The following is a 43,173-nucleotide window of genomic DNA, read 5'->3' as shown; positions in this document are numbered from 1 at the left end:
GATCCTGGGGCTGCTTCGCAGCCCTTTCGCGACACAAGGCCGCTCCTACACTGACCGCGTAGACGGCATCGATATGGAGATGGGCGAGCTCTGTGGGAGCTGGCAATAGCCTGCGATGAGGCCACCACAAGCTTGCACAGAACCATAAATTTCCCGCGCTGCCCGGACAATCAGCGTGCGCTCTGAGCCGGAGCCACCGCCAATTCCACCTGCTCGGCCTTCTTGATCAGCGCATACACCACCGCCGTCACCAAGCTGCCCGCAACAATCGCCAGCAGGTACAGCAGCGCGTGGTTGATCGCATTGGGGATCAGCAGCACGAACAGCCCGCCATGCGGGGCCATCAGTTTGCAGCCGAAATACATCGACAGCGCGCCGGTCAACGCCCCGCCGGCAATGCTCGCCGGGATCACCCGCAGCGGGTCCTTGGCAGCGAACGGGATCGCCCCTTCAGAGATGAAGCACAGCCCCAGCGCCAGCGCCGCCTTGCCCGCCTCACGCTCGCTCTGGGCGAACTTGCGCCGTGCCAGGAACGTCGCCAGGCCAAGCCCGATGGGCGGCACCATGCCGGCGGCCATGGTCGCCGCCATGGGTGCGTAGCTGGACGAAGCCAGTAGCCCCACCGAGAACGCATAGGCAGCCTTGTTGATCGGCCCCCCGAGGTCGACACACATCATGCCGCCCAGCAGCACCCCAAGCAGGATGGCGTTGGTGGTGCCCATGCTGTCGAGAAAATGCGTCAGCCCCACCAGCATCGCCGCCACCGGCTGGCCAACCACATAGATCATCACCAGCCCCGTGAACAGGCTCGCCACCAGCGGGATGATCAGGATCGGCTTGAGCGCATCCAGGCTGCTCGGCAGGCGTACCCAGCGGGCCAGGGCCTTGGCGCTGTAGCCGGCCAGAAAACCTGCGACGATCCCGCCAATGAAACCTGCACCCAGGGTGCTCGCCAGCAAACCGCCAATCATCCCCGGCGCAAGGCCTGGGCGGTCGGCGATGGACCAGGCGATGTAACCCGCAAGCAGCGGCACCATCAGCTTGAACGCAGCATCACCGCCGATCTGCATCAAGGCGGCGGGCAAGGTGCCAGGCTCCTTGTAGGCTTCGATGCCGAAGACGAATGACAGCGCAATCAGCAGCCCGCCCGCCACCACCATCGGCAACATGAACGAGACGCCTGTCAGCAGGTGCTTGTACACCCCGGCTTTCTCGGTTTTCTGGGCGGCCTGGGCGCTGTCGCCGGCGCTTTCAACCTTGCCTTCGGCAAGCGCCTTGTCCAGCGTGGCGCGGGCTTGCTTGAGGGCGATGCCGGTGCCGCAGCGATAGATGCGCTTGCCGGCAAAGCGCGCCGTCGGCACTTCAATATCCGCGGCCAGCAGCACCACGTCGGCCTCGGCGATAGCCTCGGCCGGCAGTGGGTTGCGTGCCCCGACCGAGCCTTGGGTCTCGACGGTGAGCTGGTAGCCGAGCGCCGCAGCGGCCTGCTGCAAGGCCTCGGCGGCCATGAAGGTGTGGGCGACGCCGGTCGGACAGGCCGTCACTGCCACCAGCCGTGGCGCCGCCGCCGCCGCAGCCGGTGGGCTGTCGTGCAGTACCTGGGCACTGGCGGCGGCTTCGTCGAGGAAGCCTTCGCGGTCGGCCAGGGCCTGCGCCGGCGTGCTCTGGTACACCCGTTTGCCGGTGAAGCGGCTCAGGTCCACCGGGCCGGTGCTGACCACCAGCACCCAGTCGGCGCCAGCGATCTGTGCCGAGGTCAGGCGGCGTTCGGGGTGTTCGCTGTCCTGCACCTCGACGCTGGTACTCCAGCCCCGGCGTTGCGCAGCCGCAGACAGCAGGCGTGCACTGAGCACGCTGGATACCTGGCCGTTGGGGCAGGCAGTGACAATGGCAATGTTCATCAGCGGCCCTCAGGTTCTTGTTGTTCGGTCAGTTGCACGCCGGCTTCAAGGCGCGCCAGTTGCTCACGGTCACAAATGCCGAAGCCGACCTGGGTAACGGCCTGCGCGGCAATGGCGGTGGCGCGGCGCAACGTGGCGTGCGGCGCCTCGCCTTGCAACAGGCCATGGACCATGCCCGCCACCAGGGAATCCCCGGCGCCGACGGTGCTGGCAATGCGCACGCTTGGCGGCTGTGCATGCAGCGCCTGGCCGGCGGCGAACCAGCTGACGCCGTGCTCGCCCTGGGAGACCACGACATGGGCGATGCCTGTGCTCAGTAGCTGTGCAGCCGCCGTGCGCTGCTGCGCCGGCGCCTCAACCGCCACGCCGAGCACCTCGCCCAGTTCTTCGGTGTTGGGTTTGACCAGCCACGGCGCGGCTTGCAAACCGGCGCGCAGGGCGTCGCCGCTGCTGTCCAGGGCAACTTTCAGGCCCATCGCCTTGAGCCGTTCCAGCAATTGCCGCAGCCACTGCGGGCTGACTCCACGGGGCAGGCTGCCGGCCACCACGACCGCGTCATGGCCGGGGGCAATCTGCGCCAGGCGCTCAAGCAGTGCAGCACACGCGGCTTCGTCGACCTGTGGCCCGAGGCCATTGATGTCGGTGACCCGGCCGTCGGCTTCGACCACCTTGATATTGCTGCGCGTCTCGCCCGCTACGCGCACGAAACAGTCAGTAAACCCACGCGCGGCGATCAACGCTTCGAAGGGTTGCAGATTGTCCTGGCCGAGAAACCCGCCAACGGTGACGCTGTGGCCCAGGTCAGCCAGCACTTGGGCGACGTTCAGCCCCTTGCCGGCGGCGTGGCTGTGCTGGGCCTGGCTGCGGTTGACCGCACCGGGGCGCAGGGTGTCGAGGCTGACGGTGAGGTCCAGCGCAGGGTTGAGGGTCAGGGTAAGGATCTTGGCCATGTCAGTATCGCTCCACCAGCGCCCGAACCGCTTCGGCGCTGTCCTGTTGCAGGGCTTCGCGCGCCAGGGCGCGGGCCGTCGAATAATCGGCCTGGCGCACCAGTGCCTTGACTTCGGCGACGCTGCGCGCTGACACACTGAGCTCGTCCACCTCAAGGCCCAGCAGCACCGCCACCGCTTGCGGGTCGGCAGCCAGCTCGCCACACACGCCTACCCACTTGCCATGGGCGTGGGCGGCGCGCACGGTCATGTCGATCAATTGCAGCACCGCCGGGTGCAGGCCGTCGGCCTGGGCCGAGAGGCTCGGGTGGCCGCGGTCGATGGCCAGGGTGTACTGCGTCAGGTCGTTGGTGCCGACGCTGAAGAAGTCCACCTCACGCGCCAACTGCGGGGCCAGCAAGGCCGCCGATGGCACCTCGACCATGATCCCCACTTGCAGGTCGCGCACCGGGATCTGCTCGCGCAGCCGGTCGACCATCGCCTTGGCCGCGCGCCATTCATGCATCTGCCCGACCATCGGGAACATGATGCGCAATGGCCGGTCGTCAGCGGCCTGCAGCAGCGCGCGCAGCTGGTCTTCCATGACCTGCGGGCGCTGCAAGGTCAGGCGCACGCCGCGCACGCCAAGGAAAGGGTTTTCCTCTGCGGCAATCGGCCAGTAAGGCAGCGGTTTGTCGCCGCCGACATCCAGTGTACGTACCACCAGCGGGCGACCTGCCAGGCCATCGAGCACGCGGCGGTACTCGGCCTCTTGGGTGGCAACATCGGGAGCCTGGGTGTGGGCCATGAAAATCAGCTCGGTGCGCAGCAGGCCAACCCCTTCGGCGCCCTGCTCCACCACTTTGTCGATGCTTGCGCTGTCGCCGATGTTGGCGCACACCTCCAACGCGTGGCCGTCGCGGGTGGTCGCCGGCTCATGGCGGCTGGCCCAGGCCGCTTGCAGCCGCTGCTCGCGGGCGTCGCGCTCGGCCAACGCACGCTGCAGTTCATCTGCTTCGGGGGCAATCGTCACGCGGCCGCGCTGGCCATCGAGCAACAACGGCGTGCCGCTGTCGAGCAGCAAGATCGCCTCCCCTGCGCCAACTACGGCAGGGATGCCCAGGGCGCGAGCCACGATGGCGCTGTGCGCGGTGGCGCCGCCGTGGGCGGTGACGATGCCGGCGACGCGGGCCGGGTCCAGGCGCGCTACATCGGACGGGCCGACTTCGGCCATCACCAGCACATAAGGTTGTTCAGGCTCGGCGCTTTGTTGCACGCCGCACAGTTGCGCCAGCACGCGCCGGCCAATGTCGCGCAGGTCGGCGGCGCGTTCGGCGAGCAGCGTGTCCTGCAGGGCTTCCTGCTCGCGGGCGGCGGCTTCGATCACCGCCATCCAGCCGGCGGCCGCGCTTTCACCTTGGGCCAGGCGCAGTTCGACTTCATCGGCCAGCGCCGGGTCGCCGAGCATTTCCTGGTGGGTGACGAAGATCTCGCCAATGGCCTTGTCGCTGCGCTGCACGAGGTGTTGCAGGTCTGCATGCACCGCATCAAGGGCACTGCGCAGCTTGACGCGCTCCTTGGCGGGCGACTCGCCGCGCAGCGGGTAGTCGATATCACGCTCGACGCAGACATGCGCCGGGCCACAGGCGATACCAGGCGCTGCGGCCACGGCCTGCAAGGTGCTGCCGGCAACCGGCGCAACCACGGCTTCAGGCGGGGCCTCGGGCAGCACTTGCACGGCCGCAGGCACCGGCTCCACCGCCTCGCCAAGGCCTTGCTCGATAGCAGCAAGCAACGCCGGCAGGGCGTCGGCGGCAATGCCGGGCTCGGCCACCAGTTCCAGCGTCTGGCCACGCCGGGCACCGAGGCTGAGCAACTTGCTCAGGCTTTTGACCGACACTGCTGTTTGCGGGCTGTCGGCTACGCGGATCCGAATCTCGCCATCAAAACGCTTCGCCAGTTGTGCCAGCTCCTTGGCCGGGCGGGCGTGCAGGCCGTGGGGGTTGGCCAGCACCACGCGGGCACTCGGCCAGTCGGCGGGGACTTCACCGCCAAGCACTTCAAGCACCGTACGGCTGCTGGTGGCCTGGTAGAGCATCTGCCCACGGCCTTCGATCAGCACTTCGCACAGCCGCTCAAGCAACGCCTGATGCGCAGCGCCGAGGCTGGCCAGGCAGAACAGCCCGTTCAGCGGCTGGTCGCGGTAACGCAGCGGTTGCTGCGGAGTAATGAACGCCAGGCCCGGCTGGCGCACCTGGCGCTCGCTGTGCAGCCACCAAAGGCCTTCGCCCAGCGGCAGCGGCTCGGCCTGTTGCAGCACACCGGCAAAGCCGCTCTCGACGCAGCCAGCGCGCTGTAACAGGCGTGCGCCGCGCCAGGCCAGCTCGTCAAAATCTTCCGCGGCAAGGTTCAGCCCGACCAGTTGCGCATCCAGCGCCAGCGCCTGGGGCGCGCCCTGCAACAGTTTGAGCAGCGCTTCTGCGGAACTGGCGCGGCGCAACGCCTCGGCAAGGTCGGTCTCGCCTAGGGCGCGGGTCAGCAGTTGCAACAGGCGCAAGTGCTCGTCAGAGCGCGCGGCGATGGCGATGGCGAGGTAGACGATCTGCCCGTCGCCCCAGTCCACCCCGTCGGGGAACTGCATCAGGCGCACGCCGGTGGCATACACAAGGTCGCGGGTCTCGGGGGTGCCATGGGGGATGGCAATGCCTTGGCCCAAAAAGGTCGAACCCTGCGCCTCGCGGGCACGCAGGCCATCAAGATACCCCTCGGCCACCAGGCCATCGGCTACCAGCCGTTCGGCCAGCAACGCCAGCGCCTGGCCTTTGTCGGCGGCTTTCTGGCCCATGGCAATCTGCTCCACGGCAAGCTCGAGCATGACCTTCTCCTTTACGGCGCCCATGTTGGCAGCCGAGGTATTGTTGTGAATTTCGACGGCACGGGCCGTTCAAATAACCTGCGCAGGCGGCGAATTCGATAATCCGGGCAGGAAATCTCGCCACGCTGAAACGTTTAATCTGACCAAGCCGGCACGTTACTCGATAATCTTCCAACGAAAAAGCCCCATCCCGTCGGACAATTGCGACAATGGTCGCCTGCGCACACGCTTGCCCTTGGGACACACTACCCGGTCAGGCAAGCAGCCAGTCCCGGAAATAACAAGGAAAATTCGGTGAAACTCAGCGATATCGCCCGTCTGGCCGGTGTGTCAGTCACCACCGCCAGCTACGTCATCAACGGCAAGGCTGAACAGCAGCGCATCAGCAGCAGCACCGTCGAGCGCGTGCGTGCGGTGGTCGAGGCCCATGGCTTCACCCCCAACCCCCAGGCCGCCGGCCTGCGCAGCCGCCATACCCGGACCTTGGGGTTCATTCTCCCGGACCTTGAGAACCCCAGCTACGCCCGTATCGCCAAACAGCTGGAGCAAGGTGCTCGCGCCCGTGGTTACCAGTTGCTGATCGCCAGCAGTGATGACCAGCCAGAAATCGAACACCAGTTGCAGCAGCTGTTCCGCGCGCGGCGCTGCGACGCGCTGTTCGTCGCCAGTTGCCTGCCCGCGCAGGACACCAGCTACCGCGAGCTGCAAGACAAAGGCCTGCCGGTAATCGCCATCGACCGTGGGCTGGACCCGGCCCACTTCTGTTCAGTCATCAGTGATGACCGTGATGCCAGCCGCCAACTCGCCGGCAGCCTGCTGCAAACCGCCCCGCAGAGCATCGCACTGATCGGCGCGCGCCCAGAGCTGTCGGTCAGCCAGGCCCGTGCCGGCGGTTTCGATGAAGCGCTGCAGGGGTTTGCCGGGCAAGTGTGGCGCTACCAAGGCGAGGCGTTCAGCCGTGAGTGCGGGCAGCGCCTGATGCAGCAACTGATCGACGAGCAAGGCGGGCTGCCGGATGCGCTGGTGACCACCTCCTACGTACTGCTGCAAGGGGTTTTCGACACCTTGCAGGCGCGCCCTGCCGGCTCGCGTCAGTTGCAGCTGGGCACCTTCGGCGACAATCAGTTGCTCGACTTCCTGCCGCTGCCGGTCAATGCCATGGCCCAGCAGCACGGCCTGATCGCCGCAACTGCGCTGGAGCTGGCCCTGGCGGCCATCGAAGAAAAACGCTACCAGCCCGGCGTGCACGCCATTGGCCGCACCTTCAAGCGCCGCATCACGGCCTGACCATGCGCCTGATCGATACCCACACGCACCTGGACTTCCCCGACTTCGACGGCGACCGCCGGCAACTGCTGGCCAGCGCTGCGGCGCGCGGGGTGGAACGCATGGTGGTGCTGGGGGTGTATCAGGACAACTTCCAGCGCGTGTGGGACCTGGCCTGTAGCGACGAGCGAATTTTCGCAGCCCTTGGCCTGCACCCGGTCTACCTCGACCAACATCGCCCCGAGCATCTGGCAACATTGCGCGACTGGTTACAGCGCCTGTGTGGCGACCGACGGCTGTGCGCGGTGGGCGAATTCGGCCTGGATTACTACCTGCCAGCGCTTGACCCGCAGCGTCAGCAAGCGCTGTTCGAAGCCCAGTTGCAACTGGCCTGCGACTTCGCACTGCCCGCCCTGCTGCACGTTCGCCGCAGCCATGCGCAGGTGATTGCCACGCTCAAGCGCTACAAGCCTGCGCGGGCGGGGGTCATCCATGCGTTCGCCGGCAGTTATGAAGAGGCGCGCGAATATATAAAGCTGGGGTTCCGCCTGGGGCTTGGGGGGGCTGCGACCTGGCCCCAGGCGCTGCGCCTGCGCAAGACCCTGGCCCGCCTGCCGCTGGAGGCTGTGGTGCTGGAAACCGATGCCCCCGACATGGCCCCGGTGATGTATCCGGGCATGCGTAACAGCCCGGAGCATCTGCCGGAGATAGCTGAAGCATTGGCGCAGGTGATGGGGGTTGAGGCTGGCGAGTTGGCTGAGGTGAGCAGCCGCAATGCCGATGAGCTGTTTGGCTGGTAGCTTCAGCCTGTACTGGCCTCATCGCAGGCTATCGCCAGCTCCCACAGGGGTTGCGTCATACATCGATATAAAGGCCCGGCGCGATCCCTGTGGGAGCTGGCGATAGTCTGCGATGAGGCCACCACAGGCGTGTACACCCCCCAGAACCTCCCATAAAGACCGCGCAGGTCAGGCCAGCACGGTCCACAGCGCAAAGCAGGCGTACCACAACACCGCACAGCGCAGCAGCAGCTCCCACAAGGTGTCCAGACGCGCCAGCCCTTGCTGATGGCCTTCCTCCTCGGGAATGTCATCCGCCACCCGGCCAACCTGCGCAACCAAATGCCCCGCGCTGACATGCCAGTCGAGCAAGGCATGCAACATCACCCGGGTGACCGCGACGAAGTTGCCCACCAAGGCAAAGCTCACCGCAACCACCCGCACCGGCAACCAGTCCATGGCATGGCGCAGCTGCGCAGCCAACGCCTGGATGCCTGGCTGGCGACTGTGCTCGGCACCCAGCGCCAGCAGGCGATAGGCCAGCGCCGCGGCAGGCCCCAGCAGGAAGTACCAGAAAACCACCGCAAAGAAGCTCTGATAGGCCTGCCACAGCAGGTGCCCCTGAACGCGCTTGATCAAGCTGCCGGCGTCTTCGGCCTGTAACCCAAGGTCACGCTCGGCCGCGTGCAGCGCGGCCTGGTCATCACCGCGGCGCCAGGCATCGCGAAACGGCCCGAGCGATGCCTTCACATCACCACGGCCCAGGCTGTAGATCAGCACCAGCAAGTGCACGGGCAACGCCAGCAGGCCGTAGGCAACCGGCTCCAGCACGTGCAGCAGCAGCAACAGCACCACCACCGGGGCCAGTACCAGCAGCGTCAACGCCCAGGCCGGCGCTGCCTTGCCGCTGCGTTCAAGGCGCAGCAACTCGCCAAGGAACAACCCGTCACGCTGCAGACGCTGGCGCAGGGCGGAAAACTTCTCGACCCACAGCACCAGCACCAAGACCAGAAAACTCATTGTTTGCCCTCACTGTGTTGCAAGGCGGCGCGGTAGCGCTGCCAATCGAATGCCGGGCCGGGGTCGGTCTTGCGCCCCGGCGCGATGTCGCTATGGCCCTGGATGCGCTGCGTATCGATCTGCGGCCAGGCTTGGCGGATCTGCGCGGTCAGGCGCTCGAGCGCCAGGTACTGGGCATCTGTATAGGGCAGCTCATCGGTGCCTTCAAGCTCGATGCCGATAGAAAAGTCATTGCAGCCTTCGCGCCCGTCAAACCTCGACACCCCCGCATGCCAGGCGCGGTCATGCAACGACACGAACTGCGTCACCGCGCCGTCGCGCTCGACAAACAGGTGCGCAGACACCGTCAGGTGGCAGATGCTTTCGAAGTAAGGGTGTTCGGCAGCGTCCAGGCGATTCTGGAAGAACGCCTGCACCTTGCCAGTACCGAAGCAGGCGGGCGGCAGGCTGATGTTGTGGATAACCAGCAACGACACAGCCTCGCCGGCGGGGCGTTCATTGAAGTTCGGCGAGGGGCAGCGGGTGACGCCGGTGAACCAGCCAGTCGCGCGGTCCAGTTGCATGGGGCAGATCCTGAAAGGGGCCAGGGGCAGGTTGATGCTTGGCAGTGGGGTTCGTTGAGGGCCATCGCGGGGCGAGCCCGCTCCCACAAAAGCCGTACTTCCTGCAGGAGCGGGCTTGCCCTGCGAAGGGTCGCAAAGCGGCCCCAGCGGGCATGCACTCAGTATGCCTGCGCAAGCGCCGTCAGCGCACCTGCTGAGCGCGCAACTGCGCAAGCACAGCATCCAGGGCGCGCTCGAACAGCAACCCGTCATCAAGCAGGCGAACCTCCCCCCGACGCAGGGCCACGGCCAGCTCGGCGCGGCTCCATTCACGCACCTTCATGCCGGTGCGGTTGGCAAATACCAAGCGGTCGCTGCAGTCGATACGCGCCACCAGCTTGCAGCGCAGCGCATCACCGTCATCCATCACCTCAACCCAGGTGCCCAGACGCAGGCGATCGACCTGATGCAGCGCAGGCTCCTCGGCAACGCCCGGCTGCCTCGGCGCACAGGTGGACTCATCCGCCAGCGCCAGCACGATGTCGGACTGCACACAGACCTGCGCTGGCACCTCGTCATCGGCCAGCGAGCCACCACAGGCACGCAGGTGCAGGCGCTCCAGTTGCTGGAAGAAATCGCGGGTGGCGGCCGAATCCAGGGCAACCCCGGCCAGCCCCTCACGCAGCGCCTTGAGCAACGCCGGTAATTGTTCAAGCAACTGCTCAGGTTGCGGGTGCGGCGCAATGCTGGCCAGCAACGCGTCGACCGTCGCCAGGCCCTCGGCCCAGGCGCTGGAAGCTTCGCCCTGCTTGAGCCAGGCCAGCAGCAGCACCTGGCTCCAGGCATGCTCAAGCATTTGCACCAGCGTCAGTGGCAACACACGCCCGCGCAAGCGCTGGTTCAGTTCATCCTGCACCCGCAGCCGCGCCTGCTGGGTACGGGCGCGGCCTTCTTCGGCGTCGCGGGTGCGCTGCTCCAGCAGTTCGTTACGCCGGCGCTCGTCCTGGCTGAAGGCCAGAAACTCGTCGAGCAATTCGTTGAACAGGCTGCAGTCTTCGGAAAAATCGTTGAGCAAGCGTTGCACCACACGCTCGACACGCAAGTGCAGGCTGTCGCGCAGGCCTTCGCCGTCGGTTTCCCAGCCAATCGCCACGGCGGCGATTTCGTTGACCAGGCGCCGCGCCGGGTGGGTGGCGCGGCTGAACAGTGTCTTGTCGAGCAACGCTACCTTGAGCAGCGGGATATGCAAGCGGCAGATCAGCGCGCGCAGGCTCTCAGGCAGGTTGTAGTCGTCCTGGATAAAGGCGAACAGCAACGCCACCAGGTTGATCATGTCTTCATCGCCAACGGCAATGCGCCGGCGCGTGCCGCTGCGCACGCTCACCCGCAGCAGCAGTTGTTCAAGCTGCTGGCCAAGGTCGAAGTCGTCCGACTCGCCCGGCGCCGGTACATAGTGTTGCAGGTGGGTCAGCAGGCGCAGCAGGTCGCTGGTGCTGATCGCCTGCACCGCGCCGGCACTCGACAGGCGCGGTGCGAACAGGCCACGGGCCGGCGCCAGCAAGTCGCCCAGCGCCGCGATGAACGCCTGGCCGGAACTGTCGGGCGTGGGGTCGTTGGCCAAACCATCGGCGCAAGGCATGCCAAGCGGGCTGCTGCGCCGGTCTTCGGCGCGGCGGCGCGGCGCAGGCAGCAGGTCGGGCAACACATCGGCGCTGGCCAGCAACTGGTTGGCTTCGCCATAGAGCTGGTCGAGGTCGCGCAACACATAACGCTCGAACAGCTTCAGCAACACCAGCTTGACGTTCAGGCCCACACCCAAGCTGCGCCCGGCGGCGAGAAAATAGCCACACAGGCTGGCGGGCCCCATAGGGTTGCGCGACTCATCCAGCTCGACGTCCAGCAATACGCTGAAGCGCAGGTTCAGTTGTTGCAGCACGAAGCCATCGCGTGAAAGCACCCGATCAACCATGCCCTGCACCGCCACTGCACGCTCCAGAGGGCCGTTGGCCGACGCAGGGGGCAGGCCCAGCTCGTAGGCGTCAGCCTGGCCGATACGCGAGAAGGCGTCGTAGAAGGTGTCGAGAAAGCCGCGCTCGATGCTCTTGCGCTTGAGGCGCAGGTCGCGCATGGCTTCGAAATAGAGGTTCTGGTCGGGGCGCCCGCTGGCCTTGTCGGCCATCTCGAACAGGGTGTCGTCGGCATTGTCGAACAACGCTTGCAAACCCTGACGCAGCTGCATTGCAGCCTTGTCGCGCACTTGCAGCAGCAATACCGGAAGGCAGGGCGAGAGCGCACGCGCGCCTCGGTCGATGGCCCCCGCCAGGGGCACCACCTTGCCTTCTTTATGCATCCGGAACTCCTTGCTGGATGTAGCGATATTCGACAGGACAGTACGTCAAAGCTATGACGCCAAATACAAGGCGCCATTATCTGCGAAAACGCCCACAGCCGCCAGCGGCCTTTTGTACGCCTGAACTGACCACGGTTTTGGCAAAAAGCTCACAACGCCTGACAAAAGGTCATCGCCGCCGCTGCTGTACAGCCCGCGCCCCTGCCCTATAATCGCCGCCATCTAGCTTGTGGAGCCGACCATGCCGAACCTACGCCTCGCCGACCTGACCGCCGAAATCGAAGCCAACGTGCGCCGTGCACTGCGCGAAGACATCGGCAGCGGCGATATCACCGCCGAGCTGATCCCGGCCGAGCGCCTGGCCACCGCGACCATCATCACCCGCGAAGACTGCGTAATTGCTGGTACCGCGTGGGTGGATGCGGTGTTCCGCCAGCTCGACCCGCGGGTTGCGGTGCACTGGCAAGTGGCTGACGGCGACCGCGCGGTGGCCAATCAGGCGCTGTTCCACCTTGAAGGGCCGGCGCGCTCGCTGCTCAGTGGCGAGCGTTCGGCGCTGAACTTCCTGCAGATGCTGTCGGGCGTCGCCACCCGCGCACGCTTTCTGGCCGACCTGGTCGAGGGCACCCAGGTGCGCCTGCTCGACACCCGCAAAACCTTGCCGGGCTTGCGCCTTGCGCAAAAGTACGCCGTCACCTGCGGCGGCTGCGACAACCACCGCATCGGCCTGTACGACGCTTTCCTGATCAAGGAAAACCATATCGCCGCCAGCGGTGGCGTGGCCGAAGCGGTTGCCGCCGCGCACCGCATCGCCCCAGGCAAGCCAGTGGAAATCGAGGTAGAAAGCCTTGATGAGCTGCGCCAGGCACTGGCGGCGGGCGCCGACATCGTCATGCTCGATGAACTGACCCTGGACGAAATGCGCGAAGCGGTGCGCATCAACGCCGGCAAGGCCAAGCTTGAGGCCAGCGGCGGAGTCAATGAAGAGACACTGCGGGTGATTGCCGAGACCGGCGTTGACTACATCTCGATTGGTGCCATGACCAAGGATGTGAAGGCGGTGGACCTGTCCATGCGCCTTAGCCTGTGAATTGATCGCGGGGCAAGCCCGCTCCCACAAGATCTCAGTCAGAGATCTCCATCAGGGGATGGCACGAGGCCGGTGCAGTGGGCCTATTACCGTCCTGGGCTTGCTCGGAGTGCCAAACCACCGCGAAAGGGCCGCAAAGCGGCCCCATCTGCCTCGATCAGAACGAAGCGTTGGCCAGCCCGTCCAGGTAGCGTTCGACGTCCAGCGCCGCCATGCAGCCAGCACCGGCCGAAGTGATCGCCTGGCGATAAACGTGGTCAGCCACATCGCCTGCCGCGAACACGCCCTCGACGTTGGTGGCGGTGGCATTGCCTTCACGGCCGCCATTGACCACCAAGTAGCCGTCCTTGAGGGTCAGCTGGCCTTCGAACAGCGACGTGTTCGGGGTGTGGCCAATGGCAATGAATACGCCGTCGACCTTGATTTCATCGCTGCTACCGTCGTTGTTCTTCAGGCGCGCGCCGGTCACACCCATGTTGTCACCCAGTACTTCATCCAGAGTGGCATTGAGCTTGAGTTCGATCTTGCCTTCAGCGACACGGGCGTTGAGCTTGTCGATGAGAATTTTCTCGGCGCGGAAGGTATCGCGGCGGTGCACCAAGGTGACTTTGCTGGCGATGTTGGCCAGGTACAGCGCCTCTTCCACAGCAGTATTGCCACCACCTACCACAGCGACCGGTTTGTTGCGGTAGAAGAAACCGTCGCAGGTGGCGCAGGCCGAAACCCCTTTACCCATGAAGGTTTCTTCCGACGGCAGGCCCAGGTAACGGGCACTGGCACCGGTAGCGATAATCAGCGCGTCGCAGGTGTAGGTGCCGCTGTCGCCCTGCAGCGTGAACGGCTTGTTGGCCAGATCGACGGCATTGATGTGGTCGAAGACGATTTCGGTCTCGAAGCGCTCGGCGTGTTCCTGCATGCGCTGCATCAGTGCCGGGCCGGTCAGGCCATGGGGGTCGCCCGGCCAGTTGTCGACTTCAGTGGTGGTGGTCAGCTGGCCACCGGCCTGCATGCCGGTGATCAGCAGCGGCTTGAGGTTGGCACGCGCAGCATACACGGCAGCGCTGTAACCGGCAGGGCCGGAACCCAGAATGATGACGCGCGAATGACGTACTTCGGACATGACGAACTCCTGTCGAGCGGGCCGCACCGTCAAGGTGGCGGTTGCGCCAGCTGGAATTAAAAAGGGCCTACGCAGCACTTGGGGAAGCACTACAACGCGTCGGCCCTGAAACGAAAAGTTGAGCGCACTGTAGCGAGGCCGCAGAGATTAAGGAAATATCCTTCGACAATCCACCTTATAGGCACTCTCTATTTGCGAAGAATCGCGCCACTTGCCAGCCTCGCCCTTTGTTACACGCCGTTTCGCAGTGCTCGGCCACCTTCCGTCAGCGCAACAAACTCGGTAAGGTCAGCGCGTTTTCCACACGCGGAGCCTTCCCATGCAAGCCAATGTTCTTTCTGGCCCTCAATACCTGCGCGAGGGCCTGAAGCTTGTGCTCAGCCCTGGCCTGCGCCTGTTCGTGCTGCTGCCCCTGGCAGTGAACCTGCTGCTGTTCTGCGGCCTGATCTGGTTTGCCGGCCAACAGTTCAGCACCTGGCTCGACCACCTGATGCCCACCCTGCCCGACTGGCTCAGCTTTTTGAGCTATGTGCTGTGGCCACTGTTTGTGGCGCTGTTGCTGCTGATGGTGTTCTTCACCTTCACGATGCTGGCCAACGTGATCGCGGCCCCATTCAACGGTTTCCTCGCAGAAAAGGTCGAGGTGGTGCTACGCGGCGAGGATAACTTCCCCACGTTCAGCTGGGGCGAACTGGTCGCCATGGTGCCCCGCACCTTTAGCCGCGAAATGCGCAAGCTGGGGTACTTCCTGCCACGGGCCATCGGCCTGTTCATCCTGTCGCTGATTCCGGTGGTCAATTTGATTGCCGCGCCGCTGTGGCTGGTGTTCGGCATCTGGATGATGGCTATCCAGTACATCGACTACCCAGCGGATAACAACAAGATGAGCTGGCAGGACATGCTCGCGTGGCTGCGCAGCAAGCGCTGGCAGTCGCTGGGTTTTGGCGGCATCACCTACCTCGCCTTGCTGATCCCGTTCGTAAACATCCTGATGATGCCGGCAGCGGTTGCCGGGGCCACCTTGTTCTGGGTTCGCGAAGAGGGGCTGGCTAAAAAGACGGAGCGGTAGATAGGTACGCTCCTCGACACTTCACCCTATGGCTCAATCATCTGCGCCACCTGTTGGCATTCATATCAAGAGGATAAGCAGATGAATGACGATGACAAAACCAAAGAAAAGGAAGTAGTACCGAACCTCGACGGTGAAGGCTCGGTGATCATTGATGAGGGCGGTATTGATCCGGATGAATCGGTAATTATCGACGAGGGCGGTATTGATCCGGATAAATCGGTAATTATCGACGAGGGCGGTATTGATCCGGATGAATCGGTAATTATCGACGAGGACGTTGACGGCACCGTGGATCCACAGGTCGTTGATCCAGACGTCGATACAGAGGTCGATCTAGAGGTCGTTGATCCAGAGGTTGTTGATCCAGAAGTCGTTGATCCACCAGAAGTCGTTGATCCGGAAGTCGTCGATCCGGAAGTCGTCGATCCAGAAGTCGTCGATCCGGAAGTCGTTGATCCAGAAGTCGTTGATCCAGAAGTCGTTGATCCAGAAGTCGTCGATCCGGAAGTCGTTGATCCAGAAGTCGTCGATCCGGAAGTCGTTGATCCGGAGGTAGTCGACCCAGTAGATCCAGAGATCAAGCCAGAACCCCAGGGCCCAATTGACCCCGATGGCCCGCTGGGCAATCTGCGCGAAACCGGCCGCATGGGCCCTCCCCTGACCAACGAGCAACACGATGCCTTCGGTTTGGTACAGGAAAGCGTTTACTCGGTGCTGATGGAAGTACTGCCAAAGCATGGACTGGATGCCACTGGACATTGGCTCATCTCCAACACCGATGATGCCTCCGACCGGCTACCTGTCGATATCTATCTGACCTGGGCAGTGATTACCGGAAATCTGGAAACTTCTGACCAACTGCACTACGGCTTTTACGGGGAAAGCATCATGCGCGATGAAGGCAACTTCGCAGCCGCCCTCGACGAAGCGTTCGCGCAGATGTTGGCAATGGACATCATCGCCTGATCTTCCAAAGCTGGCTAACAGGGGCAGGCACAGCAGTTCATTCTGCGGCATCCCCTACCAGGCACTCAGCCGGCCAGCGCCTCTGATTAAAAAGGAATATTGCACATGACCACAGCTTTTGAAACGCACAAAAACAATGCTAGCGAGTTGCTCGATAAAGCCTTGCAGGAACAAGGTATCGATCAGCCCGCCGATCAAATCTACATCAACAGCGTCAACAACCATACCGAAAAGCTAGTGATTCATAGTGAGTCGTTGCCTGTCTTGGTAGCCAACGCCCTCCTCGACAACGAACGGCCCAACATTACCGCAAGTTTCAGCGGTGTGTTCTCGGTCGCTTACTCGTTCGTAGATGAATATCGTATCGATGGCGAAGAACATAGCATCGAAACGTTCGCCACTATCGCCGGCGAGGTTTATGACCAGCTGATTGGCTGAACCAACATCGCGCCTGCTTGATGGAGCCCATCAAGCAGGCGCGCCTGGGCGCTGCAGGCCGGCCTACGCTCAGTTGTTCAACTGGCTGGAAAACTGCCCCACCGCATCCACTACCTTCTTCGCCCCTTCCTGAATCTCGACGATCACCCCACCTGTATCGGCAGCCAACGCCAGCCCCTGCTCGGCCTGGCGCTTGCTGGTGTCGATAATGTCGACCGCCGCTTGCGCGAGTTGCTCGTTCTGCTGCACCACCTTGGCAATCTCTTCGGTAGCGCTGCTGGTGCGCGAAGCCAACTGACGCACTTCGTCGGCAACTACCGCAAACCCTCGGCCCTGCTCACCGGCGCGGGCAGCCTCAATGGCGGCGTTGAGCGCCAGCAGGTTGGTTTGCCCGGCAATGTCACTGATGGTCTTGATGATCGCACCAATGACCTTGGACTGTTTGTCCAGGGCCTGAATGCCCTCGGCGGCGTCCTGCATCGAACCTTCCAGGCCGCGCATCACCTCGACTGTCTGCGTGACCACTTCGGTGGCTTTGCGTGCACTGTCGTCGGTTTCAAGCGAGGTGGTATAGGCAATGTCAGCAGCCTGGGCGACGGCTTGCTCCTGGTTGACCTGGTCGGTTACCACGGTTGCGAACTTGACCACTTTGTAGAGCACGTCATGGGCGTCGAAGATCGGGTTGTACGAAGCCTCCAGCCATACCGTGCGACCATGGGCGTCAATACGCTTGAAACGCCCGGCCACGTATTCGCCACGGCGCAACTGGTCCCAGAACGTCTTGTAATCGCTGGAGTTCACCTCCTCGCCATCACAGAAAATGCGGTGGTGCTTGCCGCGCACCTGCTCAAGGCTGTAGCCCATGCCCTTGAGAAAACGATCATTGGCCGTCAGCACCACACCTTCAAGGTTGAACTCGATCACTGCGGTGGAGCGCATCAGCGCCTTGATCAGGCTTTCGTGCTCGCGAGAGGCTTCGATGGTGCGGGTCAGGTCGCTCGAATGCAGCGAAAAATGCTTGATGCGCCCGTTGGCGTCTTTGACTGGCTGCAGAATCGACCGCAGCCAGGCCTCATCGCCGTTACCCCGCAGCAAACGGAAAGCGCCGTTGAGGTGCTCGCCACGGGCGATGGCGGTTTTCATGCGCTGGTAGAAATCGAGCTTCTTCACATGGGCCGGAATGATTTCTTCGATGTTGCGCCCAAGCAATTGCTCGGCACGGTAGCCCATCTCGCTCTCGAAATTGCCGTTGACCGACTCGATACGCCCCTGCGGGTCCAGCTGCAACACCAGCATCTCGCTGTCGAGGCTGTTCTTGACCTGCTCGACCGACAATAGCTCTTCACGCAGTTGCTGGATTTCTTGCTTCAGTTTGCTGTTGAACATCACCGCTCTCCCGGAGCGTACACCTATAGGCGAATGCATTTGCATCGGCTCGGGCGGGTAAAGCTTGATTGACCTTGCGCAAAAAAAAGGTGCGCAAGATTACCCGTTTTGCGCTGGTTATTTGGCGTCACCTGCTCGTCACAAAAACGCCACATGAGCGCAACCCGAGCGGCGCAGACTTTGCCCCATGAACACACCGCCCATGCGCATTACCCTGGTCAGCGAAACCTTCCCGCCTGAAATAAATGGCGTGGCCAATACCCTGGGTCGGTTGAGCGATGGGCTGCGTTCGCGTGGCCATCAGGTCGAGCTGGTTCGCCCGCGCCAGCCCATCGACTCAGCCACGGCACACACCGATGACCTGCTGCTGTGCCGGGGCTGGCCAGTGCCGGGTTACCCTGGGTTGCAATGGGGCGAGTTGTCGATGCACACGCTGTGGCGGCGCTGGCGCCGGCAGCGCCCGGATGTGCTGTATATCGCTACCGAGGGGCCGCTTGGGCTTAGCGCGCTGCGCGCGGCGCGGCGCCTGGGTATCCCGGTGGTCAGCGGTTTTCACACCAATTTTGCGCAATATTGCGGGCAGTACGGCCTGGGGCTGCTGACGCGGATGCTCACCCACTACCTGCGCTGGTTCCATCGGCGTACCGCTATCACCCTAGTGCCCAGCGCCAGCCAGCACCTGGAGCTGGAACGGCGGGGTTTCGAGCGCCTCGGGCTGATGGCACGCGGCGTAGATGCCTGCCTGTTCAGCCCGGCCCGGCGCAGCGTCGCGCTGCGTGAGCAATGGGGCCTCGGCGAGGATGACATTGCGCTGCTCTATGTGGGGCGAATCGCCGCTGAAAAGAACCTGGCGCTGCTGCGCCCGTGCCTGCTGCAACTGCAGAAGACTTACCCACAGCGCCGGATGCGCCTAATTGTGGTCGGCGACGGCCCGTTACGGACAAACCTTGAGCAGCAGTGGCCCGATACGCTTTTTTGCGGTGCCCAGCGCGGCGAGGTGTTGGCCGAACATTACGCCAGCGGCGATATGTTCCTGTTTCCCAGCCTGACCGAAACCTTCGGCAACGTGGTGCTTGAGGCGCTGGCTTCGGGGTTGGCAGTTGTGGCCTATGACGAAGCTGCCGCAGCCCAGCATATTCGCCATGGCCACAGTGGCGCGTTGGCGATGCCGGGGGATCAGGCGGCGTTCATCGATGCCGCTTGCTGGCTGCTCGAACAGGACGAGACATTGCGCCGGGTACGCCTGAATGCCCGCCAGCACGCCAGCCGCCAGGGCTGGCCGGCAATCATCGAGCAGTTCGAAGGTTACTTGCAGCAGGCCTGCCGCGAGGGCATCGCGGTTGCCTCACCCTCCGCCAGGGTGACGCCCGACATCAGCTAAGCGCTTTCTCGATGGCCTGCACCACGCCTGGGTCGTCCGGCGCAGTGCGCGGGGAAAAGCGCGCCAGCACGCGGCCGTCCTTGCCCACCAGAAACTTTTCGAAATTCCAGCTGATATCACCCGGAAACTCCGCGCCCTCCCCCGCCAACAGGCGATACAGCGAGTGGCGCTGCGGGCCGTTGACCTCAAGTTTGGCGCCCAGCGGGAAGCTGACCCCGTAGTTGAGGGCACAAAACGCCTGAATGTCCTGTTCGCTGCCAGGCTCCTGCCCGGCAAACTGGTTGCACGGCAAGCCCAGCACATTGAACCCTTTGCTCTTGTACTGCTGGTGCAGTTTTTCCAGTGAAGCGTATTGCGGCGTCAGGCCACACTTGGAGGCAACGTTGACAACCAGCACCACCTGGCCCTTGAACGGAGCCAGCGGCAGATCGTCGCCGTTCAGCGCTTTCAACGTCAGCTCGTGAAATGCACTCATGATCTATCCCCTCTGAGGTTCCTGGTGGTCGCAAGGGCGAATCGCGCCCACTAAAAAGGCGCGCGGCCAAGCCGTCGACCCTCCCGAGGAGGGCTGCAACGGCTTGCCCGAGCGCCTGGCGACTCTCTGAGCGTAGCGCAGAAAATCAGTGGTGATGGCCACCTTCACCGTGGATGTGACGGTGAGCGATTTCTTCTTCGCTGGCATCACGAACATCGACCACTTTGACCTGGAAGGTCAGACGCTGACCGGCCAGTGGGTGATTGCCGTCAACGGTGACGTCGTCGCCGTCGAGGTCACGGATGGTGACGATCTGCATCTGGCCGTCCGGTGCCGAGGCGTGGAACTGCATGCCGACTTCCAGCTCGTCGACGCCTTCGAACAGGCTGCGGTTCAGGGTGCTGACCAGCTCGGCCAGGTATTCGCCGTAGGCGTCTTCTGGCTCGATGGAAACGTTCAGCTCGTCACCGGCCTGTTTACCTTCCAGGGCTTTTTCCAGGCCTGGGATGATGTTGCCGGCACCGTGCAGGTAAACCAGCGGGGCGCCACCGGCGGAGCTGTCGATGGTCTCCCCGGCGTCGTTGGTCAGGGTATAGTCGATGGAGACTGCCTTGTTGGCGGCGATCAGCATGGGGCAAGACCTTTTGCAAAAGAAAGTAGAGCGTGGAAGTGTAACCAACGCATCGCCCGATTGCGAACCGACCATGGGCGAAGGGACGCCCGTCAGTCTGATCACAGGGTTCGATCAAGACCAGGACGGCCATTGGGTCGTGGCACTTTCCTGCGGCCACACCCAGCACCTGCGCCATCAACCCCCCTGGCAAGTCCGGCCCTGGGTGCTCGACAGCGCCGAGCGCCAGCGCCGTATCGGCCAGGCATTTGCCTGTGGCTGGTGCGCGCAAGGGGTGGTTAGCGCTACCCTTGAACACTGATTTTTCTTGCAGCGCTTATTTCGAGAAGCACCCATGCAGACATTTTTCATCGCACCGACCGATTTCGGTGTGGGCCTCACCTCCATCAGCCTGGGCCTGGTCCGCACCCTGGAGCGCGCAGGGCTCAAGGTCGGGTTCTTCAAGCCCATCGCCCAGCCACACCCAGGCGACACCGGCCCGGAACGCTCCAGCGAGCTGGTTGCCCGTACCCACGGCATCAAGCCGCCAACCCCGCTGAGCCTGGGCCATGTCGAGCGCATGCTGGGCGACGGCCAGCTGGACGAGTTGCTTGAAGAAATCATCCGCCTGTACCAGCAGGCCTGCGTCGGCAAGGATGTGGTGGTGGTCGAGGGCATGGTGCCCACCCGCCATGCCAGCTACGCCGCGCGGGTCAACCTGCACCTGGCCAAAAGCCTGGACGCCGAGGTGATCCTGGTCTCGGCCCCCGAAAACGAAGTACTCAGCGAGCTTTCCGGCCGGGTCGAGTTGCAGGCCCAGCTGTACGGCGGCCCGCGTGACCCTAAGGTGCTCGGGGTGATTCTCAATAAAGTCCGCACCGACGAAAGCATGGCCGAATTCGCCACGCGCCTGCGCGAGCACTCGCCGCTGCTGCGCGGCAACGACTTCCGCCTGCTCGGCTGCATCCCCTGGCAGGCTGAACTCAACGCCCCGCGTACTCGTGACGTGGCCGATCTGCTCGGCGCCCAGGTGCTCAACGCCGGCGACTACGAACAGCGGCGCATGAACAAGATCATCATCTGCGCGCGCACCGTGGCCAACACCGTGCCGCTGCTGACCTCCGGCACCCTGGTGGTGACCCCGGGCGACCGTGACGACATCATCCTGGCGGTGAGCCTGGCGGCGATCAACGGCGTGCCGCTGGCCGGCCTGCTGCTGACCAGCGACAGCAAGCCCGACCCCCGCATCCTGGAACTGTGCCGGGGCGCGTTGCAGGCCGGTTTGCCGATACTTTCAGTGAGCACCGGCTCCTACGACACCGCCAACCAGCTCAACTCGCTGAACCGGGAAATCCCGGTGGATGACCGCGAGCGCGCCGAATTCATCACCGATTTCGTTGCCACCCACCTGGACGCGGCATGGCTGCATCAACGCTGCGGCACCCCACGCGAGCTGCGCCTGTCGCCGGCGGTGTTCCGCTACCAGTTGATCCAGCGCGCCCAGCAGGCCAACAAGCGCATCGTCCTGCCCGAAGGCGCCGAGCCGCTGATGGTGCAGGCTGCCGCCTTGTGCCAGGCGCGGGGTATCGCCCGCTGCGTGCTGCTGGCCAAGCCCGATGAGGTGGCTGCCGTCGCTCGCGCCCAGGGCATCAGCCTGCCGCCGGATCTTGAAGTACTGGACCCTGAGCTGATCCGCGCCCGTTACGTCGAGCCGATGGTCGAGCTGCGCAAGAGCAAGAACCTCAACGCGCCGATGGCCGAGCAGCAACTTGAAGACCCCGTGGTGATCGGCACCATGATGCTCGCCCTAGGTGAGGTCGACGGGCTGGTTTCGGGCCTGGTGCACTCCACTGCCAACACCATCCGCCCGGCCCTGCAGTTGATCAAGACCGCACCCGGCGCAAGCCTTGTGTCGTCGGTGTTCTTCATGCTGTTCCCGGACCAGGTGCTGGTGTACGGCGACTGCGTGATGAACCCGCACCCAAGCGCCGCGGAGCTTGCCGAGATTGCCCGGCAAAGCGCCGAGTCTGCCGAGTCGTTCGGCATTGCGCCGCGGGTGGCCATGCTCAGTTATTCAAGCGATTCGGCCGCAAGCGACGAGGAAGTGGAAAAAGTCCGTGAGGCCACCCGCCTTGCGCACCTGGCCGAGCACGACCTGCTGATCGACGGCCCGTTGCAGTACGACGCTGCCGCCAACCCGGACATCGCTCGCCAACTGGCGCCTTCAAGCCCGGTGGCCGGGCGCGCCACGGTATTCGTGTTCCCCGACCTCAATACAGGCAACACCACCCACAAGGCGGTGCAGCGCAGCGCCGATTGCGTCAGCCTGGGGCCGATGCTGCAGGGCCTGCGCAAGCCGGTGAACGACCTGCCGCGCGGGGCGCAGGTGGATGACATCGTGCATACCATCGCGCTGACCGCGATCCAGGCCAGCAACGTGCGCTGAAAAAATCGCGGGGCCAGGCCACTCCCACAAACCTGTGGGAGCGGGCTGGCCCCGCGATCAGTTTCAGCCAAGCGGCTCAGGGGTACTGCTGCACAGTGCCCTGCTGGTCATACTGCTGGCCAGGAATCGGCTTGAGGTTGACCTCGACGCGGCGGTTCTGCGCGCGGCCATTGGCATCGGCGTTGCTGGCAATCGGCTGGTCCGGGCCCATGCCACGCACGCTCACCCGCGAAGCATCGACACCTTGCGAGGTCAGGTAGGTGCTGACCGACTGGGCGCGGCGCTGCGACAGGTCCATGTTGTGCTGGCGGCTGCCGGTGCTGTCGGTGAAGCCAACCACTTCGATGGTGTTCTGGTTGAACTGCTTGAACGAGTTGGCCAGGTTGTTCAGTGGCGCGTAGAAGCTTGGCGAAATGTTCGCAGAATCGGTGGCGAAGGTAATGTTGCCCGGCATGATCAGCTTGATCTGGTCACCCTGGCGCTGCACTTCAACGCCCGTGTTGGCCATTTTCGCGCGCAGCTCGGCTTCCTGCTTGTCGGCGTAGTAGCCGTAGCCCGCAGCGGCAGCGCCCACGGCAGCGGCGCCAATCAGCGCGCCTTTGCCACGATTGTTATGGTCGATGGCAGCACCGGCAATGGCACCTGCCAGCGCGCCCAGCCCGCCGTACTTGGCTGTTTTGCTCATGCCACCGGAACCCTGTTCCTGCCCCTGGCTCTGGCCGTCATAGGGGTTGGGGCTGGCGCAGCCGGACATCAGCGCGGCGGCGGTTGCGACAATAATCAGACGACGCATGGTGAACATGGACAAGCTCCTACTGAATTCATAAGTACAGCGGATCGCATACGGATCTGTGCCGGGCTTGGATCACAGCGAAGCGCAAAGATTCCATGAAACTTCAGGCACGCACGAATGGGTTCTCGCGCATTTCTTCGCCGAGGCGGGTATCCGGGCCATGGCCGGTCACCACGATGGCCTCTTCATCCAGACGGTACAGCCGCTCCTTGATGGAACGAACGATAGCCCGTTGATCGCCCCCCCACAAATCGGTCCGGCCAACCCCCCGGCGGAACAACGTGTCACCGGCAATCAGCAGCTTGTGTTCGGCGAACCAGAAGCTCATCGAGCCAGGCGTATGACCGGGCGTATGCAGCGCCACGCCACAGCCACAGGCCAGTTCCTCGTCATCGGCCAGCCAGCGGTCTGGCGCCGGGACCGGCGTGTAGGGCACGCCGAACATCTGGCACTGCATTTCAAGGTTGTCCCACAGCGGCTGGTCGTCCTTGTGCAGATGCAGCGTGGCACCGGTCAACGCCTTCAGGCGCCCAGAGGCGAGAAAGTGATCGAAGTGGGCATGGGTGTGGATGATGCTCACCAGCGTCAGGCCGTGGTGCTGCAGGCGAGCGAGGATCTTCTGCTCGTCACCGCCCGGGTCGACGACGATGGCCTTTTTAGTCAGCGGATCGCCGATCAGCGTGCAGTTGCACTGCAACGGGCCGACGGGGAACGTTTCGCGGATGAGCGATACCGGTAGGTTTTGCATGGGGGGACTCATCAGTCAAAGAGTGTCTGAACGCGCGCAAGTGCATCCAGTATTACCGCTTCGGGGACGGACTCGACACGCACGGCGTTTCTCGCTGTAAGGTCTACGCTTCGAATCTGGTTGCAGAGCATGACGCCCTGCGTCAGCGTTCCCGCGCCGCTCAATGTCACCGCAAAGCCTGCATGCCTCGCAAAATCGCCACCCTGGGATATAGGTGCGATTACAGCAAGCCCTGAAATGTTAAATGAGCCAGGAGTCAACACCAGTGCCGGCCTGCTGGCTCCTTGCTGCTCCCGACCCACGGTGGGATCAAGGCAGATCTGGACAATGTCACCTCTGGCAAACCGTCCCCGCCTCATACCTCACGCCCCACCGGACGCATCGCGTTCCATTCGGACATGTCTTCGGGCTCAGGCGCGTCAAAGTCGCACTGCGCCATAAGTTCATCCAACGTGTACTGCGGCCTCGGCCTGACCGGTTTGAGAACCAACGTTTCACCGGCCGTGTCCAGGCTAAGGGTGGAACCAACTCCCAGACGCAATTGCTTGAGAACCGCGGCAGGCAAACGAATAGCTGCGCTATTGCCCCATTGCTGAATTTTGATCTGCATAAGTATCTCCCAAGGTAGATACATAGTAGAAACGCTCCCGCTCAAAGCAAGTGAAATGTAGAAACGAAGTATCTACATTGTCACCCTACGAAGCTTTGCAAAAGCCCATCTAGTACGAGCAGGATGCATCCTACGCGATCTTGGGAAACAGCTTAAAAATGGTAACACCGCGCTGTTTGCCACGCATATCCAAGCGCCGGCACTCAGGGCAGATACAACCTGAACAACCCGCCCCCCAAGGCCCCGCCGTTGGCGATCTCGATGCGCCCGCGCACGCCGTTGCGCTCGTGCAGCGCAGCGATGCGGGCGGCGAAGTACAGGCCGAGGCCGGTGCTGCCGCTCTGCGCGTCGATGCCTTGTACATAGTCGTGCTGGCGCTCGAGCATGCGCTGTGGATAACCGGTGCCGTCGTCGTTGACGCTGATTACCAGTTGCTCGCCCTCCTCCTCGATGCTGATCAGCAATGCGTGGCCGGCGTAGCGCGTGGCGTTGGTCAGCACGTTGCCGACCACCGAGGCCACCAGTTCGCGGTCGAAGAAGCCCAGCGGGCTGGCGGTGTCGATGCGCCAGGTAGCAAGGATATCGCGGTGCAGCAACACCTCTTGCTGGGCGGCGAGCTGGGCTTCGATGAAGTCGTCCAGCTCGTGGTAGTCCGGGCACACCGGCAACTGGTTGACGCCCAGCTTGTAAAGGCCCAGCAGTTGCACCAGCATGCCGTTGAGGTGGCTGAACTCGTGCTCCATGATGCCCTGCTCGGTGCCGCCCTGCAGCTCTGCAGGCAGGCGCGCCAGCCACTGGTTGTGGGTCTGGATCAGCACCGACAACGAGTTTTTCAGGTCATGCACGGTGGAGGCGATCACCGTGGAAAAATCCAGCCCCTGATTGTCCTGACTCATGCGCCGAATACCCGCAGATGCAACTTGCGATAGCGCTCATAGCGGCTGTCGCTCTTGGGAATACCGCCCACGCTGGTCAGGCAGTTGCGACACTCTTGCAACAGCGCCGGCGGGGTCACCTCACCACCGATGCGCAACAGCGCCTGTGCGGTGTTGAGGGCGATACTGATGTTCTTGGGCTGCAATGCCAGAGCCTTGCGGAACATGCCAAGGGCTTCGCTGAGCTGGCCGCCCTGATAACTACGCACGCCTTGGCGGTTCAGGTCGACCGCCTCGGTCACCGCCCCCAGCACTGTCGGGTCGTCGGTCAGCTTGGCGACGCTCTGCATCACCTTGGGGTCGTCGCCGTAGGTTTCGACACAACCTTTGAGAATCGAGCTGCCTGCCGCGTCCTGGCCGAGCTGCTGCAACTGCTTGGCCACCGTCAGCGCAGCCTCTACCGAGAAGAACTGGTCCATCTTCTCAAGCCGCTGCATGGCCTGCTCGGTGAGCTTGGCTGCGGTTTCGGCATCGCCGGCCTGCTGCAGGCTCGCGGCTTTCATCAGCCGTGCGCGCACTTGCAGGCCCTGGTCCTCGACATGCTCCTTGGCCACTTCGCTGAGCACGGTATTGATTTCAACCCGAGTCCGGGCATCCAGGCCGTTGCCGACGTTCTTGTTCATCAGGGCCTGGGCCAGGCCCAGGTTGCTTTCGGCGCTCTTGTAGCGCGAACTCTGGCCTTGGCTTACCGCGTGGCGGAACGCCTTGGAAGCGCTGTCGAAGTCGGCGTTTTCCAGCGCCAGCTTACCCAGCGCGGCCTGCCGGCGTACTGCCAGCGGCGACAAGCGCACCGCTTCTTCGAGCATATGCTGGGCGCGCTTGCTCTCGCCTTGGGCGATCAAGGCTTCGGCCATCCCGTCGTAGAGGCTGGGCATGATCGGGAAAGCCTTGAGCGCCTGCTCGAACACACCTTGGGCCTGGGCATGCTGGCCGCGCTTGAGCATCAGGTTGCCCAGTGCCGCATATACCCATGGCTGTGGCCGGCTGGCGAGGATGCCCTTGAGAAACTTCTCCAGCTCATCGAACCGGTTGAGGTCGCGCAGGGCGTCGGCGCGGTAGCGCAGGCACAGTGGGGCGAAGCGCGGGTCCTGTTTGCACAGTTCGGCGCAAGCCACCAGCACCTGGGCCGGCTGGCCGCGGTCAAGGGCCTGCAGGATCGGTTTGAGCAAGGTTTTGCGCTGCACCAGTTTTTCCAGCCGCTGGGCAAGGCCCACGCGGTTGAACGGTTTGGTCAGGTAGGCATCCGGTTCATGCTCGATGGCGCTGAGCACGATGGCCTGGCTACTCTCGGCGGTCACCATGATGAACACGCATTCATGGCTGATCAGCTTGTCGAGCAGCAGGTCTTCGAGCACCTGCTGGCCATTCTTCTTGCCGTCGCCCAGGTGAAAATCCTGAAGCACGAAGTCGTAGCGCTTCTGCCCGCACATGCGCAGCGCCTGCTCGCCACTGTCGGCGGTGTCTACGTCGCGCACGCCCAGTTCGCGCAGCATCGAGCGCGTAGAGGTACGAAAGTCGGTGAAGTCGTCGACGATCAGAAAGCTTTTTTGCCCGTACTGCAGCATCAAGACGACCTGTATTGAAATAATTGAAAAAAAGCGCGTAGCGACGCGTACCGCCGAAAATATATCGGCAGCGCATCGTGAAAGATGAGGCCTGCAAGGCCGCGCAAAACTAGTGGCGCGTAGCCATTATTGTAGCCGGCCCTGCGCAGCCCGGCTACCGCTAGGCCAACAACCCCAAGGCCTTGGCCCGCGCCACCGCCTGGGTACGCCGCTCTACGCCGAGTTTGCTGTTGATATGGCTGGCGTGGGTCTTGACTGTGTGCAGCGAAATGAACAGCCGCTCGCTGATCTGTTGGTTGGAACAGCCCTGGGCGATCAGCTCCAGTACCGCAAGCTCTCGGCCGCTCAGGCTTTCTGCGCCGCTGTTCGGCACCTCTGGCAGCTCGGGCAGGCGCGCCAGCAGATCGCCCCTGAGCGCGCACTGGGTGCGTGGGGCAAGTTGCTCGCGCAACCACTGCGGGTGGTCCTCAATCAACCGCTGGAAGGCCTGCAGCACGCCGCCCTGCGCAGCATCGAGCGCCTGCATCAGGCACTCGCTGGCCTGCTGTTCACGGCCCTGCGCCAGCAGCAAACTCACCAACTGGCACAACCCACACACCGCCAAGGCCAGGCCGCCACTGCCCTGCCCCCGTACCGCCAGCCCATGCAGCCGCGCTTCGGCGTCAGCGGTGCGCCCCAGCACCTGCTCAAGCAACGCGCGCTGCAGTTCGATATGCAAAGGCAGCAAAGGGTGGAATTCAGGCGCAGCGGCGGGTTGCTGGCCGCCGTAGGTCTGGCCCAGGCGCAACAACCACGATTCGGCAAGGTCGGTGCGCCCCTGGGCCAGCCACAGCTCGCACTTCACCAAGGTGATCATGGCCAGATAGAAAATCGGCGGCACATCCCAGATATGCATCAGCCGCTCGGCCTCGGCCAACTCGGCGAAGGCTTCGGCAAAGCGGCTTTCGCGCCCCTCCAACGAGGCGATCACGCAGTGGCCGATCAACACGCTGATATCGCGACACGCCCGTGCTTCGCTAAGCCCCGCACGCAAGCGCGCTCGCGCCTGCGCCGGCTGCAGGCGCGTGGCCAGCAGATAACCCTCATAGAGCGTCAGCCGAGCGCGTACCGCATAAAGGCGCTGCGCCGACAGCCCCTGCAAGCGCTGCAGGCCCTGGTGCACCTCGTCCAGGGCCCTGAGCACTTCGCCACGGGCATGCAGCACCCGCGCCCGGTCGTAATGGGCCAGGGCTTCGAACAGCGGGTTGCCGACCCGCTGGGCCAGCTCCAGCGCCTCGCGGTTCCAGCCCCGGGCGCGCCAGAAATCGCCGTCGGCAATGGCCAGGTTGGACAGGGTCGACAGGCAGACCAGACGCTGCCCATAGCGTTTTAACGGCAAGGTTTGCAGGGCTTCGCCGCAGTACGCAAGCGTGCGCTGGCGATCCCCTCGCCCGCGAGCGATGACCCCGCTCAGCGCCAGCCACTGGGCCAGCATGGAGCGCTGCGCAGTGGCCGATGGCGCTGGCAGAAACCGGCTGAGATGAGCCGCCAGCTCTTCGGCTGCGTCCAGTTGGCAGGCCAGGCCCAGTGCCCAGCTGTACAGTACGATCAGCCGCGGCGTGCTGATCAGCAGGCTGTCGGGGAGGTCCATTTTCCAGCGCAGCAACATGCCGACGTTCTGCTCGGCCAGCAGTTGTTCTTCAGAGAGGCTCTGCACCAGGTCTGCCGCAACATCGAGGTGGCCGGCGCGCAAGGCCTGTTCAACGGCCTCGTCGAGCAGGCCCTGGGCTTGGAACCAGCGGCAGGCGCGCAGGTGCAGACTGACCAGCGGCTCACTGCTCTGGCGGCTACGCAGCAAATCGGAAAACAGGTGGTGGTAGCGGAACCACCGGCCATGCTCGTCAAGCGGCACCAGAAACACTTGGTGGGCTTGCAGGTAGTGAAGAACCTCGGCGCTGTCCACGCGTTCACGCAGCGCGTCGCACAGGTCGGCGCAGAAGCGCTCCTGGCAGGCGGTATCGTAAAGAAATGCCTGCACATGGGCGGGCAGAATATCGATCACTTCTTCGAGCAGGTAGTCGCGGATCAGGCCCTCGCCGCCATGCAGGGCTTGCGGCAAGGCACCGTCTTCACCCGACTCGCTGGCGGCCAGTTGCCAGAAACGCAAGCCCGCCACCCAGCCGTCGCTGCGCTGGATGAGGTTGTCCAGAGCCTGGCCGCGCAGCCCGGTGGGCTGCCGACCGATCACCGCCAGGGCTTCGTCCGGGGTCAGGCGCAGGTCCTGCTCGTTGAGTTCGACCAACTGCCGCGACAGCCGCAGCCGCGCCAGGTGCCAGTCGGGGCGCTGCCGGCTGGTCACCAACAGGGCCAGGCCTGCTGGCAGGTGGTTGAGGAAAAACTGCAGGCAGCGGTCGAGCACCGACCCCTGAGCCAGGTGATAGTCGTCAAGCACCAGCAGCAGAGGGGTGTCGGGCTGCAGGTACAGCGCCAGCTCATCGAGCAGGCCATCAAGCCATTCTTCAAAGGCGAAGGGTTGATGGCGCTGGCGCATTTTCAGCAAGCCCATCGCTTGGCCGCCCAGCGCCGGGCAGAACTGCTGCAGGCCTTCGAGCAAACGCTCAAGAAAACGGCCGGGGTCGGCATCGCGCTGGCTCAAACCCAGCCACAGGCTGCGCCAATGGCTGGGCAGCGCCTGGCAGAACTCGATGGCCAGGGAGCTTTTGCCAAAGCCTGCCGGCGCGCTTACCAACAACAAGCGCCCTGCAAGGCCGGTGCTCAAGCGCTGGCAAAGGCGTGGCCGGGGGACGTGCGCCTCTGGCAGCGGTGGCCGATAGAAACGCCCGTCCAGCAGGCCAATGGCCTGACTGGCGACTCCATGCATACGGGACAGATCAGTCATGGCCGGCTCGTTCTGATGGAAACTTCGTCGGTGCGGATGTTGCGAGACTAGCGGCAAAAACGGCGCATTTGAAGGTAATGACCGCGATTTGCACAAAAAGACTACGACAAAACGCAACAACGCTGATCGACATCAGCGGGCCGGATAACCGGCCATAAGCCAGCATTGGTCTCTATGCAACTCTGGCGCGACGCTGGAGCACAAGTTGTTGTGGCGAGCGGACTTGCCCCGCGTTGGGCTGCGGAGCAGCCCTGAGGGATACCGGTGTGTGAGTACTTTGACAGAGATAGGTTTTAGAGCTGCTTCGCAGCCCAACGCGGGGCGAGCCCGCTCGCCACAATGAAATACGTCTGAGCGAGAAATTGTGTAGAAACCCATGACGCAAAAGGGGCCGCATCGCGGCCCCGGATCGATCAGAAGCCTGCAACAGGCTTAGCGCACGCCGGACTGGCGCAGTGCCGCGGGTTGGAAGTCAGCTTTGCTGGCAGTAAAGCCGAAGTCGTAAGCGCGCTTTTCTTCGTTTTTCATGCCCAGTGCCAGGTAACGGCCCGATTGCAGGTCGTAGATGGCTTCCAGGGTATACCACGGCACCTGGTTGGCGTAATACGGCTGGGCATGAGCCTCAGACACCCGCCACAGCTGGTTGCGGCCATCGTACTGGTCGATCACCGCGGCCTGCCAGGTGTCCTCGTCGATGTAGAAGTCACGCTTGGCGTAGATATGCCGCTGCCCAGGCTTGAGGGTTGCCACCACATGCCAGACACGGCGCAGCTCATAGCGCGAGAGGTCCTGGTTGATATGGCCGGCCTTGATGATGTCGGCGTATTTGAGCTTCGGGTCATCCAGTTTGAAAGCGTTGGAGGCGATGTACAGTTCTTTCTTGCCCTCAAGCTTCCAGTCGTAGCGGTCGGGCGCGCCGTTGAACATGTCCAGGTTGTCCGAGGTACGCAGACCGTCGGCGGCGGTACCCGGCCCGTCATACGACACTTGCGGCGCCTGGCGCACGCGGCGCTGGCCGGCGTTGTAGATCCAGGCCTTGCGCGGCTCCTTGACCTGGTCGAGGGTCTCGTGCACCAGCAGCACGGTGCCGGCCAGGCGCGCCGGGGCGGTCACCTCCTGTTTGAAATAGAACAGGATGTTGCCGGGGTTGGCCGGGTCGTAGTCCTTCATGCGGTCGCGGAACACGAACTGGTCCTGGAAGTACACCAGACTGTAGGAGCCGTTTTGCTGCGGCGTGGCCTGGGTCACCAAACGCGTGACGCTGCCGCCACGGTAGCGGGTGATGTGGTTCCAGATGACTTCCAGACCATCTTTGGGGATCGGGAACGGCACCGCAGTGCGGAAGTTGTTCAGGCCGTTGCCACCTTCTACCAGGGTGGTTTTGGTGGCGTTTTCCTTGATGGCGGCGAACACATCATCAGGCACCGTGGCGCCACGGTGGGTTTTGTACACCGGGATCTTGTAGCTGTCGGGGTAGCGTTTGAGCATGGCCATCTGGCCTGGCGACAGTTTGTCCTTGTACTGCTCGGCGTTCTGCGCAGTGATGGTGAACAGCGGCTTTTCGCTGGCATAGGGATCGGACAGGAAACCTTTGCCATCGACACTGCCGGCAGTTTTGCCCAGCGGCTCCCAAGGGCCGATGGAGCCGTCGGCGTTGCCGGCCTTTTCTGCCCCCATCGGCGTCAGCGTGGAACCCAGCTTGGCCGCCTGGTCGGCAGACACCGCCGCCATGACGCTGGTCGCCAGCAAGGACATGCCCAAGACACCGGCCTTCAGTAGTCGTGTGGTCATTTTCATACTGTTGTCGTCCTGAATCAGTGGGCTTAGAAGTTCACGCCGAAGCTGAGGGCGACGAAGTCGCGGTCATCTACGGTTGTGTACTTGCCATCGAAGAAGTTGGTGTACGAAAGGCTCGCCGTGTAGGTGTTCTGATACTCGGCGTCCAGGCCCAGGCTGACTGCCTTGCGGCCTTCCTCGAAGTTGGCACCTGGGCCTGGCGAGTAGCCAGACACGTCGTGGGACCAGGCCACGCTAGGCTTGAGGTTGACCCCCGAGAACACATCCGGGTACTCCCAAATGGCGCGGGCGCGGTAGCCCCAGGAGGTGCTGGTGGTGAAGCCATCGCTGTTGCAGTTACGCGACAGGTTGGCGGTCGATGTACCCAGGCCCGAGCCACCAATGGTGCCGGCGTTCAGGGTCTGGCAGGTGCCGTTGGGCAGCTCCCCTGGGCCGTAGACCGGGTCGCGGCCGTAGCGCGCCTTGCTGGTGCTTTCGAGCCCGCCCACGTAAGTGACGCCGACTTCGCCGACGAGGGTGAGGCGGCTGGCGCCCATTACCTGGTCCAGGAAGTGGGTGAATGTGGTCTGGAACTGGGTGATCTCTTTACGCCGGTAACCATGCAGGTCTTGCCCTGGCGTGCCCTTGAGCACCGAAGCATCGTTGAAGCCGCCAATCGGCGTCACACCTGCGAACAGGATATCGGTTGAGTTCAGTTGCACCGGGGCGTTGGGCCGGTAGCTGAGTTCACCGCTCCAGGCAGTGCCGGTGGGCAACGTGGTGGAGAAGCTCAGGCCGTACAGGCGAATGTCTTCCGGGTACTCGACGAAATACTGCGAATTGCCCGCCACTATAAGCGCCTGCAGGTTTGCCGGCAGTGCTGCAATACGGTCGAAGACTCCCTGCGAAGCGCCGGTGGCGCTGAAGATCGGCGCGCGGCTGTGGTAGTTCATGAAGTAGGCGCCGAACTCGGTGTCGAGCGGCTCGAACATATAGCGGAAGGCAACGCCAAATTGGCCGCTGTCGCGCGCGTCACGATCGGCGCCGCGCCTGACCAGCACGCCTTCGTCGTTGTAGTTCACGCCGTTGGCGGCGAGCAGACCACGGACGCCTGCAGGCAAGCCGTTCAGCGTACGGGCGCTGCTCAGCACCCGCAGGTTGTCGGTACAGCCATCGGCAATGATGTCCGGCTGCGAGAAGAACGTACCGCAGTTGTCGACGACAGTCTGGTCCCACTCCACCTGGTAGAAGGCCTCGGCCGACAGGTTGTCGGTCAGGCTCTGGGAGACATAGAACATGTTGACCGGAATCAGGCCTTCCTTCACCTCGGAGCCGGGGCGGCGGAATGCCGATACGTCGATCGGGTTGATGGAGTTGATGCCGCCGCCAATGAAGGTGCTTTCACCCCAGCTGACCACCTGCTTGCCGAAGCGCACCGAGCCCGGCATGTCGCCGATGGAATAGTTGTGGTAGACGAACGCATCGAGAATCTCTCCGCCCGAGGACTGCGCGCCCTCTTTGCGGTTGGAGTCACTGATGTCCTTGAACTCGCGGTGTTCATCCTTGAGCTCGAAGTCGTACCAGTACTTGCCGCGCACGAACACCCCGGTGTCGCCGTACTTGAGTTCGAGGTCGTGGATGCCCTTGAAGATCTTCGAGAAGGTCTCGCCCTTCTTGAAGTTCAAGTGACCGTCGTCGGAGGTTTGCGACAACCCCTTGCCGCCATTGTTGGCGCCGATGAGGTTCTTGTTCGGGCTGGCGGTGGACCAGCTGGCGCCGACAGAGAGCGACGAGTCGAACTGGCCTTCGATTTCACCGATGTTGAAGCTGACAGCGAAAGCAGGGCTTGCGAGCGTGGAAGCAAGGCTGACGGCCAAAGGCAGTCGGGCCCGGCGCCAGAACGGGTTTGCAGATGTCATCGACGCTACTCCATGTACTTTATTGTTATGGCAGTGAGTCCCTTCAGAAACGGCCCGAGCGCCTGGTGACATGGCTCCTGCCCGCAGCGCCGCACAACGTGCGTCGCCTCCCCCATTCCTGAAAATCCCCTGAGCCGACTATAGCCAGCGGCCAAAGGTGCTTGATCCCTCTAAAGTGTGATTTGCGCTCCGTGCGGCCGACGAGCACCGGGTAACTGTCCCTGATGACCGCCGTGCACAAGCATGGCTCATTTTTTTGCTTTGACAAGACACCAACCGCTCTAGCGTGGGCAACAGCCTGAAAATAGCCGCGCCCGCCAGCGTTTACAGGGTGGACAGAAATGCGCTGTTACTGGCCTGCCATTCAGTGATGTCCAGGCGGATACGCTTCTTGTCGAGCTTGCCGACGCTGGTCTTGGGAATTTCAGTAACAAGGGCGATCTGGCTGGGGATGGCCCACTTGTTTATATGGCCCTGCTCGACGAACGGCTTGAGATGGTCCTTGAGCGTCCGCGCATCGACCAACTGGCCCTCGCGCACCACAATCAGCGCGAATGGCCGCTCACCCCATTGCGGGTCGGGCACGCCCACCACGGCCACCTCGCGCACCCCCGCGTGGCGGCTGATGAGGTCTTCGAGGTCCAGCGAGGACACCCACTCACCGCCGGTCTTGATCACGTCCTTGATGCGGTCGCGAATATCGATGAAGCCCATGCTGTCCAGGGTCGCCACATCCCCGGTATGCAGCCAGCCGCCCTGCCACAGCTCGGCGCTTTTTTCCGGCTCCTTGAAGTAGCCCATGGTCAGCCACGGCGCACGCAGCACCAGCTCGCCCTGATGTTCACCGTCGGCAGGCAGGAAATTGCCGTCGCCATCGACAATGGCCGCCTCGACCAGCGGCACCGGCACCCCGGCCTTGATGCGGTAGGTGACGCGTTCGTGCTCGCTACCGGCTTGCAGTTCGTCGTTCAGGTGCGCGGCGCTGATCAGCGGGCAGGTCTCGGACATGCCATACGCGGCAGTCAGCTGGATGCCGCGCGCCAGCGCCGCCTCATAGAGGGCGCGGTTGAGTGCGCTGCCGCCAATGATGATTTTCCAGCCGCCGAAGTCCTGGCCTTGCGAGTTGGGGCAGTTGAGCAGCATTTGCAGGATGGTCGGCACACAGTGGGAGAAGGTGACCTTCTCTTCGCGCCACAGCTTGACCAGCATGTCGGGCTCGTAGCGGCCGGGGTACACCTGTTTCATGCCAAGCATGGTCGCGGCGTAGGGAATGCCCCAGGCGTGCACATGGAACATCGGGGTGATGGGCATGTACACATCATCGCTACCGATCAGCCGCACGCTGTCGATACTGCCGGTGACCGACGTTTCGGCCAGGGTGTGCAGCACCAACTGACGGTGGGTGAAGTACACACCCTTGGGGTTGCCGGTGGTGCCCGTGGTGTAGAAGGTGGTGGCGACTGAGTTCTCGTCAAAGTCGGGGAAGTCGTAGTGCGGGCTGGCCGCAGCCAGCAGCTGCTCGTACTCGCCAACCAGCCCCGGCAAATCGGCTGATTTTCCTGGCCCGTCGGTCAACAGCAGGGTCTTGTCCACCGTGGTCAGTTGCCCGGCAATGGCCTGGTACAAGCCGACGAAATCGCTGTTGACCAGCACGAAGCGGTCTTCGGCGTGGTTCATGGTGTACAGAATTTGCTCAGGCGAAAGGCGCACATTGATGGTGTGCACCACCGCGCCGATCATCGGGATAGCGAACATGCATTCGAGGTAGCGATGGCTGTCCCAGTCCATCACCGCCACGGTATCACCGGCCTTGACCCCGGCAGCACTAAGCACGTTGGCCAGGCGCGCGATACGCTCGGCGAGCTGTGGATAAGTCAGCCGCACCTGGTCGCGGTAGACGATCTCGCGGGTTTTCTCGTAACGACCACCCGACATCAGCAGTCGCTTGATCAACAGAGGGTACTGATAGGCGCCCTCGGCGGGCTTGATGATGCGCGTCTGCAACATAGAGATCCCTTTTCTGTAGAACGGCCCGGACATTTCAGACAGTTACTGTAGATCGGTGAGGCACCCGTCAAATCAGCCAAAGGAATGATTCGGCTTTGCCAGGTATGAGAAACGTGGCCCGGCGGCCTTGAGTGTGCACCACACTTGATGACGTAACCGCGTCTGATTAAGTAAGGTGCAGGTCGGGCGCCACCGCCCTGACCACGCCCCCGCAGAAGGACCCGTCATGACCGCCGCACGCGATGCCGTATTTCTCGACCATGCCTCCCTGGACCTCGGGGACCTCGACCTGGGCCCCTTGCAGCAGTGCTTTTCGTCGCTGCGCTGCCACCCGGCGACCGCCCCCGACGAAGTCGCCGAACGCCTGAAGGGCGCCACAGTGGCGATCAGCAACAAGGTGGTGCTCGATGGTGCAACCCTGGCGGCCAACCCGCAGCTCAAGCTGATCCTGGTGTCGGCGACCGGCACCAACAACGTTGACCTCGCCGCGGCGCGCGCCCAAGGCATTACCGTGTGTAACTGCCAAGGTTATGGCACCCCTTCGGTGGCCCAGCACACCTTGGCCCTGCTGCTCGCGCTGGCCACGCGCCTTTGCGACTACCAGCAGGCCGTGGCGGCCGGGCAATGGGCCAAGGCCAGCCAGTTCTGCCTGCTCGACTTCCCTATCGTCGAGCTTGAGGGCAAGACCCTCGGCCTGCTGGGCCATGGCGAATTGGGCGGGGCGGTGGCGCGCCTGGCCGAAGCGTTCGGCATGCGTGTCCTCAGTGGCCAGATTCCCGGCCGGCCGGCGCGCGCCGACCGCTTGCCCCTGGACGAACTGTTGCCCCAAGTCGACGCCCTGACCCTGCACTGCCCACTCACCGAGCAGACCCGGCACATGCTCGGGGCCCGTGAGCTGGCGCTGCTCAAGCCCAGTGCGCTGGTGGTCAACACCGCGCGCGGCGGGCTGATCGACGAGCAGGCCCTGGCCGATGCGCTGCGCAGCGGCCACCTGGGCGGGGCCGCCACCGATGTGCTCAGCATCGAGCCCCCCGTCAACGGCAACCCGCTGCTGGCGGCGGATATCCCACGCCTGATCATCACCCCGCACAGCGCCTGGGGCGCGGTGGAGGCGCGCCAGCGCATCGTCGGCCAACTGGCCGAAAACGCCCAGGCGTTCTTTGCCGGGCAGCCACGGCGAGTGGTCGGCTGAACCGCAGGCGGCTCTGCTACACTGCGCGACTTTTTTCAGGAGGCGTCGTCCATGGACCCGCGCAGTGAAGTGTTGCTCCGCCAGGCGGAGCTGTTCCAGGGCTCGCTGCTGATCGCCGGCGCCCCCGCCGACGGCCTGCTCGCCGAGCTGCCGCAAGCCCAGGCCTGGACCTGGCACGCCGGCGACCAGGCGCAGCTTCTGGGCCGTTTTCCTGGCCGCTGCCACCACGGTGTCGACGCACCGCAGGTGCCCTTCGACAGCGCCGTGCTGTTTTTGCCCAAGTCCCGCGAGCTTGCCGCCTATCTGCTCAACGCCCTGGCCTCGCGCCTGGCTGGCCGCGAGCTGTACCTGGTCGGCGAAAAGCGCGGCGGCATCGAGGGCGCAGCCAAGCAATTGCAGGCGTTCGGCAAGCCGCGCAAGCTCGACAGCGCCCGCCACTGCCAGTTGTGGCAGGTAACCGTAGATAACGCACCGGTTGCGCAGCCGCTGGAAAGCCTTGCAGAACGCTTCGAACTGGCGTTGCCTGACGGGCCGCTGCAAGTGGTCAGCCTGCCTGGCGTATTCAGCCATGGCCGCCTGGACAAGGGCACCGCGCTGTTGCTGGAGCATCTGCAAAACCTGCCCAGCGGCCATGTGCTTGATTTTGGCTGTGGGGCTGGTGTGCTGGGCGCGACGGTCAAGCGCCGTTACCCGCAAAGCCAGGTGACGCTGCTGGATGTCGACGCGTTTGCGGTGGTTGCCAGCCGCCTCACACTGGCCGCCAATGGCCTTGAAGGCGAGGTAATCAGCGGCGACGGCATCGATGCAGCGCCCCAGGACCTGAGCGTGATTCTGAGCAACCCGCCGTTCCACACCGGGGTGCACACGCATTACCAGGCAGTTGAAGACTTGTTGGCAAAATCTGGAAAAATTCTGCGAAAAGGCGGCGAAATGCGCCTAGTTGCCAACAGCTTCCTGCGCTACAAACCGTTGATCGAGGCCGCCTTGGGCAACTGCGAAACCCGCGCCGAAGCACAGGGTTTCAAAATTTACCGCGCCACACGCGGTTGAAAAACAGCGCTTGCCTAAAGCGTTTGGCCTAGGCAGAATCCGCACCGTCCTAGGGGAGTAGTCTCCCGCAAGCACCCAGCTTGCCCGGCACGCGTCAACATACTTGGCCCTCAGGCCATGGCGCGTGCGACCCACGGTCCACACAGATGGATCCAGGGTTTGACAAGACCTATGACACGCACACCTTACCCGGGGCGGGGAGGCTGTACGTGTCATAGCCGTGTCGACCCGCCCCCCGTAGGAATCCTGATGCTGGAATCGTTGCTCGTCCCCACCGCCATCGTTGCGCTCGCCGAAATTGGCGACAAGACGCAATTGCTCGCGCTTATTCTCGCGGCCCGCTTTCGCAAGCCTTGGCCGATCATTGCCGGTATCGTCGCCGCCACCTTGGCCAACCATGCCGCAGCGGGCGCTGTGGGCGCCTGGGTCAGTGGTTTTTTCAGCGAGTCGGTGCTGCACTGGGTACTGGCCGCAAGCTTCACCGCCACGGCCTTGTGGACCTTGGTGCCGGACAAGATGGACGATGATGAAACCAGCAACGCGCGCCGCTTCGGGCCGTTCCTGACCACGCTGATTGCGTTCTTCCTGGCGGAGATTGGTGACAAGACCCAGGTCGCCACAGTGATGCTGGCTGCGCAGTATCCGCACCTGATCATGGTGATCATTGGCACCACGCTGGGCATGCTGATTGCCAACGTGCCGGTGGTACTGGCGGGTAATTTTGCAGCAGATAAACTGCCGTTGACGCTGATCCGTCGCCTGGCGGCGGCGGCGTTCGTGGTGCTGGCAGTGGTCGCCGTGTATTCGGCAATGAAAACCAGCGGCTGGATAGGCTGATCGAAAAAACGCCGCCCCTTGCAGGAGCGGCGTTCGAGGGCTTACTTCTTCGACGCTTGGTACAGCGGCATCACCTTCGGAATGGCTGCCTGCAGCGACGCAATACGGCTGGTGGAAGCCGGGTGAGTGCTCATGAACTCAGGCGGCGCGCCTTCGGAAGCCTTGCTCATCTTGTTCCACAAGGTGATCGCAGCGTTCGGATCGTAGCCGGCGCGGGCCGACAGTTCGAGGCCGATCAGGTCGGCTTCGTTCTCGTTGGCGCGGCTGTTGGGCAGGGTCATGGAGTAGTTCACCACGGTGTCTGCCATGGCCATTTTGTCCTGGCCAATGCCGAAGATGGCGCCGGCGCCTTGGCGGGCCATTTCCACGCCGTAGGCCTTGGACATTGCTTCACGGCCATGCTCGCGCAGGGCGTGGGCAATTTCGTGGCCCATCACGGCGGCGATTTCTGCGTCGGTCAGCTTCAGCTGGTCGATCAGGCCGGTGTAGACGATGATCTTGCCGCCTGGGCCGCAGTTGGCGTTGAGCTCGTCGCTCTTGATGACGTTGACTTCCCATTTCCACTGCGCGGCGTCCGGCCGGAACTGTGGTGCCTGGGCGATGAGGCGGTCAGCAATGGCCTGCACCCGCTTGGCGTCTTTGCTGGACTTGTCCAGCACGCCTGCGTTGGTGGCTTCACCGAGGGTCTGCTGGTACGACTTGGCGTACATCTGGTTGACCTCATCGGTCGAGAGCATGCTGAACATGTACTGCTTGCGTTCAACACCGACGGCGCCACCACTGGTGGTATTGACCGCCTGACAGCCGCCCAGCAGGATGCCGGCGCTCAACATGCTGACAACGAATGACTTACGCATGAAAACACTCCCTATTTACGTGCCGCGTATCCTAGGCGTTGGCGCTTCAGGCCGCTAGAGCTTTGGGTAAGTTTTCCTACGTAAGCCGACGATTCAACTGACCCGGTGCAGGCTCACGCTGGGGTCAGGCATTCCGGGCCGTCAAGCTTGGGGTCGTTGACCAACAGCGCCAGGGCGCGCTCGCGCAGGCTGGCCGGGGGTTTGGCGAGCAGCTCGTGCAGGCGCGCCAGCGGCGTATCGGGGTCGAGCCACAGCGCCTGCTCGGCTTCATCCAGAATCAGCGGGCGGCGCTGGTTCATTGCAGGCTGGGTGATTACCGCGCAGCTTAGCCAAACCTGCTCTTGCACCGGGTATTGTTCCCACACGGCGGCAAAGAACAGCGAAGCGCCCTCCCCCGGTGTCACCCAATACGGGCGTTTGCGTGCAGTGCCGCGCCACTCGTAAAAGCCGTTGGCCGGCATCAGGCAGCGCCGCTGGCGGAACGCATCGCGAAACATCGGTTGTTCGGCCAGGGTCTCGGCGCGGGCCTGGGCGGGCGTGCGCGAGAGGTCGGTCAGCCAGGCCGGGGTCAGCCCCCAGCGCGCACTGGCCAATTGCAACTGGCCGGCCTGCTGGCGCTGGATCAGCACCGAGGCGCCGGGCGAAATGTTCCATTGCGCACGCTGCTCAGGGGGAAACCCCGGCAAGCCGGCAAAGGCTGGGGACCAGCGAAACAGGGCGTAGCGTCCACACATGGGCGAAATCAAAACCTAACAGATCAGGGTTCCCGGATAACTTTCCGGTTCGTCGCCGGCAAGGGGCTGGGCAGCATTGTACGCATCGATCAGTTGCCGTGCGTAGGCGGCATGCTCATCGGCGACCGCCAGGCCCAACAGCCCGTGCATCGGCAGCTCACCCACCGCGCCCATCAGGTCGCGCCCGACCAGGTGCACCTCAACGCCTTCGCTGGCGAGCATGCCCACCAGCATTTGCGCCTCCAGCAGGCTTTCAGGCTCGTATATACGCAGCATCAGTCGTTCTCGCCGTAAACATCGAGCATCCACTCATCACCCTCGACCTGCAGCTTGAAGGTGATGGGCTTGCAGCAGACCTGGCAGTCCTCGATGTACTCCTGGTCGCCGGCAGACAGGTCCACGGTCGTTTCAACCTGTTCACCACAGTACGGACAATCGTAGATAGCAGTTTCCAGCATCGCGGTCTCCTGAGTGACTTGTGCGTATAATTGCCGGTCTATTTACAGGGCTGATGTGTGTCGGAGCCGTTTTTCCGAACCCGCCCCTACCTTATTACCCTAGCCGTTTCCAACAAGAGAGCATGATGGGCGAATTCGATGCCATCCGACCGTACGACGACGCTGAGGTGCCTGCCGTTCTGGCGCGCCTGTTCAGCGACCCGGCATTCCTCGATATCCTCACCCACTTCCGCTTCCCGCGGGCAGCGGGCGCCTTCGGCTGGCTGCTCAAGCCACTGATCGCGCGGCGCCTGCGCAAAGAGTTCGCTGGCGTGAGCTGCGTTTCGACGCTGCAGGACAAAGTCGAGTACTACGTCGACCGGACCATCGACCGTGCAACCGACGGCGTCACCTACACCGGCGTCGAGCAGCTCAAGGCGGGCACCGCCTACCTGTTCCTGGCCAACCACCGCGACATCGTCATGGACCCGGCTTTCGTCAATTACGCCGTGTACCACGCAGGCTTGCCCACGCCGCGGATCGCCATCGGCGACAACCTGCTGCAGAAGCCCTTCGTCAGCGACATGATGCGCCTGAACAAAAGCTTCATCGTGCACCGCTCGATCAGCGGCCGCCGCGAGAAGCTCGCCGCCTACCAGTTGCTGTCGGCCTACATCAACCATTCCATCCGCAGCGATGGCGCCTCGATCTGGATCGCCCAGGCCGAAGGCCGCGCCAAGGACGGTGATGACCGGACCGATTCGGCGATCCTGAAAATGTTCCACATGAGCCGCAAGGACGAGCCGTTTGGTGCAGTGATCCAGAGCCTGAACCTGATTCCGGTATCGATCAGCTACGAATACGACCCGTGCGACCAGGCCAAGGCCCGCGAGCTGTACATCCGCGCCACCACCGGCAGCTACACCAAGGCGCCGGGCGAGGACGACAACAGCATTGCCCAGGGCATTACCGGCTACAAAGGCCGGGTGCACATCAACTTTGCACCGCCTGTAACCGAGTACCACGAGGACACCAAGCAACTGGCCCTGGCCATCGACCGGCAGATCCTCGGCGGCTACCGGCTGTTCCCGGTGCACTACCTGGCCTATGCGATGTGGGCCGAGAAAGACGAGGCACTGCAAGTGCCGAGCGCTGACAAGGTGTTCCCGGCCGAAGAGCTGCAAAAGGCCCGCGCAGAATGGCAGCGCCGCCTGGACGCCTGCCCTGCCGAGCAGCGCCCGTACCTGGTGCAGCAATATGCGACGCCGGTGCGTAACCAGTATCAGGTCAAGCGCCAGGCCATGTCAGCCTGAAGCGCAGATGGCGGTGGGGTGCGGGTGAAGCTCAGGCCCAGGTGCTGAACCACGACAGCAGCAGCGCCATCGCCAGGCAGGCAAAGCCGAGAATGTAGTAGTAGCGCGGCACGCGCAGGTCGAAGCCGTCCGCCGCGCCTTCACCCACCGCCAGGCGTTGGCGGTGAATGGCTGCGCGGCGCCGGGCGCTGTGCAGCAGCAAACCGCCCGGGCAGGTAATCAGCAGGGCCAGAAGGTTTACCAGTTTGGCCGGATGGGCAGCGAGAAAGCCCATGAGCACTTGCAACGACATCGACACGACCCTCGGTTTCAGGTTCAGCAAAGCCCGGCATTCTACCTAGGCCGGTTGGCACGCCCGCACTTTTGCGACCAACTGCGACTAAATTTCATCTGTCACACGCTCGTCATCAAGACAGGCCACCCTGTCGGCCTGCAACCGAACCGGAGCTTGTCATGCTGCACGCCGAAAACCAGGACCGTCTCTACCTTGTTGCCCAGAGTGACGAACAGCAGGCGCTGATCGATGGTTTTTCCATCAACGTGCAAGACCGCCACTGGCTGGTGTATTGCGCGCTCGGCGGTCACAGCCATGACGACCTGCCCGAGGTCGATACGCAAACTGGGATCAGCCTGCTCGACTTTCACGTCCACGCCGCCTGAGCCTGTGCGGGCCTCATCGCAGGCTGGCGCCAGCTCTCATAGAAATTGAGTCTGCTACCCATATCGCAGCTGACGCGGCCCCTGTGGGAGATTCTATGGTTTTGTACAAGCCTGTTCCCACTAGACATATCTCCTTGTGGCGAGCTCCCTTGTGGCGAGCGGGCTTGTCCCGCGTTGGGCTGCGCAGCAGCCCCTGGGGTTTTCAGGGCTGCTGCG

Annotated in this window: 39 protein-coding genes and 1 riboswitch; of the genes, 14 read left to right on the top strand and 25 right to left on the bottom strand. The window is 63.4% G+C overall.

Annotated features, from left to right (window positions below; translation table 11 throughout):
• Positions 1-170 precede the first annotated feature (170 nt).
• The 3 genes from HU720_RS12810 to ptsP are packed head-to-tail and all read right to left on the bottom strand — an operon-like array spanning position 171 to position 5,705.
• Entirely contained in the window at positions 171-1,901 is a 1,731-nt protein-coding gene (locus HU720_RS12810; RefSeq protein ID WP_186520296.1) for a PTS fructose-like transporter subunit IIB, read from the bottom strand.
• The gene (gene pfkB, locus HU720_RS12805; protein ID WP_186520295.1) at positions 1,901-2,851 is read right to left on the bottom strand and encodes a 1-phosphofructokinase; all 951 of its coding nucleotides are present in this window, start codon (positions 2,849-2,851) and stop codon (positions 1,901-1,903) included. Before pfkB ends, HU720_RS12810 begins: the two co-directional genes overlap by 1 nt.
• Position 2,852: 1 nt before the next feature.
• A complete protein-coding gene (gene ptsP / locus HU720_RS12800; protein WP_186520294.1) occupies positions 2,853-5,705 on the bottom strand; it encodes a phosphoenolpyruvate--protein phosphotransferase in 2,853 nt (950 codons plus the stop codon).
• A gap of 294 nt (positions 5,706-5,999) precedes the next feature.
• Between ptsP and cra the strand changes: the two genes are divergently transcribed.
• Both cra and HU720_RS12790 read left to right on the top strand, forming a co-directional pair.
• Positions 6,000-6,992 carry a catabolite repressor/activator gene (cra, locus tag HU720_RS12795; RefSeq protein WP_186520293.1) on the top strand — a complete coding sequence of 331 codons (993 nt, stop codon included), beginning with the start codon at positions 6,000-6,002 and terminating at the stop codon, positions 6,990-6,992.
• Positions 6,993-6,994: 2 nt separating this feature from the next.
• The gene (locus HU720_RS12790; RefSeq protein WP_186520292.1) at positions 6,995-7,771 is read left to right on the top strand and encodes a TatD family hydrolase; all 777 of its coding nucleotides are present in this window, start codon (positions 6,995-6,997) and stop codon (positions 7,769-7,771) included.
• Between the two features lie 168 nt (positions 7,772-7,939).
• Here the strand turns inward: HU720_RS12790 and ampE are convergent, their stop codons facing one another.
• The 3 genes from ampE to HU720_RS12775 all read right to left on the bottom strand — a co-directional run bounded on the left by ampE (position 7,940) and on the right by HU720_RS12775 (position 11,662).
• Positions 7,940-8,770 carry a regulatory signaling modulator protein AmpE gene (gene ampE / locus HU720_RS12785; RefSeq protein ID WP_186520291.1) on the bottom strand — a complete coding sequence of 277 codons (831 nt, stop codon included), beginning with the start codon at positions 8,768-8,770 and terminating at the stop codon, positions 7,940-7,942.
• A complete protein-coding gene (gene ampD, locus HU720_RS12780; RefSeq protein ID WP_186520290.1) occupies positions 8,767-9,333 on the bottom strand; it encodes a 1,6-anhydro-N-acetylmuramyl-L-alanine amidase AmpD in 567 nt (188 codons plus the stop codon). Before ampD ends, ampE begins: the two co-directional genes overlap by 4 nt.
• A 181-nt stretch (positions 9,334-9,514) precedes the next feature.
• A complete protein-coding gene (locus HU720_RS12775; RefSeq protein ID WP_186520289.1) occupies positions 9,515-11,662 on the bottom strand; it encodes a DUF1631 domain-containing protein in 2,148 nt (715 codons plus the stop codon).
• A 241-nt stretch (positions 11,663-11,903) separates the two neighbouring features.
• Here HU720_RS12775 and nadC point away from each other — a divergent pair, with 241 nt between their 5' ends.
• On the top strand, positions 11,904-12,752 hold the full coding sequence (gene nadC, locus HU720_RS12770; RefSeq protein WP_186520288.1) for a carboxylating nicotinate-nucleotide diphosphorylase: 849 nt from the start codon (positions 11,904-11,906) through the stop codon (positions 12,750-12,752).
• Between the two features lie 157 nt (positions 12,753-12,909).
• Here the strand turns inward: nadC and trxB are convergent, their stop codons facing one another.
• Positions 12,910-13,872 (bottom strand): thioredoxin-disulfide reductase, encoded by a 963-nt coding sequence (gene trxB, locus HU720_RS12765; RefSeq protein ID WP_186520287.1) that lies wholly within the window; start codon positions 13,870-13,872, stop codon positions 12,910-12,912.
• A gap of 319 nt (positions 13,873-14,191) precedes the next feature.
• Here trxB and cysZ point away from each other — a divergent pair, with 319 nt between their 5' ends.
• The 3 genes from cysZ to HU720_RS12750 all read left to right on the top strand — a co-directional run bounded on the left by cysZ (position 14,192) and on the right by HU720_RS12750 (position 16,348).
• Positions 14,192-14,941 carry a sulfate transporter CysZ gene (gene cysZ / locus HU720_RS12760; protein ID WP_186520286.1) on the top strand — a complete coding sequence of 250 codons (750 nt, stop codon included), beginning with the start codon at positions 14,192-14,194 and terminating at the stop codon, positions 14,939-14,941.
• Between the two features lie 81 nt (positions 14,942-15,022).
• Positions 15,023-15,910, top strand: a complete 888-nt coding sequence (locus HU720_RS12755) for a hypothetical protein (RefSeq protein WP_186520285.1) — start codon at positions 15,023-15,025, stop codon at positions 15,908-15,910.
• A gap of 105 nt (positions 15,911-16,015) precedes the next feature.
• Positions 16,016-16,348 carry a hypothetical protein gene (locus tag HU720_RS12750; RefSeq protein WP_186520284.1) on the top strand — a complete coding sequence of 111 codons (333 nt, stop codon included), beginning with the start codon at positions 16,016-16,018 and terminating at the stop codon, positions 16,346-16,348.
• A 69-nt stretch (positions 16,349-16,417) separates the two neighbouring features.
• On the opposite strand, the gene HU720_RS12745 is transcribed toward HU720_RS12750, so the two are convergent.
• Positions 16,418-17,734, bottom strand: a complete 1,317-nt coding sequence (locus HU720_RS12745) for a PAS domain-containing methyl-accepting chemotaxis protein (protein WP_186520283.1) — start codon at positions 17,732-17,734, stop codon at positions 16,418-16,420.
• Positions 17,735-17,921: 187 nt separating this feature from the next.
• Here HU720_RS12745 and HU720_RS12740 point away from each other — a divergent pair, with 187 nt between their 5' ends.
• Positions 17,922-19,115: a glycosyltransferase family 1 protein gene (locus tag HU720_RS12740; protein ID WP_186520282.1), complete on the top strand. Its 1,194-nt coding sequence runs from the start codon at positions 17,922-17,924 to the stop codon at positions 19,113-19,115.
• Here HU720_RS12740 and HU720_RS12735 read toward each other — a convergent pair.
• Together HU720_RS12735 and HU720_RS12730 are read right to left on the bottom strand one after the other, a co-directional pair.
• Positions 19,108-19,590, bottom strand: coding sequence for a glutathione peroxidase (locus HU720_RS12735; protein ID WP_186520281.1), 483 nt, complete (start codon positions 19,588-19,590; stop codon positions 19,108-19,110). The two genes, HU720_RS12740 and HU720_RS12735, sit on opposite strands and share 8 nt — an antisense overlap.
• Positions 19,591-19,735: 145 nt before the next feature.
• On the bottom strand, positions 19,736-20,221 hold the full coding sequence (locus HU720_RS12730; protein WP_016501463.1) for a peptidylprolyl isomerase: 486 nt from the start codon (positions 20,219-20,221) through the stop codon (positions 19,736-19,738).
• On the opposite strand from HU720_RS12730, the gene HU720_RS12725 reads away from it, so the two are divergent.
• Entirely contained in the window at positions 20,220-20,522 is a 303-nt protein-coding gene (locus tag HU720_RS12725; RefSeq protein ID WP_186520297.1) for a DUF3565 domain-containing protein, read from the top strand. The genes HU720_RS12730 and HU720_RS12725 overlap by 2 nt on opposite strands.
• A gap of 33 nt (positions 20,523-20,555) precedes the next feature.
• Positions 20,556-22,646 carry a phosphate acetyltransferase gene (gene pta / locus HU720_RS12720; protein ID WP_186520280.1) on the top strand — a complete coding sequence of 697 codons (2,091 nt, stop codon included), beginning with the start codon at positions 20,556-20,558 and terminating at the stop codon, positions 22,644-22,646.
• A gap of 76 nt (positions 22,647-22,722) precedes the next feature.
• Here the strand turns inward: pta and HU720_RS12715 are convergent, their stop codons facing one another.
• The 10 genes from HU720_RS12715 to HU720_RS12670 form a co-directional block, all read right to left on the bottom strand.
• Positions 22,723-23,448 carry an OmpA family protein gene (locus HU720_RS12715; RefSeq protein ID WP_186520279.1) on the bottom strand — a complete coding sequence of 242 codons (726 nt, stop codon included), beginning with the start codon at positions 23,446-23,448 and terminating at the stop codon, positions 22,723-22,725.
• Between the two features lie 94 nt (positions 23,449-23,542).
• Positions 23,543-24,187: an MBL fold metallo-hydrolase gene (locus tag HU720_RS12710; RefSeq protein WP_186520278.1), complete on the bottom strand. Its 645-nt coding sequence runs from the start codon at positions 24,185-24,187 to the stop codon at positions 23,543-23,545.
• A gap of 11 nt (positions 24,188-24,198) precedes the next feature.
• Complete coding sequence (locus tag HU720_RS12705; RefSeq protein ID WP_186520277.1) at positions 24,199-24,546, bottom strand: type II toxin-antitoxin system ChpB family toxin; 348 nt, start codon at positions 24,544-24,546, stop codon at positions 24,199-24,201.
• Complete coding sequence (locus tag HU720_RS12700) at positions 24,543-24,797, bottom strand: AbrB/MazE/SpoVT family DNA-binding domain-containing protein (protein ID WP_225917090.1); 255 nt, start codon at positions 24,795-24,797, stop codon at positions 24,543-24,545. Before HU720_RS12700 ends, HU720_RS12705 begins: the two co-directional genes overlap by 4 nt.
• Positions 24,798-25,000: 203 nt before the next feature.
• A complete protein-coding gene (locus HU720_RS12695) occupies positions 25,001-25,693 on the bottom strand; it encodes a HAMP domain-containing sensor histidine kinase (RefSeq protein ID WP_186520275.1) in 693 nt (230 codons plus the stop codon).
• Complete coding sequence (locus HU720_RS12690; RefSeq protein WP_186520274.1) at positions 25,690-27,297, bottom strand: tetratricopeptide repeat-containing response regulator; 1,608 nt, start codon at positions 27,295-27,297, stop codon at positions 25,690-25,692. The genes HU720_RS12695 and HU720_RS12690 overlap by 4 nt, the downstream gene beginning before the upstream one ends.
• Before the next feature lie 160 nt (positions 27,298-27,457).
• Entirely contained in the window at positions 27,458-30,175 is a 2,718-nt protein-coding gene (locus HU720_RS12685) for a LuxR C-terminal-related transcriptional regulator (RefSeq protein WP_186520273.1), read from the bottom strand.
• 432 nt (positions 30,176-30,607) lie between these two features.
• Positions 30,608-31,972: a DUF1329 domain-containing protein gene (locus HU720_RS12680; RefSeq protein WP_186520272.1), complete on the bottom strand. Its 1,365-nt coding sequence runs from the start codon at positions 31,970-31,972 to the stop codon at positions 30,608-30,610.
• A gap of 26 nt (positions 31,973-31,998) precedes the next feature.
• Positions 31,999-33,870 carry a DUF1302 domain-containing protein gene (locus HU720_RS12675; RefSeq protein WP_186520271.1) on the bottom strand — a complete coding sequence of 624 codons (1,872 nt, stop codon included), beginning with the start codon at positions 33,868-33,870 and terminating at the stop codon, positions 31,999-32,001.
• 324 nt (positions 33,871-34,194) lie between these two features.
• The gene (locus HU720_RS12670) at positions 34,195-35,877 is read right to left on the bottom strand and encodes a fatty acid--CoA ligase (protein WP_186520270.1); all 1,683 of its coding nucleotides are present in this window, start codon (positions 35,875-35,877) and stop codon (positions 34,195-34,197) included.
• Positions 35,878-36,103: 226 nt separating this feature from the next.
• Here HU720_RS12670 and HU720_RS12665 point away from each other — a divergent pair, with 226 nt between their 5' ends.
• The 3 genes from HU720_RS12665 (at position 36,104) to HU720_RS12655 (ending at position 38,956) form a co-directional block, all read left to right on the top strand.
• Positions 36,104-37,069 (top strand): 2-hydroxyacid dehydrogenase, encoded by a 966-nt coding sequence (locus tag HU720_RS12665; protein WP_186520269.1) that lies wholly within the window; start codon positions 36,104-36,106, stop codon positions 37,067-37,069.
• Between the two features lie 51 nt (positions 37,070-37,120).
• A complete protein-coding gene (locus tag HU720_RS12660) occupies positions 37,121-38,119 on the top strand; it encodes a class I SAM-dependent methyltransferase (protein ID WP_186520268.1) in 999 nt (332 codons plus the stop codon).
• A 40-nt stretch (positions 38,120-38,159) separates the two neighbouring features.
• Positions 38,160-38,279, top strand: a riboswitch (yybP-ykoY riboswitch).
• An 89-nt stretch (positions 38,280-38,368) separates the two neighbouring features.
• A complete protein-coding gene (locus HU720_RS12655) occupies positions 38,369-38,956 on the top strand; it encodes a TMEM165/GDT1 family protein (RefSeq protein WP_186520267.1) in 588 nt (195 codons plus the stop codon).
• A gap of 41 nt (positions 38,957-38,997) precedes the next feature.
• On the opposite strand, the gene HU720_RS12650 is transcribed toward HU720_RS12655, so the two are convergent.
• The 4 genes from HU720_RS12650 to HU720_RS12635 all read right to left on the bottom strand — a co-directional run bounded on the left by HU720_RS12650 (position 38,998) and on the right by HU720_RS12635 (position 41,005).
• A complete protein-coding gene (locus tag HU720_RS12650) occupies positions 38,998-39,813 on the bottom strand; it encodes a M48 family metallopeptidase (RefSeq protein ID WP_186520266.1) in 816 nt (271 codons plus the stop codon).
• A gap of 113 nt (positions 39,814-39,926) precedes the next feature.
• Positions 39,927-40,547, bottom strand: coding sequence for an SOS response-associated peptidase (locus HU720_RS12645; RefSeq protein WP_186520265.1), 621 nt, complete (start codon positions 40,545-40,547; stop codon positions 39,927-39,929).
• 15 nt (positions 40,548-40,562) lie between these two features.
• Positions 40,563-40,823: a DUF2007 domain-containing protein gene (locus HU720_RS12640; protein ID WP_186520264.1), complete on the bottom strand. Its 261-nt coding sequence runs from the start codon at positions 40,821-40,823 to the stop codon at positions 40,563-40,565.
• The gene (locus HU720_RS12635) at positions 40,823-41,005 is read right to left on the bottom strand and encodes a CPXCG motif-containing cysteine-rich protein (RefSeq protein ID WP_186520263.1); all 183 of its coding nucleotides are present in this window, start codon (positions 41,003-41,005) and stop codon (positions 40,823-40,825) included. The genes HU720_RS12640 and HU720_RS12635 overlap by 1 nt, the downstream gene beginning before the upstream one ends.
• Positions 41,006-41,130: 125 nt before the next feature.
• On the opposite strand from HU720_RS12635, the gene HU720_RS12630 reads away from it, so the two are divergent.
• Positions 41,131-42,297 carry a 1-acyl-sn-glycerol-3-phosphate acyltransferase gene (locus HU720_RS12630; protein WP_186520262.1) on the top strand — a complete coding sequence of 389 codons (1,167 nt, stop codon included), beginning with the start codon at positions 41,131-41,133 and terminating at the stop codon, positions 42,295-42,297.
• Positions 42,298-42,328: 31 nt separating this feature from the next.
• On the opposite strand, the gene HU720_RS12625 is transcribed toward HU720_RS12630, so the two are convergent.
• Positions 42,329-42,589 carry a hypothetical protein gene (locus HU720_RS12625; RefSeq protein WP_186520261.1) on the bottom strand — a complete coding sequence of 87 codons (261 nt, stop codon included), beginning with the start codon at positions 42,587-42,589 and terminating at the stop codon, positions 42,329-42,331.
• Between the two features lie 161 nt (positions 42,590-42,750).
• Between HU720_RS12625 and HU720_RS12620 the strand changes: the two genes are divergently transcribed.
• The gene (locus HU720_RS12620; RefSeq protein ID WP_186520260.1) at positions 42,751-42,957 is read left to right on the top strand and encodes a hypothetical protein; all 207 of its coding nucleotides are present in this window, start codon (positions 42,751-42,753) and stop codon (positions 42,955-42,957) included.
• Positions 42,958-43,173: the final 216 nt, after the last annotated feature.

This window comes from Pseudomonas sp. SWRI51 (assembly GCF_014268825.1).
In the GTDB taxonomy this organism is placed as follows: Bacteria; Pseudomonadota; Gammaproteobacteria; order Pseudomonadales; family Pseudomonadaceae; genus Aquipseudomonas; species Aquipseudomonas farsensis.
This window is presented reverse-complemented; position numbering and strand designations above follow the sequence as displayed.

What these genes read in the sequence shown, in the direction of transcription:
- HU720_RS12700 (WP_225917090.1), bottom strand. Translation starts at nt 24,797, where the DNA reads ATGCAGATCAAAATTCAGCAATGGGGCAATAGCGCAGCTATTCGTTTG.
- HU720_RS12690 (WP_186520274.1), bottom strand. Translation starts at nt 27,297, where the DNA reads ATGCTGCAGTACGGGCAAAAAAGCTTTCTGATCGTCGACGACTTCACC.
- cysZ (WP_186520286.1), top strand. Translation starts at nt 14,192, where the DNA reads ATGCAAGCCAATGTTCTTTCTGGCCCTCAATACCTGCGCGAGGGCCTG.
- HU720_RS12670 (WP_186520270.1), bottom strand. Translation starts at nt 35,877, where the DNA reads ATGTTGCAGACGCGCATCATCAAGCCCGCCGAGGGCGCCTATCAGTAC.
- HU720_RS12750 (WP_186520284.1), top strand. Translation starts at nt 16,016, where the DNA reads ATGACCACAGCTTTTGAAACGCACAAAAACAATGCTAGCGAGTTGCTC.
- HU720_RS12660 (WP_186520268.1), top strand. Translation starts at nt 37,121, where the DNA reads ATGGACCCGCGCAGTGAAGTGTTGCTCCGCCAGGCGGAGCTGTTCCAG.
- HU720_RS12725 (WP_186520297.1), top strand. Translation starts at nt 20,220, where the DNA reads ATGGGGCAAGACCTTTTGCAAAAGAAAGTAGAGCGTGGAAGTGTAACC.
- HU720_RS12685 (WP_186520273.1), bottom strand. Translation starts at nt 30,175, where the DNA reads ATGACTGATCTGTCCCGTATGCATGGAGTCGCCAGTCAGGCCATTGGC.
- HU720_RS12705 (WP_186520277.1), bottom strand. Translation starts at nt 24,546, where the DNA reads ATGAGGCGGGGACGGTTTGCCAGAGGTGACATTGTCCAGATCTGCCTT.
- HU720_RS12745 (WP_186520283.1), bottom strand. Translation starts at nt 17,734, where the DNA reads ATGTTCAACAGCAAACTGAAGCAAGAAATCCAGCAACTGCGTGAAGAG.
- HU720_RS12730 (WP_016501463.1), bottom strand. Translation starts at nt 20,221, where the DNA reads ATGCTGATCGCCGCCAACAAGGCAGTCTCCATCGACTATACCCTGACC.
- HU720_RS12650 (WP_186520266.1), bottom strand. Translation starts at nt 39,813, where the DNA reads ATGCGTAAGTCATTCGTTGTCAGCATGTTGAGCGCCGGCATCCTGCTG.
- trxB (WP_186520287.1), bottom strand. Translation starts at nt 13,872, where the DNA reads ATGTCCGAAGTACGTCATTCGCGCGTCATCATTCTGGGTTCCGGCCCT.
- HU720_RS12620 (WP_186520260.1), top strand. Translation starts at nt 42,751, where the DNA reads ATGCTGCACGCCGAAAACCAGGACCGTCTCTACCTTGTTGCCCAGAGT.
- HU720_RS12715 (WP_186520279.1), bottom strand. Translation starts at nt 23,448, where the DNA reads ATGTTCACCATGCGTCGTCTGATTATTGTCGCAACCGCCGCCGCGCTG.
- HU720_RS12735 (WP_186520281.1), bottom strand. Translation starts at nt 19,590, where the DNA reads ATGAGTGCATTTCACGAGCTGACGTTGAAAGCGCTGAACGGCGACGAT.
- HU720_RS12680 (WP_186520272.1), bottom strand. Translation starts at nt 31,972, where the DNA reads ATGAAAATGACCACACGACTACTGAAGGCCGGTGTCTTGGGCATGTCC.
- nadC (WP_186520288.1), top strand. Translation starts at nt 11,904, where the DNA reads ATGCCGAACCTACGCCTCGCCGACCTGACCGCCGAAATCGAAGCCAAC.
- HU720_RS12645 (WP_186520265.1), bottom strand. Translation starts at nt 40,547, where the DNA reads ATGTGTGGACGCTACGCCCTGTTTCGCTGGTCCCCAGCCTTTGCCGGC.
- HU720_RS12775 (WP_186520289.1), bottom strand. Translation starts at nt 11,662, where the DNA reads ATGCATAAAGAAGGCAAGGTGGTGCCCCTGGCGGGGGCCATCGACCGA.
- HU720_RS12790 (WP_186520292.1), top strand. Translation starts at nt 6,995, where the DNA reads ATGCGCCTGATCGATACCCACACGCACCTGGACTTCCCCGACTTCGAC.
- HU720_RS12630 (WP_186520262.1), top strand. Translation starts at nt 41,131, where the DNA reads ATGGGCGAATTCGATGCCATCCGACCGTACGACGACGCTGAGGTGCCT.
- HU720_RS12640 (WP_186520264.1), bottom strand. Translation starts at nt 40,823, where the DNA reads ATGCTGCGTATATACGAGCCTGAAAGCCTGCTGGAGGCGCAAATGCTG.
- ptsP (WP_186520294.1), bottom strand. Translation starts at nt 5,705, where the DNA reads ATGCTCGAGCTTGCCGTGGAGCAGATTGCCATGGGCCAGAAAGCCGCC.
- HU720_RS12655 (WP_186520267.1), top strand. Translation starts at nt 38,369, where the DNA reads ATGCTGGAATCGTTGCTCGTCCCCACCGCCATCGTTGCGCTCGCCGAA.
- HU720_RS12710 (WP_186520278.1), bottom strand. Translation starts at nt 24,187, where the DNA reads ATGCAAAACCTACCGGTATCGCTCATCCGCGAAACGTTCCCCGTCGGC.
- HU720_RS12740 (WP_186520282.1), top strand. Translation starts at nt 17,922, where the DNA reads ATGAACACACCGCCCATGCGCATTACCCTGGTCAGCGAAACCTTCCCG.
- HU720_RS12810 (WP_186520296.1), bottom strand. Translation starts at nt 1,901, where the DNA reads ATGAACATTGCCATTGTCACTGCCTGCCCCAACGGCCAGGTATCCAGC.
- pfkB (WP_186520295.1), bottom strand. Translation starts at nt 2,851, where the DNA reads ATGGCCAAGATCCTTACCCTGACCCTCAACCCTGCGCTGGACCTCACC.
- ampD (WP_186520290.1), bottom strand. Translation starts at nt 9,333, where the DNA reads ATGCAACTGGACCGCGCGACTGGCTGGTTCACCGGCGTCACCCGCTGC.
- HU720_RS12675 (WP_186520271.1), bottom strand. Translation starts at nt 33,870, where the DNA reads ATGACATCTGCAAACCCGTTCTGGCGCCGGGCCCGACTGCCTTTGGCC.
- HU720_RS12695 (WP_186520275.1), bottom strand. Translation starts at nt 25,693, where the DNA reads ATGAGTCAGGACAATCAGGGGCTGGATTTTTCCACGGTGATCGCCTCC.
- HU720_RS12755 (WP_186520285.1), top strand. Translation starts at nt 15,023, where the DNA reads ATGAATGACGATGACAAAACCAAAGAAAAGGAAGTAGTACCGAACCTC.
- pta (WP_186520280.1), top strand. Translation starts at nt 20,556, where the DNA reads ATGCAGACATTTTTCATCGCACCGACCGATTTCGGTGTGGGCCTCACC.
- HU720_RS12635 (WP_186520263.1), bottom strand. Translation starts at nt 41,005, where the DNA reads ATGCTGGAAACTGCTATCTACGATTGTCCGTACTGTGGTGAACAGGTT.
- ampE (WP_186520291.1), bottom strand. Translation starts at nt 8,770, where the DNA reads ATGAGTTTTCTGGTCTTGGTGCTGGTGCTGTGGGTCGAGAAGTTTTCC.
- HU720_RS12665 (WP_186520269.1), top strand. Translation starts at nt 36,104, where the DNA reads ATGACCGCCGCACGCGATGCCGTATTTCTCGACCATGCCTCCCTGGAC.
- HU720_RS12625 (WP_186520261.1), bottom strand. Translation starts at nt 42,589, where the DNA reads ATGTCGTTGCAAGTGCTCATGGGCTTTCTCGCTGCCCATCCGGCCAAA.